Source organism: Paenibacillus planticolens, from assembly GCF_013141725.1.
Lineage (GTDB): Bacteria > Bacillota > Bacilli > Paenibacillales > NBRC-103111 > Paenibacillus_E > Paenibacillus_E planticolens.
In genome coordinates, this window is the sequence record NZ_WHNZ01000022.1 from 403,700 (window position 1) to 461,370 (window position 57,671).

Genomic DNA, 57,671 nt, shown 5'->3' on the forward strand with positions numbered 1-57,671 from the left:
GTGTATCCCTGTAGCACTCCGCTTGGACGACGGTACGATAGCCGAAATAGCTAAACAACCAATCGACGAAAGAGTCCTGCAAAGCTTCTCCCCTGCCTAATTGGTGAATGAGTTCGATCGTCCCTTTGTAATCCCCTTGAGCAGCAAGCTCCATCGCCTGTTTGGAAATCATATCCTCAGCGGAAACCAGGAACGTTAGTTCCGAGACATTGCCTCGTCCTCTTCCGGGCTTCCAGTAAATCCAGTCCTGCTCCATCATTTTTTTCAGCAAAATCTTTACATTCCTTGTTGTGCAATACATCCGTTCAGATAACTCTTCTAACGTGATAGGCTGCGGTTCATGCTCTACGCCATGTGCAAAGCTGGAACGAAGCTCCAAAAAGTGTGACAAAAGCTGCATGATCCGTTCCTTTCTCAAAAGGGGAAATTGTTAAAGTGAATTATACACTTTTTGTTCCCCTTATTCTAGATGTAAACTAGATCTAACAGGAAATGAAAGGAAGGTGATCGAACAATGCACCCAGCAAACCTATACGCAACTGAGAAATTAATGCAATGGCAGCAGCACGAATTGGAAGTCGAGGCTCGCGAATTATGGAAATTAAAAGCCATCAAAAAAAGAAAAGTTTATATGATGATTAGCAGCTTCTTCTTCTTCGTCTAATCGCAGAGCCAATCCACACAATCGCAAGGACTAAAAGAACTGCCAGAAACACTCCGATGGTATCAACGGCCACATCGATCGCATGACCCGTACGACCTTCAACAAACGTTTGATGCCATTCATCGGTAGCCGCATAAAGCACCGAAATGATTGAGGAGGTGAGCAAAGCCATGATCATCCGTACCGGCTTGCAAAGCAAAGCCATGATCCAGAGCAGGGCCAGGATAGCGAACTCGCTAATGTGCCCTGCTTTTCTTATGAAGAACTCAATGACACCGATCGGGTCTTGCCACGTGATCTGTTGACCGTCATACGTGAATGCCACATGCGGGAAGTGATTTAAGAGTGCTGTTCCAGCAAGCTTTGTTTCCAGCAACGGCCGCAGGCTCTGCTGCTGATACGTCTGGCCGGATTTTAAAAAAATAAAGGCCATCCATAGGACGGCAGCAAAGGTAAACACATAGAAAAAAAGTTTGGAAGAAGATTGCGTCATGTAGAAACCATCCCCTCTACGAATTCATTTTTTTACGAATACTGAATAGCGCAAAAAACTCGATGACCATCAAATTAACCGCCGACACCCCATAGAACGCCATCCCAAACATCATGCGGAACGGATCCTCCGTCACTGATTTCCACCAGAACGCTGCGGCCAGCGTCATTACAATATTTAAGGCTGTCGTTATCCAGAAAGAGAATCCCAGCCGATTCGTTTTCCGCATTAACCACACGCCAATCACAAACGGCAATACAAAAGATATCCCTAAGAAAAGCCAATACAACACCGCATTTGACACTCTTTCGTCACTCCTACACGATCAACTAGTTTCTGCTACTAGGTTAGCATGAATATAGGAATGAAAACAACGTTTGGCACGGTCTGCAACAGAAACGTCGCAGGCATTTAAAACAAAAAGAATTATCTGCAGAAAGGGCTTGCCTACTTCAAATAATTCATGTATAATACGAAAAGTCGGCATAACTTATACGACATTTTGGGGCCTTAGCTCAGCTGGGAGAGCGCATCGCTGGCAGCGATGAGGTCAGGGGTTCGATCCCCCTAGGCTCCATAGAAAAAGAAGCACCACAACCATTTGGGTTGTGGTGCTTCTTTCTTTTAGCCGTGGGGAGAGAACCCCGATGGGTTCGCCCGCGCGGACGGCACGAATGAATAGACTTCGTAGCTTTGCTTCGAGTGTAGGAGCACGGCGTCTGAATCTACCGCTAAGGTTGTCTTCATCGATTTTGCTTCGTCAGCTATTTAGATTAGGATTCGGACATCCCTTGATTTTGTTCTTTTAACATATAAACTAAATAAGGCTCAATGACCTTGAGCCCGTATCGTTATTTTGATAAAATAACGATATAACCTGACCGAAGGAGAATTAATATGCCAAATATTCGACCAAGTTCAGATCTAAGAAATCATTACAACGAGATATCTGAGTTTTGCCATAAATATGATGAACCTGTCTACATTACAAAAAATGGCCAAGGCGATTTAGCTGTAATGAGTATTGAAACATACGAAAAAATAGTTGGAAAGTTCGAACTTTATAAGCTGCTGGATGAAGGTATGGATGAATTGAAAAAACAGAAGGTACGACCTTTTCATGAGGCACTTGCAGACATCGAGAAGGGAATTTCGGAGTGAGCCAAAAATATCGTTTAGTGATCACTGAGCTGGCAGAAGCGGATTTGCGGGACATCGCCGACTATATCGCAAACGAATTATTGGAACCTACGACAGCGCGAAAAATGATTGCCAAAATCGCTGAAGCCACTTTTCAATTGGAGCTAATGCCTTTTATAAACGGTTTAGTTCGCGATGAGCGATTGGCAGCAGATGGCATCAGACATATACTCGTGGACTCGTACATCGTGTTCTATGTCATCTCAGAAAAAGAAGAAATCGTTACAATCATTCGGATTCTTTACGGAAAGAGGCAATGGAGCAGCTTGCTCTAAACTTTTTGGCAGTGAAAACGGCTCACTCGGGAGAGCGCATCGCTGGCAGTTATGAGGTCAGGGGTGCAATCCCCTTAGGCTCCATACTAAACAAAGGCGTCACCACGATTCGTGGTGGCGTCTTTGTTTTATGGTGCCTTCTTAGGGGTGACCCCAGGATTCACCCGCCCGGACGGAACGAATGCTGATCGGTATCGGGTATTAAGAGAGCGGCGGTCGATGCCATTCACTACTAATTGCGATTGAGAAAAATTAGTTTTTATCAGAGCACATTTATCATCACAAACATACTATTTATAGGTGAACGTCATCCAATGGGACTTTAAGCAGTACCATTCTACATGAAATCGGAGTTGAAATCATGGATAGAAAAAAAGCAAAATTGACCGCGAAAATCATACTTCCAGCGGATGCATGGTATGATGAGAAGCGCAAGAACGCAGACAAAGCTAATCGATCGGCGAAATATTGGGGTTTTCCAGTTCGATTGAGGAATTCAGGGATTTACCGAGGCAAAGGAGTACCTGAAAAATACAACAAAATTTTTTTCAATAGCGAGAAGCATCCCGAGAAGGCCGTATATCGAGAAGATCACGGCATACTTAATCATCCGATTGGACCAAGTGCCAACAGTTTAATTGGTCAGGGAACAAAAGCTCACGCCAAAGGGAGTATTACCGATGTTCCGGGTGTCCTAGTGGGGCACGCAGAGGATAAAAGCGGTCGTACCGGTTGTACGGTTATTTTATATCCTGAAGGCGCAGTTCCCGGCGTCGATGTCAGAGGCGGTTATCCGGGTACGGAACAGACAGATGCGATTAAGCCCGGAACTGCAACGGACCTCATACAGGGGGTTCTTCTTACGGGCGGCAGCAACTTCGGTCTTGCGGCAACAGCAGGGGTCGTGAACTGGCTTGCAGAGCACGGGTATGGTACCCCGACAGGTGTTGGACCGCTCCCTACCGTGCCTGCTGCTGTTATTTTTGACCTTTATTATGCGAAAGGCTCCCGCAGACCTGACGCACAGTTGGGCTACAAGGCAGCAAAAGCTGCGAAGGCCGGTTACGTGGCGCAAGGCAGTGTCGGTGCTGGAGCGGGTGCGACGGTAGGGAAAATCTACGGTACGCCGATGAAGGGTGGAGTTGGAACCGCCTCTTGGCAAATCCCGGGCGGGCCAATAGTAGCCTCTATTGTAGTAGTCAATGCCCTTGGAGATATTTGGGATAATGATCATATCATAGCTGGGGCTCTTGAGCCTGATGGTAAATTCGTTAACCAAACTAGGGCAATTCTTGAAGGAATACCACCAATGCTAAGCTCGATCCGGAGCAGAAGCACAACCATCGCTGTTATCGCAACCACTGCCAAACTAGACAAAGCTGAGGCAGGAAGGATAGCGACACTCGCCCATGATGGAATGGCGCGGGCGATTTCCCCGGTTCATATTCAAGGTGACGGGGACACAATATTCTGCATCGCTACCGGAACCGATACTAGCGGGCTTATTGGCAATGCTGCCGTGACCGCAGTCGGCACCGTAGCAGCGGTGGTGCTCGAGCAGGCCATCGTCAGGGGAGTAAAGGCAGCCCAAGCAGAAATTAAACATCAGCAAAGTACGAAGTGAAATGATGTTTCAGAACCATATGAAAGGTCAGGGGTTCGATCCCCTATGCCCCCATACTGAACAAAGAAGTCACACGAATCGTGGTGGTGTCTTTGTTTTATGAAGCTGCCAAGGAGAATAACCCTGACAGCTGTATGTTAGTGTGCTTGAGTTAATTTTTTTAACTCCACAATTGAAATTCCGGTAAGCTCAGAAACTGATTCCAAATCCATCCCTTTTGCGAGCATTTTGGATGCAACCTCAAGCTTGCCCTTCTTTTCACCTTCTTCACGTGCGCCCTCCATGGAAGAAGCCTCGTCATGCAAAGCCTTCTGCCTCATTTCATAAAGCCGACGTGCTTCAGCGTCTTGACTAAGGAATTCCAAAACAGTCATCGCTTTTCCAAGTTTAGGTTCCTGCATTTTCAGCACCTCCCAATTATCTGTATTGTCACTATTCAGAAAAAGTAACCAATTTAACAATCCGCCAGATGCGGCGGTCTGTTGATGGTTCAGCTTTGACAGCTCAAGAAATTGAATTTCAAGATCGTCTGTTAAAAAAATGCCGGTATTGTCTTCCCGAAAATGAAATACATTATAATAGCGGTCATTTGGAAGGATGGAGAAGTTAAGAATATTGATTGTGACACATTTCTTTAGATTCTTATATGACTGTCCTTCTTCAAGCTGACTAGCGTATTGCTTACTCCAATAATACAACGTCCGCTTCTCGTTATCATAGCGGTTAAATAACTGCATTTCTATATTAATCAGTTTGCCCTCTGCGGTCTTAGCTTGGATGTCGAATATGGATTGCTTATCTTGAGGCGAGTCTTTATCGGTGTATGGGTTCATGAGAATAATTTCGGATAACGTGGGTTCTCCAGCTTCTTGAAATGTACGGTTTAGGAAAGCCAATAAAACATCTTTATTTTCTTCACTACCGAATATCCGTTTAAAAACAAAATCGTTCTTTGGGTCAAGTAAATCTCTCATTAAAAATCCCCATTCTTATTGTTTAATTATATCATGAAGCTTCTGACTATTGCATGAAAGTAACTTTGATAGTCACGTCTTAATTTTTATACTTTTAGAAGAAAATTTAACTACTCCCATCTTCAGCGGCATATCAAATCCTGCTTATATACAGTTATTTTCCGATTGAATCCGATTTTGAGAGTGAAAGCCTGCGAATGTACAGGAATATTCATGATTTTAGCTTAGCTTCGAGATGGAGCCGCCTAAAAGTGTACTTTTGCAGGAAAAATACACTGTGAGTTAATAAAGAAGTAAAAGGATGTAGGATTGCAGGCTTATTACAAGTGCTGCAACGCGCCTCGTTGAAGTTCGTAACGTACAATGTGTTTGCCTGCTGATCCGGTAACTGCGGTAAGCAGTCCCTTCGAACAGAGAGACCGAAGCGTTCGAACAGCAGAACGATGATTAATACTTAGATGAGTTTCGACATCGATTGGACGCAACGGACGGGCGAGTCTGCAGGCAAGACGAATGATTTCCCTTTCTGACACACTTCCGATACATACCGGAGAAGCTTGTGACAGATAGCGGCTTAGCACCATCCGTAGCAGAGTGATGCATAGCTCGGGACGATTAGCGACGTCATCGTAAGCAAAAGATAGGACCTGGTAGCCCATTGCAGTTAGAAATGTTTCCCGGTTCAGCTCATTGCAGTATTTTTGCCTGTCCATATCCCGAACGTGCGGACCGAAACCTTTGATTTCGATGATCAGCTTCACTGCCTGCGTTAACCAGGCAAAATCGCAAAAATAGGACAAACCGCGCCAATCGATCACTTCGAATTCCGGATGCAAATCGTCGAAGTTTCCTAACAGAGCCCACCATACATTTCTGCAAAACATTTTCTCCGCTTCCCTGTGCCCCCTATCCAGTCGACCTCTTCGTTCCCCTGACCGTCTCTGCAAGTGATAATGTATATATGTGGCGTGTGCCTGCTCGAATGTCATTTTCGTCAAACCTCCCTAATAAAAAAACGCCCCGGCTCCATCTTTTGAGGAATGGAGCGGGACGTTCTTCGTCTCGTTGACACTATTGTATCTCGGAATGGATGGTTTTACCAGTCCGATTATGGAGCTTTTATTTGATACCTAGTCCATGGGGGGCGCCGAATCATAGATTCATCCATCCCAACTCAAAACTGCTTAGCATACAAATTTGCATACACGCCATCGCGCGCAAGCAATGCATCATGCGTACCTTGTTCCACAATTCCGTCCTCCGTCAATACGAGAATTCGCCCTGCATGGCGGATTGTGGATAGGCGGTGGGCAATTATGATGGTTGTACGCCCTTTTGCCAGCAATTCTAATGATGACTTAATGATTTTTTCGCTCTCATTATCCAGTGCGCTTGTCGCCTCATCCAAAATAAGAATAGGTGGATTTTTTAAGAATACGCGAGCAATGCTTAGCCGCTGCTTCTGTCCACCGGACAGTTTGACACCCCGCTGGCCAATCTCGGAGTCATAGCCATTTGGCAAGTTCATAATAAAATCATGGGCATTGGCGTGTTTGGCTGCCGCGATAATTTCTTCATCGCTAGCTGCTTGATCTCCATAACGGATATTTTCCATCACTGTCCCTGCAAAAAGAAAAACATCCTGCAGCACAAAACCGATTTGTTTTCTTAATGACTCTAGGTCGATATTACGGACGTTGATCCCATCTATGAATATCTCCCCGTCTATCGCATCATAAAAGCGAGGGATGAGGGAACATAATGTTGTTTTTCCCGCACCAGATGGACCCACTAATGCAACATACTCCCCCGGCTTGATACGCAGCGAAAGGTTTTGTAAAACGCTGTCCAAATGTTCTTCATAGCAGAAGGAAACTTGCCTGAACTCAATCTCGCCTTGTATCTCCGGCAGGATGATGGCATTCGAACTATTTTCGATTGACGGCTTCAAATTCATGATTTCCATAAAACGCTGAAAACCGGTGACGCCTTCTTGAAGCTGTGTGCTCATATGATTCAGGCGTTGAATCGGCTCGATCATAAAACTGATATAGAGTAAAAAAGTGATCAAATCCGACAAATCTAACGTAGTGTTGACGACGATACTGGCACTGCCAAAGATGACCACCGTAATCGTGATCAATTGAATAATCGTTTCAAAGCTATTGTAAAAAAGCGCCTCCGCTTTATATGTATGCTTTCGGCTTTCGAGGAAACGGGCATTTTCCTTGTTAAACTTCCCGATCTCTACGGACTCGTTGGCAAACGATTTTACATCGCGGATACCTGAAAGACTATCCTCTACCTGAGCGTTGACATCCCCGATTCGCTCTTTATTTTTATTTATTGCCTTGTTCAACATTTTATTAAAATACAAAGCCAAGAGGCCTAGAAACGGCAAAAAACAGAATACGGCGATCGTTAATGGCGCGTTAATAAAGAACAAAATAGTAAATGCTCCAACAAATCGGACGAGATATTTCATATAATCTTCCGGACCGTGATGGTACAGCTCGGAAAGCAGCAGCAGGTCATTCGTTATCCGGGACATGAGCCGACCTGTCTTTTCCTTATCGTAAAAGCTAAGAGGAAGCTTTTGCATGTGGGCGAATAGCTCGCTGCGCATATCACTTTCCATGCGAGCGCCTATTTCATGGCCTCTGTAGTCCACAAAATAATTACTGATATTCTGGATCGCGACTAAAACCAGCATTAGTCCACCAACCCAATACACTTCCCCCAGAGCAGTTGATAAATCTCCTTCCAGAACATCCTTCGTAATGTACCGAACGAGCAGCGGAAATACCAAGGTTACAAATGATGTAATGAAGGAGCAGGCCAACACAGTAATAAACAAGCTTAAATACGGTTTGTAATATGAGAAAAATTTATGAACTGGAGCACGCATCGAATTTCCCCTTCTTTGTGTTATTTAAAACACATATAAGGGATAAACCGTTTATGATTTAAGAATGTGTTTCCCCTTATATGTTTGCACATTAGAAATCATCATTTTTTTCATGTCGATTGCCTCCTTGTTTTTTATAATTCCATCGTAAACCATTGCATTATGAAACCTCATGGTCTTATTTGGTTATAGATAAACTTTATCTTTATACCGCTACATGCCTATAACAATTTTGTTTATTTTTCGAGCAAATCCTACATTTTGTTTGTTTTCAAACAGAATTTATCACGCATAACTGTTAAACTTGACTCATTATGGAATATCGGCGGGGATGCTTATGGTTCAAGTGATATGGTTGCTGATTTTAGTTCTGTTCTTAATCGTTGCTTCCACTCGTAAAAGCTGATAAAAAAAGCTGCTCTCTCATCCGATCGCGATGAAAAGAACAGCCTATTTCTTAAACCTGGTTTTTGTTGATATTGTTTAAACTGGGGACGTAATCAACAGCCTCGCTGCTCGATAACGTTTGCGCTTCTTCAAGAAGACTGGCGTCATTCTGCTGATTGTCTTTACTATCCGCCCGGTTATTCTCGCGGTCATGCTTGGGGTTGGCTTCATTTTTAGGCATAGCATTCACCTCCATCGTCTCATGATTAGTATGAGACGATGGCTTGCATTTTATCCCAGTTGAATCAAGCTCCCGCGTGTTTTCGTTAGCTTTTGAAGTTTATTGGATAGAGGCTTCATAAATGTCTTTAATCGATTTGGACAGCATCGCGTTGAATTCATCGTTCGTTTGTCCTGATGTTAACCCCTGCGATAATGCGCGTGAGAAACTCGCGATCAATCCGTGGTTGCGCGCCAGCTTTTCATTTGCTTCCGCCTGTGTGTAACCACCTGACAGTGCAACAATTCTTACAACGTGAGGATCCTCCATTAAATCGCTGTAGAAATTGTCTTCCGTCGGTATGGAAAGTTTAAGCATGACTTTTACGTCTTTGCCAAGAGCGGATAATTGCGTGAAAATTTCATCCTTTACCAGTTTTTCCGATGTTGCCTTATCGGCGCTGTTGATATCAACTTCCGGTTCGATAATCGGAACCAGTCCCATCTCTGCGATTTGGATGCCGATGGCAAACTGCTGCTCGATGACTTTTTTGATTCCGGCAGGATTGGCTTCCTTAATAAGCGAGCGCATTTTCGTCCCGAAGATGTTCTTCTCAACTGCTCGTTTCAAAAGGTCGTTTAAGCCGGGAATAGGCTTCATAAGCTGGACCCCGTTTTCAAGATCGGCAAGACCTTGATCGACTTTTAGAAAAGGAACGATGCCTTTCTTCTCCCACAAATAATCCGCGGTAAACTGCCCATCAATAGACCGATCCATCGTGTTCTCAAATAAGATCGCACCTAAAATGTACTGGGAATCAAACGCATCACTCTTAATAATACGCGTTCTCATCTCGTGAACCAAACCATACATCTCTTCTTCATTTGAATAGCTGTCTTCTTTAATGCCATATTGCAGCAGAGCTTTAGGAGTACTACCGCCACTTTGATCCAAGGCCGCTATAAAACCCTTTCCCGTACGGATTCGATCCAATTGCTTTGTATTCATTGAATGTTCCCCTTCCCTATCGTGGACTGAATGGCAACTATAATTCTTCTATTATATCACTTTTATAGGCAGGCATACATGATTTATAACTGTTTTTGCCATAGAAAGCGAGGTCGAATTCCTCTATAATGGTCCGTGAAAGGTGGTAGTTAGCTATGGCAAATCAATTTGCCGGAATAAGTAACTGCTCATGCAAAGCCTACGATTAGGGCGATACTTCGCATGGGCCGGACAGTAACGTTAACATTGTCGCCCAATACAGCTAATATCGTTTCTAATAATGGGCTTTGCACTTATTTTTGTTATGTATAAAAAATAAGGAGCTGAAAAGCAATGGTCAAACCATTCATTAGAAACCATCAATATAATTTAATTAAAAAGCAGGTCAATTTGCTGCAGCAAACCGCCAATTCCGTATCCGATCCTAAAGTGGTGGAGTCGGTAAGATTCAGCGCTCAATCCAAAGTGGTTGAAGCGTTCCCGGAAATTACAGAGGATCACAAACAATCCTTAGAGAAGATCGCGGCATTGCGCACTTCAGAAGAATTCCAGCACTATCTGCATGCTCTGAAGCCTTATATGGTTGAAATTTCACAAGTGACGGGAAAGCAGCTTAGTAAACTTTTTCCAAAAATTAAAAAGCTAAAGGCTCCTGATTTCACAACCACCGATTACCGTTATGTCACTTATCTGGGCTGGGTCGACATCGCGACGAATAAAATGTTCATCGTGTATCATCTGAACGGGCAATGGGTCGGTATCGAAGGAAGATACACCCCATCAAATAAAGGCGTATGCTTTTTGTGCAATCGACATGAAGAAGTTGCTTTATTTACTGCGGTCACCAAATGGAAGCCGGCTAACGCTTCGCCCGATTACTATAAAGCGATTGGCAACTATATGTGTGTGGACAGCGCGGTTTGCAACAAAAACATCACGGACGTAACAGCTTTGGAACTGTTCGCTCAAAAGGTGCTAGGAAACCGTGAATCATAAATGCAACGATTATGCCATAAAGCTGTCCTGAAAGTAGCATGTTCTACTTCGGGATGGCTTTTTTTAGTTTCCCTATTGAGATTGAAATCATACACTTGCTAGATTATAATACAGTCTGGCTTATTACTTTAAATACAAAGGAATTGATGGCATGAAAATAAATAGTCCCGAATACTGGATTTCTAAACTTGAACTAGAAGCTCACCCCGAAGGCGGTTACTATAAACGAACCTATCAAGCGGAAGAAAAGATTACGGATCAAGAACTATCCGTTCAGTTTGACGGTTCCCGAATGCTTTATACCAGCATTTATTTTCTCTTGCAATCCCATGATGTTTCACATTTCCACCGCTTGAAATCGGATGAATTGTGGTATTTTCATGCGGGAAGCCCTTTGACCATTCATGTTATTTTGGAGGATGGCACCTATGAGGAGGTCAAACTCGGCATTCATATCGATAAAGGCGAAACTCCGCAATATTTAGTTCCCAAAAATTCAATTTTCGGTTCGTCCGTCATGGAAAAGGATACTTTTTCACTAGTTGGATGTATGGTCGCACCGGGGTTCGATTTTCAGGATTTCGAAATGTTTACGCAAAAAGAGTTACTAGAGCAGTATCCGCAGCATAAAGAAGTCATTATGAAATTAGCCTATGAACTGCTTCCTGTGTAAGGGAGTAAAAGATCAGACACGTCGTTGTGACGTGTTTTTATTTTTGGCGATATATGGTGTAGAATTGACATTATTACATAGACCTTTTGGGGAATAGCTATCTGATTGGAGCAAACGAATGAACTATCAAAATTTAGAAGAATGCATCATTGATTTAGAGAAGAACGGGCATTTAGTTCGCATTCACGAAGAAGTCGATCCTGAGCTTGAAATGGCAGCCATTCATATGAAAGTTCATGAAGCCGGAGGCCCGGCCCTTTTGTTCGAAAATGTAAAAGGATCGAAGTTTCGAGCTATTTCCAACCTGTTCGGAACTGTAGAGCGCAGTAAATATATATTTCGACAAACTTGGGAGGGCACGCAGAACGTCATCGCTTTGCGAAGCGATCCCATGAAGGCCCTGAAAAGTCCCTTTCAACATTTCGGTACAGGGCTTGCCGCCTGGAAAGCTCTGCCGCAGAAAGTATCCGGTGGACTTCCCGATTCTTTTGAGGAAATCAGTATCGCCGACCTTCCGCTTATTCGCCACTGGCCAGAGGATGGCGGTGCATTCGTCACCCTGCCGCAAGTGTATTCGGAAGATCCGGAGAAACCGGGAATTATGAATTCTAATCTGGGGATGTACCGGATTCAACTGAGCGGGAACGAGTATGAATTAAATAAAGAAATCGGCTTGCATTATCAAATTCACCGCGGCATCGGCGTTCATCAAGCGAAGGCAACGAAGCAAGGACTTCCGCTCAAAGTAAGCTGCTTTATCGGCGGACCTCCGGCACACACATTGTCAGCCGTTATGCCATTGCCGGAAGGCATGAGTGAGATTACCTTTGCCGGTCTGCTTTCAGGACGCCGTTTCCGCTATAGCTATATCGATGGCTATTGTATTTCTCATGATGCCGATTTTGTCATCACAGGAGAAATTTATCCCGGCGAAACCAAGCCGGAGGGCCCATTCGGCGACCATTTGGGCTACTACAGCCTGACGCATCCTTTTCCTCTCATGCGAGTGCATAAAGTATATGCAAAGAAGAATGCGATTTTTCCTTTCACTGTCGTTGGCAGGCCGCCTCAAGAGGACACGGCATTCGGAGCATTAATTCATGAACTGACAGGTGACGCGATCCAGCAAGAAATTCCCGGTGTCAAAGAAGTTCATGCTGTAGACGCGGCTGGCGTACATCCCCTGCTCTTTGCGATTGGCAGCGAGCGTTACACGCCCTACCAGCAAGTCAAACAACCGGCAGAGCTGCTCACCATCGCCAACCGAATTTTGGGGACGGGACAAGTTAGCTTGGCCAAATATTTGTTTATCACAGCAGAAGAGAACCAGCCTCTGGACTCTCATGATGTGGAGCATTTTTTGACCTACATCCTGGCTCGTATGGATCTTCATCGAGACATTCATTTTTATACAAATACGACCATCGATACGCTTGATTACTCGGGAACTGGATTAAATAGCGGCAGTAAAGTTGTATTCGCAGCTGTCGGGGATATGAAAAGAGAGTTATGCCAGGAGGTTCCCTCCGTTTTTAATAACATACCGGGTGTTGAACAGGCGCATTTGGTGATGCCAGGCATCGTTGCGATTCAGATGTCCGCATTTAGAAGTTATAGCGAAACACAGTCGGACATGCAAAATTTATGCGAAGCTCTAGGCGCACAAGGCCCGCTTCCTTCTTGCCCAATGATCGTCGTTAGTGATGACAGCCAGTTTATGAGCGCCGCCATCGACAATTTCCTTTGGGCCACCTTCACACGCAGCAACCCCTCTCACGATATTTATGGCGTAAACAGCTATTATGAGTTCAAGCATTGGGCTTGCGACAATATAGTGATCGATGCCCGGATCAAACCGCACCAAGCACCGCCATTAATACCGGATCCGGCAGTTGAACAAAACATCAAGCGATTATTTACGAGCGGCGCCAGTTTGGAAGGCATTCTAAAGCATCAATAGCATACTTGCGCAGCAAAACAGCACCAGAACCTCAGAGGTTTGTGGTGCTGTTTCCGTTATTTCAACTCTTTCACGAGTTCTATAAAGTGTTGTGCCGCTTTGGTTAGATAGCGATCTTTTAACCAGATCAATCCGGTTGCGAACTGCAGTTGATTCTCGGAAATCGCAAAGGATTGAATGTCATACCCGCGGTGCAAATGCAGAATGGATTCCGGCACGATTGTCGCCCCATCCCCGCTGGACACCCACTCCAATAACGTAACGATATCCGAACATTCCCCGATGATGTTTGCATGCAAACCACGCTCTGTAAATTGATCCATGATGCTTTGATAGAGTCCAAGCCCTTCTGCGCTGGGTAAAATGAGCGGATAACGCTGAATATCACCGTAGGTGAATTCGCGGACCTCGGGCGCCAAGCTTTTGGCCATGACGAAATAAAAAGGCTCCGATTGAAATTTCAGCATGTCAAAATCACTTAAATCCAGCGGTAGCCTTACGATGGCAAGCTCTATGGATCGTTCCCTGATGAGCCTTAGAAGTTGAATGGATTCGCTCTGCTGTATTTTATAAGTCACTCTGGGATACCGCGTCTTAAAAACACGCAACAACTGAGGCAATGGCGCTGAAGATAACGTATTCACGCCTATCATCAGTTTGCCTCGCGTACCCATGCCGATTTCTTTCACTTCGTTCTCCGATTCTTCGATCAGCTGCGTCAAATGAACGGCATGCTTGTATAAAGCTTGCCCTGCGTCGGTCAGTTCCAATACTTTGCCGTTCCTTTTTACAAGCTGCACGCCCAGTTCTTGCTCCATACTCTTCAATTGTTGGCCAAGCGGAGGTTGTGTCATGTGCAATCTTTGGGCGGCTGCGGTAATTTGCCTCTCTTCAGCGATGGCAATGAAATAGCGAAGCTGACGTATATCCATGGAAGAGATAACCCCCACTCGAATGATTTTCATATGGAAACTAAACTTTTTAAATATTTTTCGTATGCTAATGGCTATGTTACCATAACAGTATATTTCGAAGAAAGAAGTGGTGCCGTCCATGAAACTATCACTCATTCAAGCAGCAGAATATGGGAAGACTGATTTCGTAATACAGTGTATTCAAGATGGCGCGGATATCAATGCAAGAGATGAACGAGGACGCACTCCGATTATAGCCGCCACACACGGCAATCGAATAGAAACGGTAAAAGCGTTGATTGAAGCAGGAGCAGATATCAACTTACAGGATCATATCTTAGATACTCCCCTCTTATACGCCGGCGCGAACGAATTGCTCGAAATCGTCAAGTTATTGAACGCCGCCGAAGCAAATCCGACAATAACGAACCGATATGGAGGAACCGCGCTTATTCCGGCATCAGAACGTGGCCATGTTGACGTCGTAAAAGAGCTGCTTACCCATTCAAAGGTTCATGTCAATCACATCAACAATCTAGGTTGGACGGCGCTGATGGAAGCGATCGTATTAAGCAGCGGCGGGCCCAAACATCAACAAATCATCCAACTGCTTATTGAACACGGAGCTGACGTGACGATTCCGGACAAGCACGGGGTTACGCCGCTAGAGCATGCAAGAGCGCTTCATTTTACAGAGATCGAACGTTTACTGGTGGACGCCGGGGCTTAACGAGGATTTCCTATTTCATTGAAAAAGGAAGGGATAACATGTTGAATACTTCATATTGGTTAACGAATGTACGGCTAGAACAGGGTTATGCCACGGAAAACGGACAAGTGGTTGGTACGCACACGAAGATTTGTCACGTTCGGATTGAAGGCGGCGCTATTGCCGAAGTGATTGGAAATGAGTCGAAGCTGCCAAGCCATCTTCCCAAATACGACTGCAAAGAGAGGCTGATGCTCCCTTCTTTCGAAGAGGCGCATATCCATTTGGATAAAACGTATTACGATGGGCCGTGGAAAGCAGTGGAGAAAGTGTCCAGCATCTTCGAACGGATTGAGGAAGAAAAAAGATTATTGCCTAAATTGCTGCCCCTGGCGAGACAACAAGCGGAGAGCATTTTGACGCTTATCCAAAAGTTTGGCGCGACTCATGTGCGAAGCCATTGCAATATCGAGCCTGTCAGCGGGCTGCATCGATTAGAGGCAACCTTGCAAGCGCTGGACACTTTCTCCGGCAAACTATCATCGGAAATCGTAGCTTTCCCGCAGCATGGACTACTCCGGTCGGATTCTGTGCAATTGGTCAAGCAATCTCTGACTGAAGGGGCAACCCATGTTGGCGGTGTAGATCCATTTTCGGTGGACGGGGATATTGAAAAATCACTGCAGACGATGGTGGAGCTTGCTGTCATGAACAAGGCAGGCATCGATCTTCACTTGCACGATGGCAATGAAGTAGGGAAGCAAACTTTGCTGCGGCTTGCTGATCTGACGGAAGAAGCCGGATTGCAAGGCAAGGTGACCGTTAGCCACGCGTTCTGGTTCGCAAGCGCTCCGCAGCAAGAGACCTATGAAATGGCTGAACGGATGTCTTCACTTGGCATGACGATTGCATCTACGGTGCCGATCGGCAGAACAATGATGCCGCTTCCGATGCTGTTTAACAAAGGCGTTAACGTGAAATTAGCAACAGACAGTCTGACAGATCACTGGTCTCCTTTCGGAAATGGCGATCAATTGGATAAGGCCGGACGGTTCGCAGAATTATATGGGTATACCGACGAATGGTCGTTGTCTCAGTCCCTCGGATTCATTACCGGCGGAATAACGCCGCTTGATCGTCAAGGGAAACAAGTATGGCCGAAAGTCGGAGACGCTGCCAGCTTTGTGCTCCTTCCTGCCAGCTGTTCGGCAGAAGCCGTTGCGCGAAGATCGGAGCGTCAAGCCGTTTGGTATAAGGGCTGCCTTGTAAGCGGCTCGCTGTAAATCTAAGCAAAATTTGAAAAAGCCACCTAAAAGTACACTTTTACATGAAAAAAATCTAAAAACATAAAATAATTCCTGTTCTCTCTCCAATAAATATGATAGATTGAATGTATCATCCATTGGAGGTATATCAAATTGAAACCAGTCACCGAGAAGCTCATAAAGCAGCATCAGCACTATTTGTCTGATAACCCCAATGAACTTAAGAAGTATGGTTCAATCTATGATCATATGCTCTATTACTTCACAAGCGTGCTAGGAATTGAAGAACAGCAAGCTTTGCTGCATATACAAGATTTCAAATCCGATCTTTCCTGTGATGTACTTCAGAACGTCGTGCAAGCTAAAGTAAACTGACCCATGAATGCGGTTACTGAAATGGGGAAATGATCAGAGCAAGATGCCGCAGGCATAAGCGTGCTTTCGGCTGCCGGTCCCTTGAGGTTAAGCCTCAAGGGATTTTTTGCATCTCCGGTCGTCTTCACATCCCAAACTAGAAAAATGGAGTTGCGAGCGATGAATCTTTTAAAAGGCCAAAAAGTAGATATTACAAAAGGAACCAGCCTGTCCACTCTCCGTTTGCAGTTCGGATGGACGTTTACTAAACCCGGGATGAGCATCGACGCTGCTTGCTTTATGCTCTCGAACCAGAGCCTCTGCGAGCGGGATGAGGATTTTATTTTTTACGGTAACCCGCTAAGCCAGGACGGTGCTGTGAGTCATCTTCCCCTGCATGGGGCCGATAAAGAAGCCATCCAAATTGTTCTGCCCAAAATACCCGAGAGAACAGCCAAAATCGCCTTTTCCGTAACGATTCATGAAGGCGAGAAACTTGGATACACGATGAAGGATGCAGGCAGCTTATATGTGCGGATGTTGAATGGGGATAACGGCCAAGAACTGTTCCGCTTTGACTATGGATCGGATTTGACGAAAGAAACAGCCGTTGTTGCCGGGGAATTGTACAAGCATCAAGGGGAATGGAAATTCAATGCAATCGGCAGTGGTTTTCATGGCGGTTTAGCTGCTCTATGCACAAGCTTCAGTCTTGAGATTGAAGAAGATGCTGAACCGGAGGCAGCAGCCGCAATGGAAGCTGTCTCTCCTCTTGCTCCGATTGATTTACGCAAAAAAATCGTCCAAATGGCTTTGGAAAAGAAACAACTGACCAGTGTCATGGCTAGAGTTGGCTTAGTGTTGGATATCACCGGTTCCATGCATGCTCTATACAAAAACGGAACCGTCCAGGAAGTCGTCGAACGCATCCTCGCTGTCGCTTGTAAATTTGACGATAACGGGGCGCTGGATGTTTGGGTCTATGATAACGACTTTAGCCGGTTGCCCCCCGCTACGGAAAATAATTTTGACCGGTATGTTCAGAAGCATGTGATGAATAATAAGGATATCCATAAACTTGGCCGAAATAACGAGCCGCCGGTTATGATGGACGTAATTCGCAAATATACAGTGGAAGAAGACTCGCCTCTCCCCGTTTTCTTAGTCTTTATCAACGACGGAGGCGTCGTAAAGCCAATCAAAAAAGTCATCATTGATTCCGCCGTTCAGCCAATATTTTGGCAGTTCGTAGGAATCGGCAATTCCGACTTTGAAGTACTGAAACAGCTGGATACGATGGAAGGCCGCCTAGTCGACAACGCGAATTTTATACATATCAAGGATATTGCCTCAATCTCAGATGAACAGCTTTATCATCTCCTGTTGAATGAATTCCCGGTCTGGCTGAAAGAAGCTGCGAATAAACGAATTATCCGGAAATAATAGAGTTCTATAAGGAAGGTGTGACTACTAATGAACGTTCTTTTATTCGGAGCAACCGGCATGGTCGGACAAAGTGTGCTTCGTGAATGTCTTCTTGATCCCCAGGTGAAGACCGTCTTAACGATCGGCCGGAATGCAACGGGGCAAAGCCATCCAAAATTACGCGAGCTCGTACACGCGAATCTGCAGGATTTATCGGCCATTGCGGGCGATCTTTCCGGTTATGACGCTTGTTTCTTCTGTCTGGGCGTTTCTTCTGCCGGCATGAGCGAAGAGAAATATAAGGCGATTACCTATGATATTACCTTGAGTGTGGCAGAGACTTTGGTGAAGTTGAACCCTGGCATGACATTTACCTATGTATCCGGGGCAGGCACGGACAGCTCTGAGAAAGGCCGCAGCATGTGGGCGCGTGTTAAGGGCAAAACAGAAAATGATTTGCTTAAATTGCCTTTTAAAGCGGCCTATATGTTCCGCCCGGGAGGCATTCTGCCCCTGCATGGCGTCAAATCCAAGACAAAGCTGTATCAGGCTGTCTATATCATCATGAAACCCTTTTACCCTGTGCTGGAAAAATGGTTCCCGAATTCAATCACTACTTCGGAAAAAGTCGGCCGCGCGATGATCAAAGTCGCTCTGGACGGCTATGCCAAACCGACTATTGAAAGCAGCGATCTCAATCACTTTTGAAAGAAAAAAAGGACTCCTCGCGGAGTCCTTTTCGACGGTGACAAATTGATGGTACTTTTTGCCTTGAACCATACTTGGCTCGGTTAACTACCTCATCACATTCGTGCAGTACTAGACTACATTAACTGTTCTGCGGCACATCTCCTCGCTTCTAGGCAGATTCAAAAACAACTTCCCCGGCATTTTTCGTATACATTGTATGCGACACAACACCTCTCTGAATCACCGTCGAAATTTAGTATGTCCGATCTTGGGCATGTTATACATAGCTCACCCCCAGCGGATAAAAAGTTTGACGAAAGTAATTGCTAGGAATATAATTGCTATAGCAACTAATTTTCAGGAGGGGGTGTTTGACATGAAGCTGGAGCATTCTTTGGGATTTATTTTGAATCATGCCGGGCGTCGAATGACACAGCTTTTGAGCCATCGCTTCCAGCCCTATGATATGACGACTGAACAATGGGTCGTACTGAATCGTCTAGCGTGCGAGGACGGCATTACACAGAAACTGCTCGCTATTCGGGCGGAAAAGGATCAAACGAACATTACCCGCATTCTCGACCAATTGGAGCGCAAAGGCATGGTTGAACGCCGGGCTAATGAGCAGGATCGCCGATCCTTTCTTACGTTCATTACGGATCAGGGAAGAGCTATGAACGGCATCCTGACCCCTATTGAACAGGAGGTTATCACCTCGCTGCTAGGCGACTTCACCGAAGCTGAGGCGTCCCTATTAAAGGAGCTGCTCGTACGAATCACCCAAGAAGCCAATGCTCGCATCAAGGAAGTGGAGGAATCACCGTGAACACCGATACCGATCAGAAATTGTGGAACCGCGATTTTGTTGCTGTATGTCTCAGCAGCTTTTTTTTATTCATGACATTTTATATTCTAGCCGTAACACTTCCTATCTTTGTCACCGATACCCTGCATGGCGGACAGCAGCAAATCGGACTCGTCATGACCGTCTTTATTATTTCAACCGTCATTTTACGGCCGTTAACAGGGAAATGGATGGACGAATGGAACAGAAAGAAAATTATTTCTTTTGCGCTTGCCCTCTTTATGATTTGTACCGCGATGTATCCGTTCATCCATCAATATGCTATCCTTCTCGGCGTGCGGTTTCTCCATGGCATTGGCTTCGGGATGGCGACAACGGCCGCCGGGGCGGTCGCTATTGACCTCGTGCCAGACCGGCGCAAGGGCGAAGGAATCGGCTATTTCAGTCTTTTCATGAGCTTAGCGATGGTTGTCGGGCCGTTTCTCGGCTTAACGATTATGCAATCCCACAATAATGCTCTGCTGTTTGGCATATGTATTGTGTTCTCCGTGCTCTCCCTCTTATTCGGGCTGTCTCTCCGTATTCCGCAGCGCGTCGTCCTGTCTTCGGTGAAACCGGAAAAAGGCTGGAGAAAATTCGTCGAGCCGCGGTCGATCCCGATTTCTTTGGCAGGCAGTGTGCTCGCTTTCTCATATGGAGCCATCACAACGTTTCTATCCGTATATGCCAAAGCGAACGGACTGGAGAGCTATGCGAGCTATTTCTTCATGGTGTTCGCTTTGATGATTGTCATTTCCAGACCTTTTACAGGCAAATGGTTCGATCGTTCGGGGCCAAACGGATTGGTCTATCCGGGCGTTATTCTGTTCACCGCAGGCATGATTGCTCTTAGCCTGACATCTTCGCCCGTTCCATTTCTGGTTGCTGGCGGTATGCTTGGACTTGGGTTCGGTGCAATGCTTCCGAGCTTCCAAACGATCGCCATTCAAGCGGCGCCCGCTCACCGCAGGGGGCTTGCCACAGGTACGTACTTCTTGCTGTTCGACACAGGCTATGGAATCGGATCCTATGTGCTCGGCGTTGTAGCATCCAAAACAAATTACCACACGATGTATCTTGTTGCGGGCATCGTTGTCGCATGTTCGGCTCTGTTGTACTATGGATTGCATCACCGGAAATCATCAGTGGCACTTAAGCCCAGCCCCGCCGCGACCATGAAATAATGAAATGCCGTAACTTTCAAGCACTCGGGTGCTAGGAGGGTTGCGGCATTTTTTCATATCTCGATAACGATAGCGATTGACATTAAAATTCAGGGATGATATAAAAATAAGTGTATAGCACTCAAAGGCTTAGAGTGCTAATCAAATCATTCGGCCCCAAATAATCTTCGTTACCTATTGAAAGGAGATTTATCCGTGGAAAAGAAACAGTTTCAAGCAGAATCCAAGCGACTATTAGAAATGATGATTAACTCCATTTATACGCAACGAGAAATCTTCTTAAGAGAGCTCATCTCCAATTCCAGCGATGCGATCGACAAAATCTATTACAAGGCTTTAACGGACGACTCGTTAGTATTTGACAAAGACAGCTACTTCATTAAAGTCATTGCTGACAAGGCAAACCGCAAGCTCACCATCCGTGATACAGGGATCGGGATGACCAAGGAAGATCTGGAGAACAACTTGGGAATCATTGCGAAAAGCGGATCGCTTGCGTTCAAAAAAGAAAACGAAGCCAAAGACGGCCACAATATCATCGGGCAGTTCGGCGTAGGCTTCTACTCCGCGTTCATGGTAGCCGATGTTGTAACGGTTACAAGCAAAGCCCTTGGCAGCGACACGGCTTACAAATGGGAATCGACCGGCGCCGACGGCTACACGATTGAGAAGGCTGAGAAAGATTCCGTAGGAACGGAAATCGTCCTGCAAATCAAAGCGAACACCGAAGATGACAACTACGACGAATTCTTGGACGAGTATCGTTTGAAAGCGATCATCAAAAAATATTCAGATTTCATCCGTTACCCGATTAAAATGGACATTGCCGGGAAAAGACTCAAAGAAGGCACTGAAAATGAGTTCGAGGATTATGAAGAAGAGCAGCAGTTGAACAGCATGGTTCCAATTTGGAGAAAGAACAAAAGCGAGCTGACGCCTGAGGACTATGAGAAGTTCTACCATGAGAAGCATTACGGCTTCGACAAGCCGCTTAAGCATATACATGTTAGCGCGGACGGCGCTGTCGTCTACCAAGCGATTCTCTTTATTCCGGAAAATATGCCTTTCGACTATTATTCCAAGGAATATGAAAAAGGCTTAGAGTTGTATGCCAACGGCGTTTTGATTATGAACAAATGTGCGGACCTGCTTCCGGACTACTTCAGTTTCGTGAAAGGGATGGTCGATTCCGAAAGCCTGTCTCTCAACATTTCCAGAGAGATGCTGCAGCATGACCGTCAATTAAAACTGATCGCCAAAAACATTCAAAGCAAAATTAAAGGCCAGCTTCAATCCATGCTCAAGGATGAAAGAGACAAATATGAGCTCTTCTATAAATCGTTCGGCCGTCAGCTGAAATTCGGCGTCTACAGCGATTATGGCACACATAAAGAAGTTCTGCAGGATCTGCTCATGTTCCACTCTTCCAAGGAGAAGAAGCTGGTTACACTCGAAGAGTACATTGCTAGAATGCCGGAAGACCAGAAATATATTTACTATGCTTCCGGCGAGTCCATGGAACGCATCGATAAGCTTCCGCAAACAGAGCTTGTCACCGATAAAGGCTATGAAATCTTGTACTTCACAGACGATATCGATGAATTCGCGATCAAAATGATCATGACCTACAAAGAAAAAGAATTCAAATCCGTTTCCAGCGGCGATCTTGGCATCGAAGCAGACGACAAGTCCGAGAGCGAAGCGGATAAAAATGACAACAAAGAACTTTTTGACTATATGACAAGCTTGTTGTCCGGAAAAGTCACGAACGTCAAAGCATCCAAACGTCTCAAAAAGCATCCGGTATGCCTGTCCACAGACGGTGACGTCACGATCGAAATGGAAAAAATCTTGAATGCCATGCCGAATAACCCGAATGTCAAAGCGGAAAAGGTCCTTGAAATCAATGTGAACCATGAAGTTTTCGGTTCGCTGAAGGACGCTTTTGAGAAAGATAAAGAGAAGCTCAACCTGTACACAGCTCTCTTGTACAACCAAGCACTCTTAATTGAGGGCTTGCCGCTTCAAGATCCGGTAGAATTCACGAACGACATCTGCAAGATTATGGTGTAATCCATCTTCCACTAAGTAATAGAGCACTGCCGCCGCTTCATAGGCTGCAGTGCCTCTTTGTTTACTACGACATTATGTAGGATCGTCCATTCCGCTCACTGCCTGCACCGTTCTATCCTCACTCCGCTTGCCTATATCCATGTTCGAATACACATAAGCCAACAAACGATCTTGATCAATTCCTAACGAACTGGCTACCTTCATAATATCTAGTTCATATAAAGAGCCTGGGATTAGATTGGACTTGACGGACATATGCTTCAACCATCCTTCGAATAGATGTAATAAATGGAACAATTTCGTTAAAATGTGATATAGTTTTCTTACAAGCATTAATCGGTACGACAAAGGCAAAACCATTGAAAAGTGGTGACGCAAAGCTACAGGGACTAAATTGGCATCGTACTTCACGATCCAAAATGTCAGCCAGCTGCCAAAACAGCCTCCGTCCGATTAATGTAGAACACACTAGGAGGATCAAAATAATGGGAAAAATTGTGTTGGATGGCAGTATGAGTTTGGATGTGGAACACTTAGTTGCTAACCTTCATCTTCCGGAAAGCGATATTTTGAACATGTTTGCCTTTAAATTCAATAACAATCTGTTATCACCCGAAGAATCGATTAAGTTTATTCATTTTCTAAGGAGTGAACTGGACAAACGTATCCAATAACAGAATTATGCACGAACTAATTCAAAAATGCAGTCGGTTATTGTCTATAAAATTTATTTTTTTTCATAACAAATAAAAGCCGGTCAGATCCCGTTTGCAATAACGAGACTCGACCGGCTTTATTTATTTGTCCCGGAGAAGACCGGGATCATGCTTTCCCAATATTTGCGTCAGCTCTTTCAGGAACATGTTGATGTCCTTAAATTGCCGGTAAACGGAGGCGAAGCGAATGTACGCCACTTCATCGACCGGATACAGTTGTTCCATGACGAGTTCGCCAATGCCCAAACTGTCAACTTCCGCATGAGCGGTCGTGCGGAGCTGCATTTCAACTTCAGATACCAGCATCTCCAGTCTTTCCATGGAGACGGGGCGTTTCTCACAGGCACGAATCAAGCCTCTTAATATTTTCTCACGACTAAATTCTTCCCTGCTGCCATCCTTTTTAATCACGATAAGCGGTGTTTCTTCCACCATCTCAAAGGTCGTAAACCTTCGCGCGCATTTCTCGCATTCCCGGCGACGGCGGATCGATTTGTTTTCATTAGCTGAACGTGAGTCAAGCACTTTCGTACCGGAATAATCACAGAACGGACACTTCATTCGCTATCTCTCCTTTCTCTTCTTTGTAGTGGATTACCATATGTTACATGTCATGAACTAAGGAGAAGTGCGCACAATACTAGTACCAACCGACAAGGAGGTGAACAGACATGAGCGCAGGAAACAGCAACACGCTAGTTGTTCCTCAAGCTAACGCAGCGTTGGATCAGTTGAAATACGAAGTAGCTCAAGAACTTGGTATCTCTATCCCACAAGATGGATACTACGGTAATATGGCTACTCGTGACACTGGTGCCATCGGTGGTCACATTACTCGTCGCCTGGTACAAATCGCAGAACAATCTTTGGCTGGTCAATTCAAGTAATCTTGGATAGAGTATGCCGCTGAATCTGCAAAACGGGAAGTATTGGACTCTACGCCCCCCAAAAGGAGCTAGTCCAATGCTTCTTTGTTTTCCCAGCGATCTGTATCCGTATACAACTTTTTGTATTTATCATAATAATAGATGACCCTCTGAACGTAATGCCGCGTTTCGCCGAACGGGATTTGGTCGATCCTCTCTACCGTGCCGTCCCAGACTTCCGCTTGCTTCCATTTATTCACATTCCCTTGTCCTGCATTATAAGCCGCAATCGCATAAATTAAATTTCCGTTATAGTGCTTTTCGAGCCAGCTTAAATACCAAGATCCGAGATTAATGTTCACATCTACTTTTAATAAATCTTCCGGTGAATGAGGTTCCAAATTCGTGGACTCCGCAATCCAATCCGCCGTATCCGGCATCAATTGCATAAGTCCCAGCGCACCTTTTCTCGACTCCAAATGGTGTTTATAATTCGTCTCCACCCGAATGATGGCGGCAATAAGAAAAGGGTCTATATTGTGCTTCGCCGCACTTTGCCTAATTTCCTGCTCATAATAGATGGGATACAGTTTTCTTCCGATAAAATTGCTATTCATAAAGAGTACCAGAACGAAACAAACGAGCAAAAGGGCAAAAACTCGTTTTTTGCGTAAAAACTTCATGAAAGCCCCTTCCCTAGCCAAAACCGTTCAACCTCAGCATAGGTATCTTCCCAAGCACCGCTGTTGTCGATCACGATATCCGCTAGTTTGCGTTTTTCTTCTATCGACATCTGTGCGTCTATTCGGTTATTCGCTGCGCTTTCCGCTAAGCCGTCTCGCAGCATTAAACGCTCCAGCTGGATGTGCCGAGGCACATACACGACCATAATCTCTTCGAACATAAAGGATAAATTTGATTCTATCAATAAAGGAATATCGACGACAACCAATCTGTCCGGAAATTGCTTTTCATAAGTTTCCATCTGCTCTCTGATCATCTTGCGGATAGGCGGGTGCAGCATATGTTCGAGCTGCTTGCGCGCTTCCGTATCCCCAAAAACAATCTCACCCAGCTTTTTACGATTCAGAGAGCCGTCATCCTGCAGAACAGCTTGTCCAAAATGCGCAGCGACCTGTTCGAGAACAGGGCTGCCGGGCAGGACAACATCGCGGGCAATTTGATCCGCATCAACTAATAGAGCGCCGCGGCTGACCAGCATGGCGCTAACCGTGCTTTTGCCGCATGCGATTCCTCCTGTTAACCCGATATTCATAGGCAAATCTCTCCTAAACGTATTCCTTTTCCACTATAACATTTTCAATAAACCCATAAGAATAAGTACACATCCAGGAAGTATAGACAGCTTCTTCATCCAACTCATTTCCGCATAACGAAATCCGATACGCAAGCCCAGCGCGATAAATGAACCGCTTGAAAGGGAGATAACAGCTGCTGTCAACAAAGGAACAAAACCGATTAATGCGGCTCCAATCCCTGCGCCAAAGGCGTCCAAAGAGAGCGCTAAGCCCAGCAAAGTGGCCTCAGAAGCCGAAATATTGCCCGATTTATCGACATCAGCGATGGACGGGGTTCGTAGAATTTGAATAACCAAACCAAACCGCTTGAGCTCAATATTCAGAATTTCCTTCGTCCTTTGCAGCGTATCCAGCGTGGCGGGTTCATTGCCGGCTGGGGAGATCGTGCTGATAGAGACTTGATCTTCGGAAGATTTCTCCGCCTCCTGGGATTCCTGTGATTTCTGTCTTTGCTGCGCTAACGCCCAGATCCCGATTCCGATCAAAATAAGAGCTCCAATGCGTTGAGCCACCATTGGACTCATAAAAGAAGACATCAACACGCCGATTTGCATGGAACTATAAATAATGATACCAGACCATAGAGATATAATACCAATAGAGAGAAACGGAATTCGGATTTTACGCAACCCGTACATGACACCAACCCCGAAACCATCCAATGAAACTGCGAAAGCCAGAATGAACAAAGAAACCACCGGAAGCATAATACCCCTCCTAAGAGTTATACCTGAATAACAAGCAGGGTCGCTGGTTATCTGGGCTAAGTACTCCTTATCATATGGGAAGGGCAGGCTTCACGTGCCTATTTCTCAGACTTCTTTCGGATTCTCTTCCGTTTCAAGGGTTGACAGGTCGGACAGATGTGCGTTCCACGCCCGCCGACAACGGTTTTGTATATTTCGCTTCCGCAAGCTTTGCAGGATTGCGACTGCCGTCCGTATATGTTCAGCTGATGCTGGAACATGCCGATTTCGCCTTGACCGTTGACGTACGATTTGATCGAAGATCCTCCAACCTCAACGGATTCGCTGAGTGTGCGGATGATCGCCTCATGCAGCAGGAGCAGCTCCTTCTTGCTGAGCGAGGATGCCTCTCGTTCCGGATGGATGCCGGCTAAGAAAAGAGACTCGTCTACATAAATATTACCGATACCAACAATATATTCTTGATTCAGCAGAAGCGGCTTAATCTTCGTCTTCTTGCCTGCTATCCGCTCCCGGAAAGCTTCGAAAGTGAAGCCTTCGTCAAGCGGCTCTATGCCCAGCTTATGCAGCGGAGGCTGCGTAAGCTCTTCCCCTCTTGGGAACAAATGCATGGTTCCAAATTGTCTCACATCTTTGTACCGCAGCTCGCTGCCGTCGGTAAACCTAAACAGCACATGCGTGTGAGACTCCAGCGGGTCTTCACTGCTGTACAGACCATACCGGCCCTCCATCCGCAGATGCGAGACCATCACATAATCCGTCAAAACAAACCGCAAAAACTTGCCTCTGCGCTCGATGGTTTCAATCTGCTGCCCTTGCAGCAGTACCTCGAACATCTGAATATCGTCCGGCTTTTGGATAATGCGCGGCAGTCTGACCTGAACACGCTCGATCGTTTTACCGGTAATTAAGTAGTTAAGTGTGCGCTTGACCGTCTCGACTTCGGGTAGTTCAGGCACGGATGTTCACCTCTTTTTGTAATTGGATAGCTTTACTTGGCGTCATACCAAGTAAGGCCAAAGTCTACGTCTGCGCTCAGCGGCACATCCAGCTTCAAGGCACCTGCCATGACTTCCGGCACAAGGCTGCGCATAGTCTCGAGTTCCTCTTCCGGGACCTCGAAGACCAGCTCATCGTGTACTTGAAGCAGCATGCGGCTCTTCAAGCCTTCTTGCTTTAACCGGGCAGCCATCTGTACCATGGCTAGCTTAATAATATCGGCCGCCGTTCCCTGAATCGGCGTATTCATCGCGGTACGCTCCGCAAAGGAGCGCAGATTGAAATTCGAATGCGTGATCTCCGGCAAATACCGGCGCCGCTGCAGCAAAGTCGTCACGTAGCCTTTCTCACGCGCATCCTTCACGATATCGTCCATATATTTGCGCACGCCCTGGAAGACAGCAAAATACTGTTCGATGAACTGTGCTGCCTCCCTGCGGGTAATGTCCAAGTTCTGGGACAAGCCGTAATCGCTGATGCCGTAAACAATACCGAAGTTGACGGCTTTCGCTTGGCGCCGCATATTCGCGTCGACGGCGCTCTCCTCCACGCCGAAGACGTCCATCGCCGTCTTCGTGTGGATGTCCATATTCTGAAGGAACGCCTCCTTCAGCTTCTCATCCTGCGAGATGTGCGCCAGCACGCGCAGCTCGATCTGCGAGTAATCCGCTGCGAGAATGTACCATCCGGGCTCGGATGGCACGAACACTTTGCGGATTTTACGGCCCTCCTCCAGACGAATCGGAATGTTCTGGAGGTTCGGGAACTGGCTGCTGAGCCGTCCTGTGGCGGCAATGGTCTGCCGGTAATAGGTATGCACCTTACCGGTCTCTGGCCGCACCTCTTTCAGCAGCCCTTCCACATACGTCGATTGCAGCTTCGCAAGCTGACGGTAGTGCAGGATCTGCCCGACGACTTCGTTGTAGGGCGCCAGCCGTTCCAGCACCTCGGCATCCGTCGAGTAGCCGGTTTTGGTCTTCTTCCAAGCTGGCAGCCCCAGCTTCTCGAACAGGATCTCGCCAAGCTGCTTCGGCGAGTTAATATTAAATTCCACACCGGCGAGCGTATAGATGCTGGTCATGATCGTATCCAGCTGCTTGGCCAGATCGACGCCGAGCGCCTTAAGACCTTCGGCATCCACCTCGATGCCGCGCAGCTCCATCTCCGCCAGCACGCCGGCCAGCGGCTGCTCCAGCTCATAGAAGAGGCGATGCATCTCGCCCTTCTCCAGTTCTTCCGCCAGCACTGGCACGAGGCGTGCGGTCGCCATCGCTTTGCGGCCCAAGTGGTCGCTAAGCGCAGGAAGCTCCGGCAAGCGGAATTTCGCGCCTTTGCCGAATACCTCCTCGTCTGCCTTGAGGCCAGGCAAACTGTACTTCGCAGACAGGCCGCTCAAGGTAAGATTCGACTCCGTCGGGTCAAGCAGGTAAGCGGCCAGCAATGCGTCGAAATCCACGCCCTTAAGTGCGATGCCCTGCCAAGCCAGCGCCAAAATAGAGCGGTGCAGGTCAAACAGCTGCTTCTTCTTCGTATCGTCCCCCAGCCAAGCGCGCAGCGGCGCGCCCGCTTCCCCGTTCAGCAGCTGGATAGGCACATAATAAGAGGTATTCGTCTCCCCCTCGTGAGTAAACCAGACAACGCCGACACCTGCCGCTTGATGCGGATTTTCGCCCACAGCTTCCACGTGAATCGCTGCGCTGTCGCTTAATTTGCCAATCAGCTCGCTCACATTGGATTCTGTAACAACAACCGCTTCCATGCTTTCAACAACTTGACCCTCGGCTTCTAAGTCCACAGAACCGAAATCCATTTTCTCCAGCAAGGATTTAAACTCCAGCTTGCGGAACATGCCCGCCAAAGCTTGTCCGTCAAATCCATCGTAGCGGAATGTCTCCCACTCGGTTTCCATCGGCACTTCACGGAAGATGGTAGCAAGCTCTTTGCTCATGATCGCATCTTTCGCATGCTCCTCGACCTTTTCTTTCATTTTGCCTTTTAGGCTGGCCGTATTCGCAAGCACTTCTTCAACGGTGCCGAATTCATGGAGCATTTTGAGCGCGGTCTTCTCCCCAACCCCGGGTATCCCCGGAATGTTATCCGACGTATCGCCCATCAGTCCTTTGAGATCGATAATTTGTGCTGGTGTAAGACCGTATTTCTCTTTGATTTCTGCCGGATTATACAGTTCTACTTCCGTTATTCCCTTACGCGTTATGGCAACGGTTACGTGATCGGAAGCGAGCTGCAGCATATCCTTGTCTCCGGAGACGAGAAGAACCTTCTCCCCCTTGGCGTCTGCCGCTTTGGTCAGCGTTCCGATAATATCGTCAGCTTCATAGCCTGACAGCTCAAACTGCGGAATTTTGAACGCTTTCAGCAGTTCTTTGATCAGCGGAAATTGTTCGGACAGCTCAGACGGCGTTTTGGCCCGTCCGCCCTTGTATTCGGTATATTCTTTATGTCGAAAAGTGATTTTCCCCGCATCAAAAGCAACGAGGAAATGCGTAGGCTTTTCTTCTTCAATTAATTTCAGCAGCATCGTTGTAAAACCATAAACGGCGTTCGTGTGCAATCCGCTCGAATTGCTTAGAAGCGGCAAAGCATAGAAAGCTCTGTTCGCAATAGAGTTACCATCAATAATAATAAGCTTATCCATAAGTTCGCACCCCGATTTTAGACATACTTCCTTCATCATAGCATACGAAATTAAAATAAAAAAACACTAGCGCACATAAACATGTAAGGAATCCATTAATCGATGTTCCGGTCTTCAAAAGGAGGTTCTCCGGATGAGCCCTTTTTTCTCACCAACACGTAAAAAGGTTATTTTTTTCGATATGAATAATACGATTCTGGATCGGAGACAATGCTTTGATTCTGCCTTCCTGGAAGTCATGAACGACTATACGGCGAGGTGGGAGCCGGACGAATCGCTCTTCACCGCCCAAGACGTGCTCCAGAGTTACAAAATGGAATGGAGCCGGCACCGCAAAGCGCCGATTCGAAGCCCCATTTCGCCGGATGAGCTTAGGCACATTTGTTTACGCAAGGCGCTCCAGCCCCTCCCTGTCAATGTCAGCACGGCCTTTACCCGGGCTTTTTTTGAACAGGTCGAAGAGCAGGAAGACCATTTTGTCGCGCTCTTTCCCGGCGTGGAGGACACTCTGGAAGCTTTGTCCCAGAACTATAAGCTTGCCATTATCAGTAACGGTAATCGGAGAAGATTGCAGCATAATCTGGACAAAATGAAGCTGACCCGCTGGATTACCGAGGATCGCTTATTCAGCTCAGAGAAGGACGGTCCGCGTAAACCGCACCCCGCTATTTTTGAAAGGGCTCTGAAGACCATGAACGCGGCTTCAAGCCAAAGTGTGATGGTGGGGAACTCGTGGCGCAATGATGTCGTAGGAGCCGCCTCCAGCGGCTTAGACGCTATCTGGATACATCCGGGGAATATGAAGAAAATTTCAGAACGCCGTATCGGCAAACAGAAGGTCGTCATCATCCGTTCTTTTAAACAATTGCTCTACACCTTCTAAACGGCAAATACTATCCAATATTTTGAAAATAATAAATGCTGCCCGGATGCGCTTTCGCTTTCTTTTTGAGGACAGCCGCGGTATGGGAAATATGTTCAAGCGAGATGGGAGCTTCACAGCTGCAAACGACTAACGACAGCGATAAGGTGACTCCCTCGTTTTTGACCTTGTTGCCGCTCCGGTCCCACACATACTCCCATTCCTCATCTTCATAAAACATCTGGACCCCCTGCTCGAACCTGCGGATCATTTCCTGACACAGCAGCTCGGGTGCGGCCGTTGAAGAAATCGCGATAAAATCATCGCCTCCCACATGCCCCACAAAATCAAGCGGGGTCCCGCAAACCGAGATGGCCTGCTGCATAATGTCCGCCGTGTATTGAATCAGCTGATCCCCTTTCTGAAAGCCGAACCGGTCATTGAACCATTTGAAATAGTCCAAATCCGCGTAGACAACATGAAAAGGTTTGCTCTCGTGAATCCGTTTATTCAATTCCCTGTTGATCTGCAAGTTCCCTGGCAAGCCTGTCAGCGGATTCGCCACTCGCGCCGATTCCATCCGAACATTGGTAATGCTCTCTAAAATCGCTCTGATCGAAGCAATTCCTGCCATTTTCCCATTGCTAGTAATGATCACCAAGTCGTATAGACGATGAATGGAGCGCGATGTCGCCATCTGTGACACCTGCTCGACGGACATGAACTCGTCCACCATTAGCGGCGCATCATCCATGATGCTGTCGATCGTCCGATTCCAGAACAAAGAGAACGCATACTGTCCAGCCAATTGCTGAAACAGGCGATCTCTCATCATCAGGCCGACCGGCACTTCGCTGCTAACGATAACGGCGCCCACAGCTTCTTGATTTTTTTTGAAATAATCCGCCACTTCCGAAATCGGCGCCTTGCTGTCGAACACTTTCACCGGTGTTTTAAGATCGCCAATATTCCAGCTCATATGGCCTCCTTGTACTTTGCGCTGATGCCAAATTATCATCTTCAAGCTGTCCTGAATCGTGGCCGATGACGCTTTCGGCTTACCAAGCAAGAAACCCTGCGCATAATGGACGCCAAGCCGGGCTAATTTGATCAGTTCATCTTCCTTTTCAATGCCTTCGGCAATAAGGAAAATGTTCATTTTTTGCGCAAATGTAACGAATGTTTCCAATATGTACTCTTTCACTTTATTTCTATGTATATCCTGGATAAGAGAGCGGTCTATCTTAATAAAATCCGGTTGGAGCTCAGCAATAGCCTGCATTGAAGAGTACCCGGCACCGGCATCATCGATCGCAATCCGGTAGCCTTGTTTCCGGTAATGCTCTAGTATTTTTTGCGCCAGAGAGAAATCTTCGATCGATGTTCTTTCCGTTATTTCGAATACGACGTTACTTGGACGAAGCCCGTATTTCTGCAATTTCTCCAATGTTTTCCCAGGAACGAAGCCAGGATCATACAACACATGGGAAGAAATATTAATAAATAGCAGTTGCTGCGGATGCTCCAAAATGGACCCTTGAATCGCCTTCTCACGTGCCAGCTGCTCAAGCTTGTACAGCTCGCCATGATTCTCCGCGAATTGAAACAGGTTCAGAGGAGAATGAAACGTACTTTTCTCGGGGCCCCGTATTAACGCTTCATACCCCATTACTTGACCGTCCTCCATAGAAACGATAGGTTGATAGACAGAGTGAATGGAACCATTTTCAATGATATCGTAAAATTCGCGTAGCTCTTCTGACTGACTGCTCATGTCCATCATCCCTTATGCCAATATAAGTATATCCTCAGTCTAGCAAACGAAATAACAGGCTTTATTATCGATATGTAAAATGTATGTAAAGACTTGAAATAAAAAAGAGGGAATTTGATATTTGCCACGAAAAAATAGAAGGACGATTGCTAGGTGCGTACATAGCATGTACAAGCACGGAAAGGAATTGAAATGGAACAACAAGTCAAAATCTTGGCGGTAGATGACCGCTATGAGAACTTGCTGGCTCTGAATAGCATTTTGGCCTCATCCCACTATGACGTAATTTCACTGCAATCCGGCGAGGAAGTTCTCCGATATTTATTAAAGGAACCTGCCGATCATATTGCAGTTATTCTAATGGATGTGCAAATGCCCGGACTAAGCGGCTTTGAAACCGTTGAACTGATCAAGCAGCGCAAAGCTTGCCAGGATATTCCGATCATCTTCCTTACAGCCCTCAGTACATCGATTGAGCATGTGTTAAAAGGCTATCATGTGGGCTCGATTGATTATTTGTTCAAACCCGTTCATCCTGAAATGCTGCGTATGAAAGTCGATGCTTTCGTCAATATGCACCTGGGACACCAGAAAATCAAATATCAAAGCGAACTCCTCCATAAGCGTACGCTGGATCTCGAGGAGACCAACCGCAAGCTGGCGGAAGCGGAAGAAAAACTAAAGCAGCAAAATACGCTTTTAGAGCAATGGGTCGAAGAACGGACTTCCGAGCTGGTGGATGCGCATGAGAAACTGCTAAAGTCACAGGACCATTTTAAGAAAATGTTCATGCTCTCCCCTTCTTTGATGGCCATCTGCCGTCTGCCGGATCTTAGCTATATCGAAATCAACGAGAGTTGGAAGCAGTATACGGGGTATGGCGACGAAATTATTGGGACGACGATGGATCTGTTGCGTCCGGAAACCGGGGAACCGACCAGTAACGGAGAGGTTGTTCATAACTGCAAAGTGCGATATGAAACCAAATCCAAGGAGATTCGAACGGCTCTGCTCTCTACGGAAATCATCGATATCGAGAATGAAAGCTGCTTGCTCCAGGTTGCAGTCGATATTACGGAAAGCTTGCGTTTTGAGACGGAGATGGCCCGTCTTGCCCAATTGAATCTAGTGGGGGAAATGGCTGCCGGCATCGCCCATGAAATTCGCAACCCGATGACGACGATTCGCGGATTTTTACAGTTGTTTCGTGAAAACGACCGCAATATGCAAAAAGAGTATATTCCGATTATGCTCGAAGAACTGGACCGGGCCAACGAGATTATTACTGAATATTTATCACTGGCCAAAAATAAACAGTCCCATCAGCAGCCGGATCAAATTAACCGGATCATCGAAATGCTCATCCCGCTCATCCAGGCGGAGGCTGTCATGTCAGGCAAGCACGTTCAGTTCCAATTCGCCGAATGCCCGGTCATCGACCTCGACGACAAAGAGATGCGGCAGCTTATTTTGAATATGTGCATGAACGGACTCGAAGCTATGACGATTGGCGGCACGCTAAACATCCAAACGTACTGCGAGAACGAACACGTTGTCTTGCTTATCTCTGACGAGGGGACGGGCATTGATGAGAAGCATTTGGAAAAGCTCGGACGTCCTTTCTTCACGACGAAAGATGAAGGCACGGGTCTCGGGTTAGCCATTTGTTACAGCATCGCAGCCAGACATCATGCCTCCATTGAAGTCCAATCCAGTCCGAAAGGGACAACCTTCTATATTCGCTTCCCTGTTCTAGGGGATGCCGCCGATCCTAACTAGGATCGGTTTTTTATTTGGGAAGCGAGACGTCACCCTAATTGCACAAAAACAGCCGATGGTTATTCACCATTCGGCTGTTTCATGTTAACTTTTACACGTTCAAATCCTTGCGTTTACCCGTAACCATGTAAATAACGCCTTCACCGATATTCGTCGTGTGATCGGCTACACGCTCCAGGAAGTGCGCAACGAGCAGCAAATGCGTCAATTGGCGATTCCGGTGATAGTCGGAATTCATCATGCCCATCAGCTCCGTCATCACGGTGCTGTACATCTTATCTACGCGATCATCCTTCTCAGCCAGTGCTGCGGCCCGGTGCACATCGCGTTCCGTGTAGGATAGCAAGCTCTCCTGCAGCATCTCGATGGCGATACCCGCCATTTGTGGAATCGTTTCGAGCGGTTTTACAAGCTCTTCTCCCGCGAAGCGGATCGTAATTTTGGCGATATCCACCGCATGGTCGGCGATGCGCTCCAAATCCGTGGCGATTTTGAGTGCTGTGCCGATAATGCGCAAATCACTAGCCATAGGCTGCTGCAGTGCAATGAGACGCAGCGACAGCTCATCGATTCTGGTTAAGTACTCATCGATCAGATCGTCATTTTTAATCACTTGCTGCGCCGTTTGTTCATCAAGCGTGGACAGGGACTCAACGGATTTAAGAATCAAATCCTTAACGCTTTCCCCCATCTCCAGTAATTCTTTTTGCAATAAAGTTAACGATTGGTGAAACCCGGGTCTTGCGTCCATGTACGTTGCCCCTTCCGGTAATTGTTAGCCGAATCTTCCCGTAATGTAATCTTCGGTGCGCTGATCGTTCGGATTCGTAAAGATTTTATCTGTTTTGTCGGTTTCAACTAAATAACCGTTCAAGAAAAAGGACGTCATATCGGAAATTCTGGCTGCCTGCTGCATATTGTGCGTTACGATAATAATCGTATATTTATCTTTCAGGGTTTGCGTCAACTCTTCAACCTTCAGCGTTGAAATCGGGTCTAGTGCCGAAGTAGGCTCATCCATCAGCAGCACATCCGGTTCAACCGCCAGCAAACGGGCGATACATAACCGCTGCTGCTGCCCGCCTGACAACCCGAGAGCGGATTTGTGCAAGCGATCCTTGACTTCATCCCACAGTGCGGCTTGCACAAGGCTGCGTTCCACGATTTCATCGAGCAAAGCTTTCTTCTTGATGCCGTGAATCCGCGGACCATAAGCAATATTGTCGTAGATGCTCATAGGAAAAGGATTTGGGCGTTGAAACACCATGCCCACTCTTTTGCGCAAAGAAACAACGTCTGAATCGGAACCGTAAATGTTATGGCCGTCTACGGCTACATTTCCTGTAATACGAACGCCGTCAATTAAATCATTCATGCGGTTCAAAGTACGCAGGAACGTTGATTTTCCGCAGCCTGAAGGTCCGATCAATGCCGCGATGCTTCCTTTTTCAATCGTCAAATCGATATCGTGAAGCGCGTGATTTTCTCCGTAAAATAAATTCAATTTATCTGCTTTGATCTTTGTCATGGTCATGGTCGCCACAGTTATTTCCCCCCGGAAAGTCTTTTTTGTAAGATTCGGCTTGGTATGCTGACTAGCAGGTTAAAGATAAGTACGACGATCAGGAGCAGCGCGGCACTTCCTTTGGCAATCTCCTTCGCATCCGGAACGAGCGCTTCAGCGCCGACGTACCAAAGGTGAACGGATAACGTCTCACCCATCTTCAGCGGGTTGAAATCCGGGAAGAACCGGGAAACCGATAAGCCGGCTGTGTAAATGAGAATGGCGGATTCACCCAATGCGCGTCCGGCAATCAGCGTGATCCCAGTAATCAAGCTAGGCAGCGCCGCTGGAATCAGCACTTTGCGGATCGCCTGCCACTTGGTGGAGCCCAGCGCTAAGCTAGCTTCCCAGTAGGAATCCGGAACGGTGCGGATCGATTCTTCCGTAACACGGACCATAACCGGCAAGTTCAACAGGGCTACCGTCGCCGCGCCGCCGAGAATGGAAAACTTCAGTCCGAGCAAATTGGCAAAAAGCAAGAAACCAAACAAACCAAAAACGATGGAAGGTACAGAAGACAAAGCTTCAACAGAGATACGGACGAGATCCGTAAACCAATTCTTTTGCGCGTAAACCGCTAAGTAAATGCCTGAGAACAGTCCAATTGGAATGGAGATCAATAAAGACAAGATCAAGACATAGAAGGAGTTGAAAAGTTGAGGTCCTACGCCACCGCCGGCTTTGATTTCCTCCGGTTTGCCGAAGATGAAATGCCAGGACAAATGCGGAATCCCATCGCCTAAAATTCGAAAGAGAAACCAGGCTAAAATTGCAATGATGACAATACCCGATGCCCAGAAGTATACCGTGGCAATCCGATCTGTTGTTTTACTTGTCATTTCACTTCACTCCTCTTTGCAACGATGCGAATAATGATGATTAAGGATAAGGAGATCACAAGTAAAAGCAGCGCCATCATATATAAGGCATTGTTCCAAGTTGATCCGTAGTTCGTATTTCCCATGTCCTTCACGATAGCCGTTGTTAATACCGTTGTGGAATCCAGCAATGATTTCGGCATTTGCGGCGAGTTACCGATAACCATGAACACAGCCATCGTTTCACCGATTGCACGCCCCATGCCAAGAATAATCGCCGTTAAAATACCCGGTCTAGCTGCAGGCAGCAGTACCCGCCACATCGTTTGCCAACGCGTAGCTCCGAGTGCCAGCGAGGCTTCCTCCAACCGGCTTGGAAGCGAGCGGATAGCATCCTCCGAAATGGAGAGAATAGTCGGTAGAATCATAATTGCCAATATGATAGAAGCAGGCAGAATGCCGTAAGCGACATCGCCGGTTAATTTACCTAATGCCGGAACAATGACCGTCATCCCGATCAAACCGTAGACAACCGAAGGAATGCCCACGAACAAATCGGTGGCGGGACGCATGATTTCGCGCATCCATTTCGGCGCGATTTTGGCCATGAACAACGCTCCGGACAAGGCCAGCGGCACGGAGATAACGACGGAAACAAGCGTCATCAGCAAGGTGCTGTATAGAAACGGAAACGCTCCGAATTTGTTTGATCCTGGCGTCCAGTCGGTGGAGAAGAAGAACTCCAAAGGACTTACTCCCTGAAAAGTCTTTAACCCTTGCATACCCACAAAAACAATGATAGAAAAAATGATGGCTGATACAAGAGCAGCACTCCCGACAAACACCCATCTCATGATGCTGTCTTGTCTATGTTGTCCTTGGGTCCATTTGGTAACAATTGGACGACTTTTGTTGTCTGAACTCGCACTTGATAGTTTGTCTGCTACGGAATTCACTGGGTTAATCCCCCTTTATTTAATACCACATGCCCTAAACATGTCATACCTTCATAATAGGACATGATTGTCATTGGATCGTTAATGAATTGTAAAGGGAATGTAAAAGTTTATCGTTGTGACAACTAGAACAGCAAAAAGAGCGCCCGCATGTTTGCGTACGCTCTAGATGTGAGATTCGATTACTTTTTAAGCAAATCAGCAGGCAAGAATTTCAAGTCACGAACTTGTTTACCTTGGAATTCTTTGCTGGAAATATACTCAATGAATGCTTTAGCTGGATCTTTTGCTTCGCCTTTTGTATACATGTGCTCAACACCGAACAATTTGTAAGTGCCGTTTTTGATGTTTTCTTCGGAGAAAGCTACGCCGTCGATTTTCAAAGCTTTTACAGTATCATCGATGTAAGGAGTATCTACATAACCGATGGAGCTGGATTGACCAGCTACCGCTGTTTTCATCGCGCCGCTGTTTTCTTGCGTGATTCCGTCTTTTGTGAAGTCTTTGCCATCAAGAATGATGGTTTTCACAAGTGTACGGGAACCGGAGCTGTCTGGACGGTGTACAAGAACGATTTTCGCATCGTTGCCGCCAACTTCTTTCCAGTTCGTCACTTTACCCATGTAAATATCAGCTGCTTGTGCTTTTGTTACGTTATCTACTTTTACATCTTTGTTTACGATAAGTGCGAATGGAGCAATTGCTACTTGGTGGTCAACAAGACCTTTATCTTTATATTCAGCAGCAGGTTCTACGTCGGAGTTACCGATATCGGAAGTACCGTCAGCTACGTTTTTAATCCCAGTTCCTGAACCGCCAGCTGTAACGTTGATCGTTACTTTCGGGTTCTTTTCCATGAACTCAGTTGCTGCTTGCTTAACTAGTGGAAGAAGTGCGCTTGAACCGGAAGCAGTGATTGTACCGGAAAGCTCTGTTTTAGGCGTATCAGTAGGCTTTGCCGACGCAGATGCAGCAGTAGTTGCAGCAGGTGTTGTGGAAGCTCCATTTGTTTCTGTTTTAGCTCCGCATCCAACCAATGACCCCATCATTAATACCGCGGAAAGTGTAAATGTAATCCCTTTTTTCGACATGAGCTTGAACATAGTCAGCATGTCCTCCTTTTATTTTATGTTGCTTGTCTGGTTAGTTTCGATTTCCTTGTTTGTCTCTCGCAACTAACTTACAAATACATCTTACCAATCGAATGTAAATTTCAAACCCAAGAAACGTAAACGTAATGTAAAACTTTTTATAGTTCCATTTTGCTAGATTTGTATGGTGGATTTTACATGTTATTTACACAGATCGACGCTTTAGTTAATAGAAGCCTCCTATATTAATAAGTAGAAACAAGAAATATATCAGATCTTGTCTATTTATGGAGGGATGAGTGTGAGTAGGTTATTCTTTTTCAATACGACCATGAGATCCAAATTAATCGTTAGTTTCAGTGGAGTGCTGCTAATCTTTCTAGCTGTTGCCTTTTTCAATCTCCACCAGGTTAATCAAATCAAACAACATTTGAAGGATCAGAATGACAAGGTCGCACTCAAAGTAATGGCACTTGAATTTAAGGAAATGGTTCAAGACATGAACATCATTGCCTCAGGGCTTGAGATTTCGAAGAAACCTGAATACATATTTAAATACAATGCCAAGCGCCAACCTTTTAATGATTACGTTAAAAAAATTGGCGATACCGCCGCTACGCCGGATCAACAAAAATGGCGCAGCCAATTGATACAAGCCTCCGTGGACTACATAAACAACTTTGATTCTGCCGCACAAATGATTCAAGTTAATAATGGTACGAGCACGAAAGATTTAGAAATCAATCTGATGTATTTGTACAATGAATCCCAGGACTTGAAAACGACCATCTTCGACCTCGTCGATAAGTTTTATGTGACCTACTCGGAATCTGCGGATGAGGCGATCCTCTCATCTACCGGTGCCCTGGACAGCACCAGCCAGGTTATGATGTATGCCTCCGTTCTGGTGCTTATCGTGACTGTCTTGATCGCTTTCATCCTTATCCGTTCTTTTGTCCGTCCGATTCAGAGACTGCAGAAAGCCGTTTCTCTAATCGCCGCCGGGGATTTAACGCATACCATTAACGCTGCCTCCAAGGACGAGCTTGGCCAGCTCAGTCAAAGCTTCGACCACATGATCCTGCAGGTTCGGCATATGCTTCATACGACTAAGGAGATCGCTTCTTCGTTAAGTGAACACTCGCATGAATTTCATCGCTTTTCGCAGATCACGGCGACCGCCAACTCGGATATTTTGAAAGCGATCCATGAAATATCGAAAGGCGCGGATGAGCAAGCCTCGAAAACCGAGTCCAGCTCCCTCATCATTGCAGAGCTTGAAACGGAAATTCGCGACATTACCGCCTACACGCACGAAATGATTCGCGCAAGCGATGAGGCTGCCGCGGGCACGCTGCAGGGAGCAGGTTACGTCCGGGCGTTGAAAACCTCGTCCGAACAGTCACAAGCTGTGCTGCACAAAGTTGATGCAGCTATGCAGACCTTAGCCGCCAGCTCGAAGCAGATCGGCGCCATCACGCGTTCGATCACGGAGATCTCGACGCAAACGAACGTGCTGGCCCTCAATGCCGCGATTGAAGCGGCAAGGGCCGGGGTGCACGGCCGCGGCTTCTCCGTGATCGCGGATGAGGTTCGTCAGCTGTCGCAGCAGACGAACGATTCGTCCAAGACGATCAGCGGCATTACGCAGGCGCTGCAGATTCAAATCCAAGAGCTGCAAAGCTCGCTCTTGGAAGCAAGGGATTCTGCGGATACACAGAATCATCGCGTAGCGGACACGCTCAGCTCCTTCGAGAGCATCGAGCACTCCATGAATGGCATCAAGGAACAGATCGAGCACATTCATTTGAAAATCGAGCAAGCGCGTTCCAAGAACGATACGCTTGTTGACTCTGTTCAATTCGTGGCGGCGATTGCCCAGGAAACAGCTGCCGGCGTTGAAGAGGTCAACTCGACATCAACAGAGCAGGATGCCTCCATCCGCCGTATCGCGGAAGAGTCGGATGACATTCTTGCTTTAGCCGATCAATTATTTGCGGAAATCAGCAAGTTTCGGATTGGTGATACGGGCGTGATTCATACGTATGATTCTGCAGCGTTAGTTGCTAAAGTTGATGAGGTTGATGAAGAAGTAGAAGATGCAGAGAGGGATATCGAGGATATTTCTTTTAGTGGCAATGGCGCTGATGAGAGTGCTGGTGTTAATGGCAGACCTGCCAAAGTGGAGCTTATCGGGGAGCCCCCCGTTGGGATCGACAGAGAAGAACCAATTGCCTCGCAGCATGCCGATCAAGCTGGGGCAGACTCCGATACAAAGCCCGCTCCTGCAGGAGCGAAGGAGAAAAAAGAGCCGGCGATTGTCGGGTAATCAAATAAAGGACCTAGGGATTTCCCCTAGGTCCTTTATTTATGCCCCCTGCGCCCCTGAAGCGGAACTACAGGGCGCTATTTTTGCCCAAACCGGCTAGTATCTGTTTCGAGGGGAAGTACGATCCCCTATTTGGCGATATCAGGGTAATTTCGGGGCAGTTTCGCAAGAATAGCGTACTATAGTTCCTCTTTCTTGCTCCTTCGCACAAAATAGCCGGAATAGCGACCTGCAGTTCCCTTACCGGTTAACGTATCGACTTTACCTCAACCTTATCTCGCAATCTCATCCGTTGCTTTAATGTTGCGCAGGATGCTGACTTCGACGCGGCGGTTTTTGGCCCGGCCTTCCGTCGTATCATTCGAGGCAATCGGACGGTATTCCCCGTATCCGACTGAGGAGTACGAAGATGGGTCGATTTTACCGTTGTTCAACAATATTTTCATGAAATTAACGGACCGCTTCGCGCTTAAATCCCAGTTTGTTTCAAAATCCGCCCGGTGAATCGGGATGTTATCCGTATGCCCTCCCACTTCAACCTGATAGCCCGGATAGTTCGCCAGCATGCCTCCTATGGAAACAGCCAGCTTCTGTGAATCCTGCTTGATCGTCGCCGATCCGGAATCAAACAGCGCGCGGTCGCTGATCGTAATCGTTAATTTCTCGTTATCCAGCTTCGTCGTCAACTGCTCATTTAACTGATTATCTTTGATGAAAGCATCCATGCTTTTCTTCAATTCTTCCAGATCTTTTTCTTCCTTTTGCAGCTTGGCCGCCAGTTGGCTGTCCGTTTTACTTTGCTCTTTCGATGGCGGGTTCTGGTTCTTATTATTGTTTTTCGTAGAATTCGCCGCATCATCGATCGGAATGATATTCGACATTGCGAAAGGCGCTTCCCCGCCGGTGAACGCATTGTTTAAGGACCGCATAATGGAGTCGTATTTCTTCGAATCCAACTGGCTGGACGCAAACAAAATGATAAATAGAGCTAGAAGCAAAGTAAGCAAGTCCGCATAGGGAATAAGCCAGGATTCATCAACGTGTTCTTCATGGTCCTCATGCTTCTTCTTTTTACTCACTGCGGAGCGGCCCCTTTCTCTTCTTCGTCATACGCCGCGCGATCGCTGTTGGCTACGAAGATCATCATTTTTTGCTTCACAGAGTTGGCAGAGACGCCGGATTGAATGGAGAGCAAGCCTTCAACCACCATGAGTTTAATTTCAACTTCCTTCTTGGACTTCTGTTTCAGCTTGTTGGCAAAAGGGTGAAAAACAACGTATCCCAGAAAAATCCCGAACATTGTGGCAACGAATGCCGCTGAAATCAGATGTCCCAGCTTCTCTACTTCGCTTAAATTTCCCAGAGCAGCAATCAAACCTACAACGGCGCCTAGAACGCCGAGTGTCGGTGCATATGTACCGGCTTGTGTAAAAATACCTGCATATTTCTTATGTCTTGCTTCCATTTCGGCAATATCCTCAAGCAGGACGTCGCGCACGAAATCAGGATCATTTCCGTCGATGATGAGGCGCATACCGCTTTTCATAAAAGGATCCGACAGCTCATCCGCTTGTTTTTCGAGAGAAAGCAAGCCTTCGCGACGCGTAATGGATACCCATTCGATAAATGTATGGATCAGTTCTTTTTTAGGCATTAATTTTTGTTCGGTAAAAATGATTTTTAACAGAGCAGGAATCTTCTTTATTTCTTCCAATGAAAACGCAATAAATAAGGCCGAAGCTGTTCCACCAAAAATAATGAGAGCAGCTGCAGGATTTAGAAGCGCCGCCAAACTCGCCCCTTTTAACACCATACCTACACCAATCGATATAAACGCTAAAACAATTCCAATCAATGATGATTTCTCCATCTTCCAGGCACCCTCTTATCTCTAATAATTGAAGCCGTGTACGAAGCTCTCCATAATTCGACAAATAGATCTTCTATGTATATAATGATAGGTTTTATTGCTAAAAATTACAATCTATTTTGCTAAAACATAGGACCTTAGACTTGTATTTTTTGTGAAAATTATTGATATATGACGAAATATGGCGGCTTTCTCCAGACTAATTTATACTTAAGGTTAAGCAACTCCTGCAAAAATCGATATCACCATATGAACAGACAATGGTATGATCAGGCTGTAGGTTAGGAAACGATAAAAAAGAAGCATACATAAAGGAGCGATGAACTTGGAGAAACGAATGTTTGGCCGGACGGGGCAGCAATTTCCTCTACTCAGCTTTGGCGCGCAGCGCATCGTAGACGAGCACAACTGTACGGAAGAAGAAGCGATTGCGATTGTGAATCGCGCGATTGACGAAGGAATTACGTATTTCGATACAGCGCCGAGTTACTCCAAAGGCCAATCGGAAGAAAGACTCGGCAAAGCGTTAGCGCTGCATGGCCGCAGAAAGGAAGTCTGGATCGCGACCAAGACGCACGATCGAACCAGAGACGGTTCATTGAAGCTGCTGGAAGAGAGTCTCAAACGGCTGCAAACGGATCATGTGGATGAATGGCGCCTGCACAACATCATGACGATGGAAGAGCTGGACAAATGCTTTGCCAAGGGCGGGGCTCTGGAAGCTCTGCTTGAAGCCAAAGAACAAGGCATGATCAAGCATATTTCAATCAGCGGACATACGAATCCTCGTGTTCAGTTGGAAGCCATCGACCGGTACCCGTTCGACAGCGCGCTTGTCGCCCTCTCAGCGGCCGATCATCTCGTATACAGCTTCGCGCATGAGTTTCTGCCCAAGGCGAACGAGAAGGGCATCGCCGTTATCGGCATGAAAGTGATGGCGCTCGGCAAGCTTGCCCCTTGGTACGAGAAGGCGCTGCAATACACGTTCTCCCTGCCGATCTCTACCTCTATTGTCGGCATGGAATCGATGGAGCAGTTAGAGAAGAATCTGGCTATCGCCAATAGCTTTAAGCCAATGACTGAATTAGAGCAGCTGGACTTCCTGAAAGAGATTATGCATCTAGCCAATCCGGATGTGCTGCGCTGGAAATCAACCGACTGGGTGTCGGGAGAATGGTACGTTCGGTAGAAACGTTTCAATCATCCGCCTGACGGCTCATGGTATACGGGAATGTAAATGCGAAAGGCTGTCCCCAGTCATGTCTATGACTTGTGGGGACAGCCTTTGTGAAGTTATACTTCTGTGGCCAAAATAAGGGAAAATTTCCCGCTAATTTAACTGCAAAACCTTGTCAGATCCAATTAGCAGGAAAACTCCCTCTATTTGTACCGATTTCGCGAGAATATACGAAATCCGGTCAAATTAACGGGACGTTTTCCTTCTATTTCCCCTGCGAGGTCATTTTCCGAGCATTTTAAATGGGGATTTTCCAGTTATCAGCCTTCGCCTTGCCTTATTCGATTATCAACGCATATACGATGCCGGGACCATGCACACCAATGGTCAAATCGTTCTCAATATCGGCAGACCGGCTCGGACCAGAGATGAAATGAATGCCTGCGGGCCGCTCGCCTAGCGCAAGCTCGTCAAAAGGCCGCAGTACTTCGCCCAACTTCGTCCGAAGCCGATCCACCGGAATGATCGCGATGAACGTCGTAGGCAGCAGGCTGACGCTTCTGCCTCTCGTCGCGTCGGACGTGACTACTAGCGAGCCGGTGTATGCTACGGCGTGCTCGACAGCGACAATGCCGATATCTGCGCCGGCCGCTTTGGCGACCAGCTCGTCTTTGGCCCCAGGATCGGCGCCCTCCGCGTTCCACACGGTCAAGTCTGTGTCTGTCTCTTCAGCCAGCGTCCAGCGCAGCGTCTCCAGCTCCGCTTGATCTTGCAGGATCAAGTGCTTCGCCTGCGTTTTAGCGATGAAATCTTTAATAAACGCTCCCGCTTCCGCCATGCCCGACAACCGCTTGGTGTGTCCACCGGCTTTTTGCCAGTTCGACATGAACAGCTGGATCCGCTCCTCCAACGGGAGGTTTACTTCCTCCCAAAAAGCCGGAGCTCCCTTCATCGGGTGCGCCGGAGCGGTCTGCATCGGCTTCGCTCTGCCTAGACGCGTCGAAATATTAGCGAAGAACGCCTCCTGCTTCTTGAGCGCTTCCTCCTGCAGCTGATTTAGAAATGCCGCATCCGATTTAGCCATGATGTTGTCCTCCTCCGCCGTTTTTGCGGTCAGCCACCAGCTTCTCCATGCGCGCTTTCATGACAGCGTCAAGCTCAGGAAAGGTACCTTCCAGCTCTTGTTCAATGTCTTTCCACGATTCACGGAACGTCTTCTTCGCCATACTTGGCGCGTATCGATACGAATTCCAACCTTTGAGCGGCCCAATTCGCGCTTTAATATGACCGTCGCGGACGAGCAGCTTTTGCCCGACGCGACCGAGTTTGATGAGCGCCTTTACGCGCTTCGCATCGGACATGAGGAAATTAAAGCCTTTCATGCCCATTTTCTCGGCAAAATCCGTCGATCCCCGCTCTACTTTACGCTGACGAAGGTATACGAGCATATCATGCAGCGGAATTTTCACCGGGCACGCCTCATAGCAAGCACCGCAAAGGCTGGAAGCGTTCGCAATGTCGTCCCACGTGTCGACGTTTTTGTTCAAAGCCGGCGTCAGCACGGCCCCGATCGGACCGCTGTACACGCCTCCGTAGGCGTGACCGCCGATATGGCGGTATACTGGGCAGGCGTTCAAGCAAGCGCCGCAGCGAATGCAATTCAGCAATTCCTGGAATTCCGGATCGCCGAGCTGCAGAGAGCGTCCGTTATCAAGGATGATGATATGCATCTCCTCGGGGCCATCGCCGTCCTGCTTGCGCTGCGGACCGGAAATGACAGACATGTACACCGTCAGCTTCTGTCCGGTCGCCGAACGGGGCAGCAATGTCGCCATGACTTCAAGATCGTCCAGCGTAGGAATGATGCGTTCCATCCCCATGAACGTAATTTGTGTCTTCGGGATGGTGCTCACCATCCGGGCGTTCCCTTCATTTTCGAAGAGGACCATGGACCCTGTTTCGGCAATCGCAAAATTGCAGCCCGTCATCCCGATGTCGGCTTCAAGGAATTTCTCACGCAGCTTCCTGCGCACATACCCGGCCAAAATCCCGGTATCCGGCTCTAGTTTTTCCCCTGCGTCCTCGGAGAGAAGGTCTGCGATCTGGTACCGGTTTTTGTGAATCGCCGGAATAATGATATGCGACGGCGTTTCGCCGGCAAGCTGAATGATGTATTCACCGAGATCCGTCTCAATCGCCTCGACGCCGATTCCCTCAAGCGCATGGTTAATGTGCAGCTCCTCGGAGACCATCGACTTGGACTTCACGACGCTCTTCGCCTTTTTGTGCTCGGCAATCTGCATCGTCAACCGGACAGCGTCGGCCGCGTCGGCTGCGAAATGAACGTGCACACCCTGCGCCCTCGCATTTTCAACAAATTTGCCAAGATAGTAGTCAAGGTGCGCAATCGTATGCAAGCGAATTTCCCGTCCACGCTCACGCCATTCTTCCCAATTCCCGTGCTCTGCGGCCGCTGCCAGCTTCCCGTTCTTCAGCCGCTCCGTCGTAAATTTCACCGCATTGCGCAAGAAATCGTTGTTCAAGGCGATCTTGGATCTGTCCTTCACCGTCCCGCTTGGTTTATGCTCGCTCATGGGCAAGTTTCACTCCCTCAGCCAATAATTCCGCCAGATGCATCACCTTCACGGGTTTCCCGCGGTAGGATAAATTGCCAGCAATATTCATTAAACAGCCCATGTCGAGTCCAACAAGTACTTCGGCTTCCGTCTCGAGCACATGGTCGGATTTCTCTGAAACCATCGCACCGGAAATATCGCACATTTTGACCGCAAAAGTACCGCCAAACCCGCAGCAATCCTCTGCATGAGGAAGAGGCAGCAGTTCCATGCCGCGAACGTTTTGCATCAGCTGCATCGGTTCAGCTTTAATGCCTAGAAGCCGGCTGCCGTGGCAGGACGGATGATAGGTCACCTTGTGCGGGAACTCAGCCCCGACATCCGTAACGCCAAGCACTTGCACGAGGAACTGCGTGAATTCATATGTTTTCTCAACGAGACGGTTAGCGCGCGCCAGTTGAACAGGATCATTTTCAAAAAGCTTCGGATAATAATGATGAATCATACTTGTGCAGGAACCTGAAGGCGATATGACAAAATCGCTGTCTTCAAAAGCCTCCAGCAGCGTTAACGCAGAACCTCGCGCCTCATCCCAATACCCGCTGTTAAAGGCAGGCTGGCCGCAGCAGGTTTGCATCGCGGGGAAGTCCAGCTTCACTCCGTATTTGGCAAGCAACTGAACGATAGACTCGCCAACCTTGGGATAAACAAGATCGCTGAGGCACGTAATGAACATCGATACTTTCATGTTGCAGCTAACTCCCTTCCTGAATCGTTCCCTCCACAGAGGCATTTGGCTATATAAAAAACCATCCTCAGTACGAGAGAACATACTGGAGATGGAAGGAACAATGTCGATTACTCTTTATCTAATTGGATGACATGCACACCTTTTTCACGAATGGAGTCCAAATCTTCCTTATTTGTTTGTCCGTCTGTAATGACATGCTTAATTTCGGGCCAAGCCGCCACTTGCGTTAAAGATTGCATGCCGAATTTGCTATGATCCGCCAACAGGTACGTTTCGTCGGCAATGGAGATCATTTTGCGCTTAATGAGCGCTTGGAGCTCGTTCGACTCGCTGATGCCGCGTTGGGTATGAACGCCTTTGCAGGACAAGAACAGCTTGTGAACGTGGTACATATCCAGCGATCTCTCCGCCAGTGGTCCTACATAGGACAACGATTTTGGAGATAGGAGGCCTCCGGTTGAAATAACCTGAATCTTTTCCTTGCCGCTGACTTCAAGCGCAACTTTCATTGAATTCGTCAAGATGGTCAGAGGCATATCGGGAATCAATTTGGCCATGTACCAAGCCGTTGTGCTCGCATCCAATATGATTCTGTCACCCTCGCGAATATGCGATACCGCTTCCTTCGCAATGCTGTTCTTGAAGTCGGCATGAGCCGTCTCCCTTTCCAGGAAAGGGACTTCCGACTGCGCTTCCTTCACACTGACTGCGCCGCCATGGCTGCGCATCAGCTTGCCTTCGCTTTCCAACCGGTCCAAATCCCGCCGGATCGTTTCTTCCGTCACTTGACACAGCTCGCTGAGCTCTGTCACGCGAATGCTTCCTCTTTCATTAACTAACTGAACGATTCTCTGCCATCTTTCCGCTACCAGCATCGTCTTCCCTCATTTCATCCTCGATCGGGACGCCACCTGACAAAATGTTTCATACGCCGCCTGCCAACCCGCGCCATCCTCAGGGATGTACGTTTTGACCGGGAACGAATTCCGAATCAGCTTCCTGGCTTCGCGCAAATTCGCGATATACCCTAATGCTATCCATTGTACTACAAGGTTACCTAAGGCACTACCCTCGACAGGACCTGCCCAAACCTCGCGCCCTATAGCACTCGCTGTAAATTGACAGAGCAGTTCATTTTGGATGCCTCCGCCAACGATGTGAAGTCCGGCGTACGTTTTACCCGTGAGCTGTTCGGTCCGCTCCAGAACAAACCGGTATTTGAGAGCTAGACTTTCTAAAATACAACGCACGATCTCGCCTTCGGTCTGTGGCTGAGCCTGCTGCGTTTCCCGGCAATACTGCTGAATTTGCTTCGGCATATGCGGCGGATTGAGGAACATGTCGTCGTCCGGATCAATGAAGAATTCGAACGGCTTCGCCTGCTGGGCAAGCTGGACGAGCTCGGAGAAGCTCATTTTTTTGCCTTCTTTATCCCACGTCCGTTTGCACTCCTGAATCAGCCACAAGCCCATGATGTTCTTGAGCAGCCGGTTCGTGCCATACACGCCGCCTTCGTTCGTGAAGTTCCACGCTAAAGCCTGTTCGGTTAAGACTGGCTCCAACGTTTCAGTGCCCAATAAGGACCAAGTGCCGCAGCTTAAAAAAGCAAAGTCATCGTCTAGCGCTGGGACGGAGGCGACGGCAGAAGCCGTATCATGCTCGCCGACGGCTATGACTGGGATGGAAGCAACATCAAGCTCCTGGCAGATGTCCTCGGTTAGTGAGCCTACACGTGTGCCCGATGGAACCGGATTCAGGAACAGATCGGTTGGAATTTCAAGCTGCTCCAGAAGTTCCGTATCCCACGCCTTCGTTGTCGCATTCAAAAGCTGTGTCGTCGTAGCATTCGTAAACTCGCTATGCTTTTCGCCCGTTAAGAAGTAGCGGAGCAAATCGGGAATCATCAAGAACGTTTCAGCGCGTTCGAGCAGCTCCGGATTTCTATCATTGATCGCAGCCAACTGAAAAATCGAGTTGAATTGCAGAAATTGAAGCCCCGTTTTGGCATAAAGCTTTTCGCGTCCGACGGTTGCAAACACCTTCTCCATGACATGGTCGGTCTGATGATCACGATAATGGTAAGGATTTCCAAGCAGCTCGCCATTTTTGGAGAGAAGACCGAAATCTACCGCCCAGGAATCGATGGCCAAGCTTTCAATATCCGTATATCCCAAATGCTTGGTCTGTAAAATGCCTTGTTTCAATTCATGAAACAGGCGCAAAATGTCCCAGTGAAGGTGGTCACCCACCTTCACCGGATCATTCGAAAAGCGGTGAATTTCCTCGATCGTCACTTGGCCCGCTTCAGAATCAAGTCGTCCGACGATCGCTCTGCCGCTGCTTGCTCCCAAATCAAAGGCCAGAACGCTTGAGGGTTTACTCACCAGCTCGCACCGCCTTTGCCTCGAACATTGATGCTTTCGTCGTAACCGCTCTCCAGGTACGCTTTCATAGGATCAACAGGTACGCCAATCTCTTCGCGAACGGCTTGCAGCAGCGGCGTAACATCGAATTCGAAAGCTTTGCGAACCGCGTCTTCTGCGCCTAGAACGTCTTGACGCTCTTGAGCGTCTTTCACTTCATCGAGATTGATGAGAAGAGCTTTTGCGTATTGAGTTTGAACATTCAGCACAGAACGCAGCATGGCAGGAATTTTGCGCTCGATATTATGGCTTTGATCGATCATGTATGCGATGTTGTTTGCGGCTTGACGGATTTGCGGATTTTTATCGTTTGCTGCATCGATGATTTGGTAGAAAATCAGGAACAGCTCGTAAGGGTTCACGGAGCCGACGATCAAGTCGTCATCCCCGTATTTGCGGGAGTTGAAGTGAAAGCCTCCGAGTTTATTTTCATCTAATAAATAAGTCACGATATGCTCAATATTTGTACCTTGCGGATGGTGGCCTGTGTCTACAAGCACTTCCGCTTGAGGACCCAATTTGTTAGCCATATTGAACGCCATGCCCCAGTCCGCCAAATCCGTGTGATAAAAAGCAGGCTCATAGAATTTATATTCAATCAGCATGCGCATGCTTGGCGTCATTGCGTCGTACATTTCTTTGAGCGCCTCATACATCCAAGTTTTGCGTGCACGAATATCGACTTGCCCCGGGTAGTTGGAACCGTCAGCAAACCATAGGCTCAAAATGTCCGAGCCCACCGTTTTGGCGATGTCCACACACTCCAGCAAATGATCCGTCGCTTTGCGGCGAATCGCTGCGTTCGAATTCGTCACGCTTCCGAAAATATAATCATCTTCTTGAAAAAGATTAGGGTTCACCGCACCGATGGAAACACCCAGATCAGCCGCATGCTGCTTCAGCTTCGCGTAATCGTCCACTTTATCCCAAGGAATGTGGATGGCAACCGACGGGCAAACGCCCGTCAGCTTATGAACCTGTGCAGCATCCTCGAACTTCTCGAAAGGATTGCGAGGCACGCCGTTTTGCTTATACACTTTGAAACGAGTTCCGGAATCCCCGTAGCCCCAGGAAGGAGTTTCTACTTTGAGGGCTTTCAGTTTGGCTTTTACTGCCGCCAGGTCAATACCTCTATTTGCTTGCTGTTCTTCAAACAGCGCATATGCTTTATCGCTCATCGGATAATAGCCTCCTTTTGGATATGGAACGGATTAGCGGGTGAATGCAGCCGGAACGCCGCCGTCAACGGTGAGCATGCAGCCCGTCGTTTTCTCTGCTTTGGAAGAAGCGAAGTACACGATTGCTTCCGCAACGTCTTTCGGGAAAATATTGACAAGCAGCGTCGTTCTCTTGCGATAGTGCTCTTCCAGTTGATCCGGTTCGATGCCATAAGCTGCAGCGCGCTCATTGCGCCAGTTGGAGTTCCAAATCGCCGAACCTTGCAGAATCGCATCGGGCAATACGGAGTTAACGCGGATGCCGTATTCGCCGCCCTCAGCTGCGATGCAGCGCGCCAAGTGAATTTCAGCAGCTTTCGCCGTTGAGTAAGCAGAGGCATTTTTACCTGCAAATACAGAGTTTTTGGAGCCGACGAATACCATACTGCCGCCAACGCTTTGTTTTTTCATAATTTTAAAAGCTTCTCTAGCTACCAAGAAATATCCTGTGCTAAGCACGTTCATATTCAGGTTCCACTCTTTGAGGGAAGTTTCGTCAAAAGGACTTGATGTCGCAAGACCCGCGTTGTTCACGATGATGTCAACACCGCCGTAACTGAGGATCGAATCGCGATATGCCGCTTCCACTTCTTCTTCTTTCGTTACGTCCATTTTGACGGCGATGGCTCTGTTTTCGCCATATTGCTCGTTCAGTTCTGCCGCTAATTTCTGTGCGCCTTCAAGATTCAAGTCAGCCAGCACGACGTGCGCGCCGTCTTTGAGGAATTGACGAGCCGTTACGCTTCCGATTCCGCCTGCGCCGCCAGTGATAAAGGCGATTTTGCGGGAGAATTCCGCTTCTGCAGGAGCAAGCGTCAATTTGTATAATTCAAGTGGCCAATATTCCACGTTGTAGGACTCGTTTTCGCTTAAGGAAACGAATGTTCCAAGAGCCGTAGCGCCTCTCATCACAGAGATTGCACGGTGGTAAAGCGCGCCGCTAACTTGCGCCATGGCCCAGCTTTTGCCAGTGTTGATCATCCCGATTCCCGGGATCAAAATAACGCGAGGAGCCGTTTCGAAAATCACGTCCCCTTCATTTTTGTTGCGTTCGAAGTACGCTTTGTACTCTTCTTTGTATGCTGAGATGCCGGCTTGCAAGGCTTCCGTTAAGGAAGCGGCATCACGGGAATTCGGATTCCAGTCGATGTAAAGCGGCTTCATTTTCGTGTGAACAAGGTGATCCGGGCAAGCTGCGCCCACTTGGGAAAGGACAGCTGCATCCTTGCTGTTTACGAACTTCAATACATCGTCAGCGCTGTCTACGGTAAGGATCATTTTCTTCTCTTGGGAGACAGCTCCGCGAACGATTGGCAGCACTTGCGCCAAGATGTCGCTGCGCTCGGAATCGGAAAGGGACTCGTATTTGGAGCCGCCATACAGGTTATCCTCACTGACTCGCGCTTCGATAAAGCTTTCAGCTTCATTGATGATCGCCAGCGTTTTGAGGTAGCTTTCCTCGGACGTTTCGCCCCATGTAACCAGACCGTGCTTCTCCATCAGCACCAGCTCGGCTTTCGGATTGTTTCTTACACCTTCGGCGATCATCTTGGACAGTGTAAAGCCAGGACGTACGTAAGGTACCCATACGAAACGGTCGCCATAAATTTCTTTCGCCAGCTCACGGCCGTTATGCGAGCAGCATAGCGAAATGATCGCATCCGGATGCGTGTGATCCACATGTTTGAACGGCAAGAACGCGTGCAAAAGCGTCTCAATCGAAGCGCGCGGGTGCTTGCTGTCGATCATGCAGTTAACAAGGTAAGCGACCATTTCTTCGTCGGACATTTCGTCTCTTTCGTACAAAGGACGGATGTCTTCCATGCGAAGACCTGTGAAATTCTTTGCTTTCATCGTCGCAAGGTCGGAACCGCTTCCTTTGACCCACATGACTTCAACGTCACGGCCGCGGAAATCCTTCTCGATCGTTTTGTAGGACGTATTTCCCCCGCCCCAGTTAGCTACTGCGCGATCTGTCCCCAGTAAGTTGGAACGGTAAACCAGTTCCTCGACGCCTTTTGAAACGTTGCTTGCTTTTTCTGCTTCCCACAAATTCGCAACCATAAATACCCTCCTAATATAGGGATCTTTGAGCGCTGCTCAAAGTCTCTCCTCTTCACATCCCATGAAGTTGTGTTTGTTTTTGATGGATTCATCGTAACACATCTTTGTTTATTTTTGAATAATTATTTTTATTTTTGTTTTTCTTTGGTGGGAGGAAGAAAAAACACCTCCATTGGGCGGCAATGGAGGTGTGAGATGAACGGCGGACTGCGGGCAGCGGCTGCGGGGCAGAGTGAGATAACCCTTATCCGGCACGGATATGGGATTCCGGTGATGGTTGTGTTTTTAACGCTGTTTTCAACGCTAACGTTTTGGGAATGCTCTGATTTCACTCGGTAACGCTGTAAAACATGCTTATCTCTGCCGGATTTGGGGATTCCGGTAATGATTGTGTTTTTAACGTTGTTTTTCAGCGCTAGCGTATGGGGAATGCTCAGTATGCACTCTGTAACGCTGTAAAACATGCTTATCTCTGCCGGATATGAGGATTCCGGTGATGTTTGAGTTTTTAACGCTGTTTTTCAGCGCTAGCGTATGGGGAATGCTCAGTTTGCACTCCGTAGCGCTGTAAAACATGCTTATCTCTGCCGGATATGAGGATTCCGGTGATCATGGTCTGTTCCCCGATTTTAAGCTTGTTTTACAGCGCTAACTTCAACCTTTTCCCCTCTCCGCCTACTTTAACGCTGAAAAACGACGGCTCAGCTGAAAAATCGAGGAGAACATGGTCGTTCCCCAACTTTAAGCTTGCTTTACAGCGTTAAATTAAGGGCCAGTTTGCAGATCGGCCGCGATAAGTTTAATACCGGCAGCATATCAATAAGTTGAAACTCTCAAGCGGCCATGCGAGAACTTTCAATGGATGAAATCCAATAAAAGTTCCCTTTTTGCTGCCGAAATTGCATTCTCGTTGGACGAAATCCAATTAAGGTGCGATTCCGCTATTGTTTTAGCCCCTTTTTGAGTACTGTCATTGGAATCTTTCCAATGACAGTTGCTTTTTAACCGCCAAAAGCGCCATTTCATTGGATTTCATCCAACAGGATGCGTAGGCACATATACTCCTCTTGATTGCATGTATCACATGCTATCTACCACAAGCAAGCACATCTCACCTTCACACTCTAACCAAACGCCCATCCGAGTGAGCCTTTCCCTCCCAATTCACTAAAAAGATACCCACACAAATAAAAGCACCGCCCAGGCTGACATACCATGCGACTTTCTCGCCAAGCAGCAGCCAGCTGGAAAGAAGCCCGAACACCGGGACTAGAAACAAAAAGGCGCTAGTTTTGGCCGGGTCTCCGCTGCGGAGTAAATAAAACCATAGGACGAATTGAACGATCGATCCCATGATAACAAGCCAGAGCACCACGGTTACGGACGCAGCAGTAAAGGTAAAATACGGATGCTCAGTCACTGCACTCAGAAGGAGAAGCGCGATCCCCCCTGCAAGCATCTGATAAGCTGCCAGTACGTTCATATCAAACTCAGCTCCCCATCGCTTAATAAGCAGCGTAGATGCAGCAAAAAATATGGCCCCTGCAAAGCCGATCAAAGTACCCACTTGGAAATTCATCTGAAGTCCAAAGGTAATGACCACTCCGAGAAAACCAAACGCTACGCCGAACCATTGACGCCCGCGGTACTTGGCTCCCGTCAAGAAAGTACCCAGTATGATAACAAGCAGCGGGTTCGTACAAGTAATGATCGAGGATTCACCCGAGCTAATCCAATGCATGCTGTAATAGGCGCAGCCCATCACCCCAGCAGATTGAATCAGGCCGATCAACGCCGCATTCCCCCACATCCGGCCAACGGGACGAGGCTTTTTCCAAACGATAGCAGCCAATATGCCCCCTGCCAAAACGAAACGAATTCCCATCAAAAAGAAAGGCGCCGCATAGGCCATCCCCACTTTCCCAACGGGAAAAGAAACCCCCATGACAAAGGTTGTGACAAGTATTAGTGCAATATATTTATATTTATTCATCCTAAAAACCTCCCTATCAGCAAGTTGATTCCATTGTAAAGGAGGTTTGGAATTATGTATAATGATTACTATAGATACTCAACATCATAAATAGTGATACCAAAATCATTGCGATACGGAGGCTCAAAACAATGGAGAGCGCAGATTTGCGAGTATTTCAAATGGTTGCACGTGAAGGCTCAGTTACCAAAGCTGCCGGACGGCTCGGCTATGTACAATCCAATATTACCGCTCGCATTCAACAGCTGGAGTCAGAGCTGCAGACAGTTCTCTTTTTCCGGCATAACCGGGGCATGTCATTAACATCCAACGGAAAAACGTTGCTGGCGTATGCCGATAAAATCGTCGGCCTGCTGGATGAAGCTGTCCTGGCCATGTCTTCCTCCGCTGAACCCAGCGGTCCGCTTTTGATTGGCTCGACACAGACGGCTGCTGCGGTCAGGCTTCCCAAACTGCTTGCCTTCTACTATGAGCAGCATTCCAATGTTCAGCTCTCTTTGACGACAGGACATTCCCAATTTTTAATCGAAAAAGTACTTCGGTACGAGCTGGATGGCGCGTTTATCGGCTGTTCCTACACACATCCTGACTTGCAGTCTATCCCGGCATACGAAGAGGAATTGGTTGTCGCGGCCGGACCTCATACAGCCAATCTTATTGAAGCTTTAATGAAGCCCATACTAGTCTTTAGCCCGGGCTGCTCTTATCGTGACGTTTTGGAACAGTGGCTGCAGTCCATCGGCACACCGCATCCGGTCATCATGGAATTCGGCATGCTTGAAGCCATAATAGGCGGCGTGTCAGCAGGACTAGGGATTTCGCTCATGCCCAAAGCCGTCACGCAAAAACATGAGGCAGAAGGTTTAATTCGCACTTTTGCAATCCCTCAACCTTACCGCTTTATCAAAACTGAATTTATTACACGCAAAGATGCATTTGTTAGCAGCTCGCTTAACGCATTAATCGGAATGATCCCAGGAGATTCAGGGGCTTAGGGAGATGAGTTCTTTATATTTCCTGGTAATCCGTATCATTGACAGGGGAGTCCATATCTCCCCACTGATCTCCGTGCTGGTCGCCTTGCTCATCTTCTGCGACATTTTGCAGATCGGCGGCATTGATCGTTATAATCGGGTAAGTGTGTCCGGCCGCCAACTGCGCAGCCTGCAGCTTCATAAATTTCGGCGATCCCTCCGTATCCTCATCGTACACTAGCAGAATGCCGTCCGAATTGCGCAGCAGGAACTTGTCCCGCTCTTTGAACTGCCACGGTCCTTCATATTTGGTCTTCGTAATGCTGTTGACGTAATTCGCCCGATTCATAACGCTCGTGTAGCAACTCTTTTTCTCATCGCTCCACTTCTCTTCCTGCTCCAAAAAAGGCGTAATGACAGCCAATTTCAGCTCCGGAAAAGTACTCTCCCTTAGTTCAAGAGCAGCCTCGGCCGCCCACAGTTCAACGCCCCATCCACCGCTGACAACGACCCATTCCAGTCCCTCTTCAATCAGCGGAGTCAGTCTTTTTTGAATGGCTTTTTTTATAATCGGGATACCCGGATGTTTTAATGAAAAAATGCCCAGTTCGGATGCTTTATAGCCAGTAATTAAGATTCGTTTCAGAAAGCCCACCACCTTGTAAACTCTTCCTACAGGGTAGCACAGATAGCATACGATAGAAAGCAAAAAGAGCCTCCGGTTAATGACCGGACAGCTCTCTTTCCATAGCTTTCACAAGCCAAGGATACGCCTGACTTCCATTCACTTCGTGCTTGCCCTCGTACAAATGAAACCCCAAATTCTCGGCCGCACCCGCTTCTGTGTACAAGTTCTGCAAATACTGAATCGAGACTTCTGCCGTTGCAACTGGGAAAATTGGATCCTGTTTGCCTGAAGCAATGAACAGCGGACGCGGTGCTATGAGCCCCATTAATTCAGGCAGCTCCCCATACGCCAGCGCGCCGGGCAAGTAGTTGTCGATGCAGTGGCGGACATGCATAATGCTGCCTTTGAAAGTATTGGCAAAAGCGCATAGTACCGCCGCTTTGACCCGTTCGTCCATGGCCGCGGTGTATGAAGCGATCAAGGCGCCTCCGGAGAAGCCGAAACAGCCTACGCGGCCGCCGTCAACATCATCGCGAGACAGCATATAGTCGATGGCACGCTGCGCTTCCTGCACGCGCAGCCCTGCCAGCGAGATGCCGTACAGCAGCAGATGGGACGCAAGCGCTTGGCAGGATGAGCTGCCAACCTTTCCTTCCTTGAGATCCACAGCCAATCGGCGATCGCCGAAACCGATGATCTCAGGTACCATCACGATGAAGCCT

56 protein-coding genes, 1 tRNA gene, 1 pseudogene and 1 riboswitch (2 of these 59 running past the window's edge) are annotated in these 57,671 nt (G+C 47.4%); of the genes and pseudogenes, 24 read left to right on the forward strand and 34 right to left on the reverse strand.

Annotated elements, in window-relative coordinates; all coding sequences use genetic code 11:
- The 3 genes from GC097_RS12935 to GC097_RS12945 all read right to left on the reverse strand — a co-directional run.
- Positions 1-400 carry the 5' portion of an SgrR family transcriptional regulator gene (locus tag GC097_RS12935; protein ID WP_171683699.1) on the reverse strand. The gene continues 1,427 nt to the left of window position 1, outside the view, so only the first 400 of its 1,827 coding nucleotides appear in the window; the start codon lies at positions 398-400; its stop codon lies off the left edge, out of view.
- 238 nt (positions 401-638) lie between these two features.
- Positions 639-1,157 (reverse strand): VanZ family protein, encoded by a 519-nt coding sequence (locus GC097_RS12940; protein WP_171683700.1) that lies wholly within the window; start codon positions 1,155-1,157, stop codon positions 639-641.
- 16 nt (positions 1,158-1,173) lie between these two features.
- Entirely contained in the window at positions 1,174-1,461 is a 288-nt protein-coding gene (locus tag GC097_RS12945; protein WP_171683701.1) for a hypothetical protein, read from the reverse strand.
- A 200-nt stretch (positions 1,462-1,661) separates the two neighbouring features.
- On the opposite strand from GC097_RS12945, the gene GC097_RS12950 reads away from it, so the two are divergent.
- From GC097_RS12950 to GC097_RS12965, 4 genes are all read left to right on the forward strand, one after another.
- Positions 1,662-1,734: transfer RNA gene (locus GC097_RS12950), tRNA-Ala, on the forward strand.
- 320 nt (positions 1,735-2,054) lie between these two features.
- Positions 2,055-2,318 (forward strand): type II toxin-antitoxin system Phd/YefM family antitoxin, encoded by a 264-nt coding sequence (locus GC097_RS12955; protein WP_147945877.1) that lies wholly within the window; start codon positions 2,055-2,057, stop codon positions 2,316-2,318.
- A complete protein-coding gene (locus GC097_RS12960) occupies positions 2,315-2,632 on the forward strand; it encodes a type II toxin-antitoxin system RelE/ParE family toxin (RefSeq protein WP_171683702.1) in 318 nt (105 codons plus the stop codon). Before GC097_RS12955 ends, GC097_RS12960 begins: the two co-directional genes overlap by 4 nt.
- Before the next feature lie 361 nt (positions 2,633-2,993).
- Positions 2,994-4,256 (forward strand): P1 family peptidase, encoded by a 1,263-nt coding sequence (locus GC097_RS12965; RefSeq protein ID WP_171683703.1) that lies wholly within the window; start codon positions 2,994-2,996, stop codon positions 4,254-4,256.
- A gap of 137 nt (positions 4,257-4,393) precedes the next feature.
- On the opposite strand, the gene GC097_RS12970 is transcribed toward GC097_RS12965, so the two are convergent.
- The 5 genes from GC097_RS12970 to GC097_RS12990 form a co-directional block, all read right to left on the reverse strand.
- Positions 4,394-5,230, reverse strand: coding sequence for an Rpn family recombination-promoting nuclease/putative transposase (locus tag GC097_RS12970; RefSeq protein WP_171683704.1), 837 nt, complete (start codon positions 5,228-5,230; stop codon positions 4,394-4,396).
- 320 nt (positions 5,231-5,550) lie between these two features.
- A complete protein-coding gene (locus tag GC097_RS12975) occupies positions 5,551-6,219 on the reverse strand; it encodes a DUF559 domain-containing protein (RefSeq protein WP_171683705.1) in 669 nt (222 codons plus the stop codon).
- A gap of 185 nt (positions 6,220-6,404) precedes the next feature.
- Complete coding sequence (locus tag GC097_RS12980) at positions 6,405-8,138, reverse strand: ABC transporter ATP-binding protein (protein WP_171683706.1); 1,734 nt, start codon at positions 8,136-8,138, stop codon at positions 6,405-6,407.
- Positions 8,139-8,595: 457 nt separating this feature from the next.
- Positions 8,596-8,766, reverse strand: coding sequence for a hypothetical protein (locus GC097_RS12985; RefSeq protein ID WP_171683707.1), 171 nt, complete (start codon positions 8,764-8,766; stop codon positions 8,596-8,598).
- A 99-nt stretch (positions 8,767-8,865) separates the two neighbouring features.
- Positions 8,866-9,753, reverse strand: coding sequence for a fructose bisphosphate aldolase (locus tag GC097_RS12990; protein WP_171683708.1), 888 nt, complete (start codon positions 9,751-9,753; stop codon positions 8,866-8,868).
- Positions 9,754-10,086: 333 nt separating this feature from the next.
- Here GC097_RS12990 and GC097_RS12995 point away from each other — a divergent pair, with 333 nt between their 5' ends.
- From GC097_RS12995 to GC097_RS13005, 3 genes are all read left to right on the forward strand, one after another.
- Complete coding sequence (locus tag GC097_RS12995; RefSeq protein WP_171683709.1) at positions 10,087-10,749, forward strand: FusB/FusC family EF-G-binding protein; 663 nt, start codon at positions 10,087-10,089, stop codon at positions 10,747-10,749.
- A 151-nt stretch (positions 10,750-10,900) separates the two neighbouring features.
- Complete coding sequence (locus GC097_RS13000) at positions 10,901-11,422, forward strand: cupin domain-containing protein (protein ID WP_171683710.1); 522 nt, start codon at positions 10,901-10,903, stop codon at positions 11,420-11,422.
- A gap of 118 nt (positions 11,423-11,540) precedes the next feature.
- Positions 11,541-13,382 carry a UbiD family decarboxylase gene (locus GC097_RS13005; RefSeq protein ID WP_171683711.1) on the forward strand — a complete coding sequence of 614 codons (1,842 nt, stop codon included), beginning with the start codon at positions 11,541-11,543 and terminating at the stop codon, positions 13,380-13,382.
- 56 nt (positions 13,383-13,438) lie between these two features.
- On the opposite strand, the gene GC097_RS13010 is transcribed toward GC097_RS13005, so the two are convergent.
- Positions 13,439-14,314, reverse strand: coding sequence for a LysR family transcriptional regulator (locus GC097_RS13010; RefSeq protein WP_171683712.1), 876 nt, complete (start codon positions 14,312-14,314; stop codon positions 13,439-13,441).
- A 121-nt stretch (positions 14,315-14,435) separates the two neighbouring features.
- Here GC097_RS13010 and GC097_RS13015 point away from each other — a divergent pair, with 121 nt between their 5' ends.
- The 9 genes and pseudogenes from GC097_RS13015 (at position 14,436) to htpG (ending at position 22,840) form a co-directional block, all read left to right on the forward strand.
- Positions 14,436-15,026 (forward strand): ankyrin repeat domain-containing protein, encoded by a 591-nt coding sequence (locus GC097_RS13015; protein ID WP_171683713.1) that lies wholly within the window; start codon positions 14,436-14,438, stop codon positions 15,024-15,026.
- 38 nt (positions 15,027-15,064) lie between these two features.
- Positions 15,065-16,288, forward strand: a complete 1,224-nt coding sequence (locus GC097_RS13020) for an amidohydrolase (RefSeq protein WP_171683714.1) — start codon at positions 15,065-15,067, stop codon at positions 16,286-16,288.
- A gap of 135 nt (positions 16,289-16,423) precedes the next feature.
- Positions 16,424-16,645, forward strand: coding sequence for a hypothetical protein (locus GC097_RS13025; RefSeq protein ID WP_171683715.1), 222 nt, complete (start codon positions 16,424-16,426; stop codon positions 16,643-16,645).
- 159 nt (positions 16,646-16,804) lie between these two features.
- A pseudogene (locus tag GC097_RS34215) lies at positions 16,805-17,320 on the forward strand (TerD family protein); the annotation flags it as partial.
- Between the two features lie 57 nt (positions 17,321-17,377).
- Positions 17,378-18,067, forward strand: a complete 690-nt coding sequence (locus tag GC097_RS34220) for a vWA domain-containing protein (protein WP_246294205.1) — start codon at positions 17,378-17,380, stop codon at positions 18,065-18,067.
- Positions 18,068-18,097: 30 nt separating this feature from the next.
- The gene (locus GC097_RS13035) at positions 18,098-18,757 is read left to right on the forward strand and encodes an NAD-dependent epimerase/dehydratase family protein (RefSeq protein WP_171683717.1); all 660 of its coding nucleotides are present in this window, start codon (positions 18,098-18,100) and stop codon (positions 18,755-18,757) included.
- 358 nt (positions 18,758-19,115) lie between these two features.
- Positions 19,116-19,565, forward strand: a complete 450-nt coding sequence (locus GC097_RS13040; protein ID WP_171683718.1) for a MarR family winged helix-turn-helix transcriptional regulator — start codon at positions 19,116-19,118, stop codon at positions 19,563-19,565.
- Entirely contained in the window at positions 19,562-20,767 is a 1,206-nt protein-coding gene (locus GC097_RS13045; RefSeq protein ID WP_312875660.1) for an MFS transporter, read from the forward strand. The genes GC097_RS13040 and GC097_RS13045 overlap by 4 nt, the downstream gene beginning before the upstream one ends.
- Before the next feature lie 195 nt (positions 20,768-20,962).
- Positions 20,963-22,840 carry a molecular chaperone HtpG gene (gene htpG / locus GC097_RS13050; protein ID WP_171683719.1) on the forward strand — a complete coding sequence of 626 codons (1,878 nt, stop codon included), beginning with the start codon at positions 20,963-20,965 and terminating at the stop codon, positions 22,838-22,840.
- Between the two features lie 72 nt (positions 22,841-22,912).
- Here htpG and GC097_RS13055 read toward each other — a convergent pair whose 3' ends face one another.
- Positions 22,913-23,095 carry a hypothetical protein gene (locus GC097_RS13055; protein WP_171683720.1) on the reverse strand — a complete coding sequence of 61 codons (183 nt, stop codon included), beginning with the start codon at positions 23,093-23,095 and terminating at the stop codon, positions 22,913-22,915.
- An 84-nt stretch (positions 23,096-23,179) separates the two neighbouring features.
- Positions 23,180-23,278: riboswitch (cyclic di-GMP riboswitch) on the forward strand.
- Between the two features lie 47 nt (positions 23,279-23,325).
- On the opposite strand from GC097_RS13055, the gene GC097_RS13060 reads away from it, so the two are divergent.
- Positions 23,326-23,514 (forward strand): hypothetical protein, encoded by a 189-nt coding sequence (locus GC097_RS13060; protein WP_171683721.1) that lies wholly within the window; start codon positions 23,326-23,328, stop codon positions 23,512-23,514.
- A 123-nt stretch (positions 23,515-23,637) separates the two neighbouring features.
- On the opposite strand, the gene nrdR is transcribed toward GC097_RS13060, so the two are convergent.
- Positions 23,638-24,117: a transcriptional regulator NrdR gene (gene nrdR, locus GC097_RS13065; RefSeq protein ID WP_171683722.1), complete on the reverse strand. Its 480-nt coding sequence runs from the start codon at positions 24,115-24,117 to the stop codon at positions 23,638-23,640.
- Between the two features lie 110 nt (positions 24,118-24,227).
- On the opposite strand from nrdR, the gene GC097_RS13070 reads away from it, so the two are divergent.
- Positions 24,228-24,443, forward strand: a complete 216-nt coding sequence (locus GC097_RS13070; RefSeq protein WP_127458075.1) for an alpha/beta-type small acid-soluble spore protein — start codon at positions 24,228-24,230, stop codon at positions 24,441-24,443.
- A gap of 68 nt (positions 24,444-24,511) precedes the next feature.
- Here GC097_RS13070 and GC097_RS13075 read toward each other — a convergent pair whose 3' ends face one another.
- From GC097_RS13075 to polA, 5 genes are all read right to left on the reverse strand, one after another.
- Positions 24,512-25,105: a lytic transglycosylase domain-containing protein gene (locus GC097_RS13075; RefSeq protein WP_171683723.1), complete on the reverse strand. Its 594-nt coding sequence runs from the start codon at positions 25,103-25,105 to the stop codon at positions 24,512-24,514.
- Entirely contained in the window at positions 25,102-25,698 is a 597-nt protein-coding gene (gene coaE / locus GC097_RS13080; protein ID WP_171683724.1) for a dephospho-CoA kinase, read from the reverse strand. The genes GC097_RS13075 and coaE overlap by 4 nt, the downstream gene beginning before the upstream one ends.
- Before the next feature lie 33 nt (positions 25,699-25,731).
- Positions 25,732-26,448: an MntP/YtaF family protein gene (locus tag GC097_RS13085; RefSeq protein ID WP_171683725.1), complete on the reverse strand. Its 717-nt coding sequence runs from the start codon at positions 26,446-26,448 to the stop codon at positions 25,732-25,734.
- A gap of 98 nt (positions 26,449-26,546) precedes the next feature.
- Complete coding sequence (gene mutM, locus GC097_RS13090) at positions 26,547-27,407, reverse strand: DNA-formamidopyrimidine glycosylase (protein ID WP_171683726.1); 861 nt, start codon at positions 27,405-27,407, stop codon at positions 26,547-26,549.
- Positions 27,408-27,439: 32 nt separating this feature from the next.
- The gene (gene polA / locus GC097_RS13095) at positions 27,440-30,103 is read right to left on the reverse strand and encodes a DNA polymerase I (protein WP_171683727.1); all 2,664 of its coding nucleotides are present in this window, start codon (positions 30,101-30,103) and stop codon (positions 27,440-27,442) included.
- Between the two features lie 133 nt (positions 30,104-30,236).
- Here polA and GC097_RS13100 point away from each other — a divergent pair, with 133 nt between their 5' ends.
- Positions 30,237-30,986 carry an HAD family hydrolase gene (locus GC097_RS13100; protein WP_171683728.1) on the forward strand — a complete coding sequence of 250 codons (750 nt, stop codon included), beginning with the start codon at positions 30,237-30,239 and terminating at the stop codon, positions 30,984-30,986.
- 10 nt (positions 30,987-30,996) lie between these two features.
- Here GC097_RS13100 and GC097_RS13105 read toward each other — a convergent pair whose 3' ends face one another.
- Positions 30,997-32,739, reverse strand: coding sequence for a GGDEF domain-containing protein (locus GC097_RS13105; protein WP_171683729.1), 1,743 nt, complete (start codon positions 32,737-32,739; stop codon positions 30,997-30,999).
- A gap of 192 nt (positions 32,740-32,931) precedes the next feature.
- On the opposite strand from GC097_RS13105, the gene GC097_RS13110 reads away from it, so the two are divergent.
- Complete coding sequence (locus GC097_RS13110; protein ID WP_171683730.1) at positions 32,932-34,518, forward strand: response regulator; 1,587 nt, start codon at positions 32,932-32,934, stop codon at positions 34,516-34,518.
- Between the two features lie 91 nt (positions 34,519-34,609).
- On the opposite strand, the gene phoU is transcribed toward GC097_RS13110, so the two are convergent.
- The 5 genes from phoU to GC097_RS13135 form a co-directional block, all read right to left on the reverse strand.
- Entirely contained in the window at positions 34,610-35,269 is a 660-nt protein-coding gene (gene phoU, locus GC097_RS13115; RefSeq protein ID WP_171683731.1) for a phosphate signaling complex protein PhoU, read from the reverse strand.
- Between the two features lie 24 nt (positions 35,270-35,293).
- Positions 35,294-36,052, reverse strand: a complete 759-nt coding sequence (pstB, locus tag GC097_RS13120) for a phosphate ABC transporter ATP-binding protein PstB (RefSeq protein WP_216625759.1) — start codon at positions 36,050-36,052, stop codon at positions 35,294-35,296.
- A gap of 11 nt (positions 36,053-36,063) precedes the next feature.
- Positions 36,064-36,921 carry a phosphate ABC transporter permease PstA gene (gene pstA / locus GC097_RS13125; protein WP_171683732.1) on the reverse strand — a complete coding sequence of 286 codons (858 nt, stop codon included), beginning with the start codon at positions 36,919-36,921 and terminating at the stop codon, positions 36,064-36,066.
- Positions 36,918-37,856: a phosphate ABC transporter permease subunit PstC gene (gene pstC / locus GC097_RS13130; protein ID WP_171683733.1), complete on the reverse strand. Its 939-nt coding sequence runs from the start codon at positions 37,854-37,856 to the stop codon at positions 36,918-36,920. The genes pstA and pstC overlap by 4 nt, the downstream gene beginning before the upstream one ends.
- 182 nt (positions 37,857-38,038) lie before the next feature.
- Positions 38,039-38,959 carry a phosphate ABC transporter substrate-binding protein gene (locus GC097_RS13135; protein WP_171683734.1) on the reverse strand — a complete coding sequence of 307 codons (921 nt, stop codon included), beginning with the start codon at positions 38,957-38,959 and terminating at the stop codon, positions 38,039-38,041.
- Between the two features lie 289 nt (positions 38,960-39,248).
- Here GC097_RS13135 and GC097_RS13140 point away from each other — a divergent pair, with 289 nt between their 5' ends.
- Positions 39,249-41,276 (forward strand): methyl-accepting chemotaxis protein, encoded by a 2,028-nt coding sequence (locus GC097_RS13140; protein WP_171683735.1) that lies wholly within the window; start codon positions 39,249-39,251, stop codon positions 41,274-41,276.
- 272 nt (positions 41,277-41,548) lie between these two features.
- Here GC097_RS13140 and motB read toward each other — a convergent pair whose 3' ends face one another.
- A complete protein-coding gene (gene motB, locus GC097_RS13145) occupies positions 41,549-42,355 on the reverse strand; it encodes a flagellar motor protein MotB (protein WP_171683736.1) in 807 nt (268 codons plus the stop codon).
- Positions 42,352-43,146 carry a flagellar motor stator protein MotA gene (motA, locus tag GC097_RS13150; RefSeq protein ID WP_171683737.1) on the reverse strand — a complete coding sequence of 265 codons (795 nt, stop codon included), beginning with the start codon at positions 43,144-43,146 and terminating at the stop codon, positions 42,352-42,354. Before motA ends, motB begins: the two co-directional genes overlap by 4 nt.
- A 325-nt stretch (positions 43,147-43,471) precedes the next feature.
- Here motA and GC097_RS13155 point away from each other — a divergent pair, with 325 nt between their 5' ends.
- A complete protein-coding gene (locus GC097_RS13155; protein ID WP_171683738.1) occupies positions 43,472-44,335 on the forward strand; it encodes an aldo/keto reductase in 864 nt (287 codons plus the stop codon).
- 325 nt (positions 44,336-44,660) lie between these two features.
- Here the strand turns inward: GC097_RS13155 and GC097_RS13160 are convergent, their stop codons facing one another.
- The 7 genes from GC097_RS13160 to GC097_RS13190 all read right to left on the reverse strand — a co-directional run bounded on the left by GC097_RS13160 (position 44,661) and on the right by GC097_RS13190 (position 53,354).
- Positions 44,661-45,407, reverse strand: coding sequence for a LutC/YkgG family protein (locus GC097_RS13160; RefSeq protein WP_171683739.1), 747 nt, complete (start codon positions 45,405-45,407; stop codon positions 44,661-44,663).
- Positions 45,400-46,917: a LutB/LldF family L-lactate oxidation iron-sulfur protein gene (locus GC097_RS13165; protein ID WP_171683740.1), complete on the reverse strand. Its 1,518-nt coding sequence runs from the start codon at positions 46,915-46,917 to the stop codon at positions 45,400-45,402. The genes GC097_RS13160 and GC097_RS13165 overlap by 8 nt, the downstream gene beginning before the upstream one ends.
- Complete coding sequence (locus GC097_RS13170; RefSeq protein ID WP_171683741.1) at positions 46,904-47,647, reverse strand: (Fe-S)-binding protein; 744 nt, start codon at positions 47,645-47,647, stop codon at positions 46,904-46,906. Before GC097_RS13170 ends, GC097_RS13165 begins: the two co-directional genes overlap by 14 nt.
- A gap of 110 nt (positions 47,648-47,757) precedes the next feature.
- Entirely contained in the window at positions 47,758-48,525 is a 768-nt protein-coding gene (locus GC097_RS13175; protein WP_171683742.1) for a DeoR/GlpR family DNA-binding transcription regulator, read from the reverse strand.
- Positions 48,526-48,534: 9 nt separating this feature from the next.
- Positions 48,535-50,037, reverse strand: a complete 1,503-nt coding sequence (gene rhaB, locus GC097_RS13180; RefSeq protein WP_171683780.1) for a rhamnulokinase — start codon at positions 50,035-50,037, stop codon at positions 48,535-48,537.
- Positions 50,031-51,251: an L-rhamnose isomerase gene (gene rhaI, locus GC097_RS13185; protein WP_171683743.1), complete on the reverse strand. Its 1,221-nt coding sequence runs from the start codon at positions 51,249-51,251 to the stop codon at positions 50,031-50,033. The genes rhaB and rhaI overlap by 7 nt, the downstream gene beginning before the upstream one ends.
- Before the next feature lie 33 nt (positions 51,252-51,284).
- Entirely contained in the window at positions 51,285-53,354 is a 2,070-nt protein-coding gene (locus GC097_RS13190; protein WP_171683744.1) for a bifunctional aldolase/short-chain dehydrogenase, read from the reverse strand.
- Positions 53,355-53,549: 195 nt separating this feature from the next.
- Between GC097_RS13190 and GC097_RS13195 the strand changes: the two genes are divergently transcribed.
- Entirely contained in the window at positions 53,550-53,693 is a 144-nt protein-coding gene (locus tag GC097_RS13195; RefSeq protein WP_171683745.1) for a hypothetical protein, read from the forward strand.
- 778 nt (positions 53,694-54,471) lie between these two features.
- Here GC097_RS13195 and GC097_RS13200 read toward each other — a convergent pair.
- Entirely contained in the window at positions 54,472-55,347 is an 876-nt protein-coding gene (locus GC097_RS13200) for a DMT family transporter (RefSeq protein ID WP_171683746.1), read from the reverse strand.
- Positions 55,348-55,478: 131 nt separating this feature from the next.
- Between GC097_RS13200 and GC097_RS13205 the strand changes: the two genes are divergently transcribed.
- Entirely contained in the window at positions 55,479-56,342 is an 864-nt protein-coding gene (locus GC097_RS13205) for a LysR family transcriptional regulator (protein ID WP_171683747.1), read from the forward strand.
- 13 nt (positions 56,343-56,355) lie between these two features.
- On the opposite strand, the gene GC097_RS13210 is transcribed toward GC097_RS13205, so the two are convergent.
- Both GC097_RS13210 and GC097_RS13215 read right to left on the reverse strand, forming a co-directional pair.
- On the reverse strand, positions 56,356-56,967 hold the full coding sequence (locus GC097_RS13210) for an SLOG family protein (protein WP_171683781.1): 612 nt from the start codon (positions 56,965-56,967) through the stop codon (positions 56,356-56,358).
- A gap of 76 nt (positions 56,968-57,043) precedes the next feature.
- Positions 57,044-57,671 carry the 3' portion of a dienelactone hydrolase family protein gene (locus GC097_RS13215; protein ID WP_171683748.1) on the reverse strand. It continues 413 nt past the right edge of the window, so only the last 628 of its 1,041 coding nucleotides appear in the window; the start codon falls outside the window, past its right edge; it ends in the stop codon at positions 57,044-57,046.

Coding starts and splice junctions, on each gene's coding strand:
- GC097_RS13055 (WP_171683720.1), bottom strand. CDS start 23,095: ATGTCCGTCAAGTCCAATCTAATCCCAGGCTCTTTATATGAACTAGAT.
- nrdR (WP_171683722.1), bottom strand. CDS start 24,117: ATGAAGTGTCCGTTCTGTGATTATTCCGGTACGAAAGTGCTTGACTCA.
- phoU (WP_171683731.1), bottom strand. CDS start 35,269: ATGGACGCAAGACCCGGGTTTCACCAATCGTTAACTTTATTGCAAAAA.
- GC097_RS13020 (WP_171683714.1), top strand. CDS start 15,065: ATGTTGAATACTTCATATTGGTTAACGAATGTACGGCTAGAACAGGGT.
- GC097_RS13165 (WP_171683740.1), bottom strand. CDS start 46,917: ATGAGCGAGCATAAACCAAGCGGGACGGTGAAGGACAGATCCAAGATC.
- motA (WP_171683737.1), bottom strand. CDS start 43,146: ATGGAGAAATCATCATTGATTGGAATTGTTTTAGCGTTTATATCGATT.
- GC097_RS12975 (WP_171683705.1), bottom strand. CDS start 6,219: ATGACATTCGAGCAGGCACACGCCACATATATACATTATCACTTGCAG.
- pstA (WP_171683732.1), bottom strand. CDS start 36,921: ATGACAAGTAAAACAACAGATCGGATTGCCACGGTATACTTCTGGGCA.
- GC097_RS12980 (WP_171683706.1), bottom strand. CDS start 8,138: ATGCGTGCTCCAGTTCATAAATTTTTCTCATATTACAAACCGTATTTA.
- GC097_RS12985 (WP_171683707.1), bottom strand. CDS start 8,766: ATGCCTAAAAATGAAGCCAACCCCAAGCATGACCGCGAGAATAACCGG.
- GC097_RS12990 (WP_171683708.1), bottom strand. CDS start 9,753: ATGAATACAAAGCAATTGGATCGAATCCGTACGGGAAAGGGTTTTATA.
- GC097_RS13075 (WP_171683723.1), bottom strand. CDS start 25,105: ATGAAGTTTTTACGCAAAAAACGAGTTTTTGCCCTTTTGCTCGTTTGT.
- GC097_RS13190 (WP_171683744.1), bottom strand. CDS start 53,354: ATGGTTGCGAATTTGTGGGAAGCAGAAAAAGCAAGCAACGTTTCAAAA.
- GC097_RS13110 (WP_171683730.1), top strand. CDS start 32,932: ATGGAACAACAAGTCAAAATCTTGGCGGTAGATGACCGCTATGAGAAC.
- GC097_RS13000 (WP_171683710.1), top strand. CDS start 10,901: ATGAAAATAAATAGTCCCGAATACTGGATTTCTAAACTTGAACTAGAA.
- GC097_RS13040 (WP_171683718.1), top strand. CDS start 19,116: ATGAAGCTGGAGCATTCTTTGGGATTTATTTTGAATCATGCCGGGCGT.
- GC097_RS13010 (WP_171683712.1), bottom strand. CDS start 14,314: ATGGATATACGTCAGCTTCGCTATTTCATTGCCATCGCTGAAGAGAGG.
- GC097_RS12965 (WP_171683703.1), top strand. CDS start 2,994: ATGGATAGAAAAAAAGCAAAATTGACCGCGAAAATCATACTTCCAGCG.
- GC097_RS13200 (WP_171683746.1), bottom strand. CDS start 55,347: ATGAATAAATATAAATATATTGCACTAATACTTGTCACAACCTTTGTC.
- GC097_RS13195 (WP_171683745.1), top strand. CDS start 53,550: ATGAACGGCGGACTGCGGGCAGCGGCTGCGGGGCAGAGTGAGATAACC.
- GC097_RS13085 (WP_171683725.1), bottom strand. CDS start 26,448: ATGCTTCCGGTGGTTTCTTTGTTCATTCTGGCTTTCGCAGTTTCATTG.
- GC097_RS13070 (WP_127458075.1), top strand. CDS start 24,228: ATGAGCGCAGGAAACAGCAACACGCTAGTTGTTCCTCAAGCTAACGCA.
- GC097_RS13135 (WP_171683734.1), bottom strand. CDS start 38,959: ATGTTCAAGCTCATGTCGAAAAAAGGGATTACATTTACACTTTCCGCG.
- GC097_RS13205 (WP_171683747.1), top strand. CDS start 55,479: ATGGAGAGCGCAGATTTGCGAGTATTTCAAATGGTTGCACGTGAAGGC.
- GC097_RS12955 (WP_147945877.1), top strand. CDS start 2,055: ATGCCAAATATTCGACCAAGTTCAGATCTAAGAAATCATTACAACGAG.
- GC097_RS13100 (WP_171683728.1), top strand. CDS start 30,237: ATGAGCCCTTTTTTCTCACCAACACGTAAAAAGGTTATTTTTTTCGAT.
- pstB (WP_216625759.1), bottom strand. CDS start 36,052: ATGACCATGACAAAGATCAAAGCAGATAAATTGAATTTATTTTACGGA.
- GC097_RS13015 (WP_171683713.1), top strand. CDS start 14,436: ATGAAACTATCACTCATTCAAGCAGCAGAATATGGGAAGACTGATTTC.
- GC097_RS12970 (WP_171683704.1), bottom strand. CDS start 5,230: ATGAGAGATTTACTTGACCCAAAGAACGATTTTGTTTTTAAACGGATA.
- GC097_RS13005 (WP_171683711.1), top strand. CDS start 11,541: ATGAACTATCAAAATTTAGAAGAATGCATCATTGATTTAGAGAAGAAC.
- rhaI (WP_171683743.1), bottom strand. CDS start 51,251: ATGAGCGATAAAGCATATGCGCTGTTTGAAGAACAGCAAGCAAATAGA.
- GC097_RS13105 (WP_171683729.1), bottom strand. CDS start 32,739: ATGAGCAGTCAGTCAGAAGAGCTACGCGAATTTTACGATATCATTGAA.
- GC097_RS13160 (WP_171683739.1), bottom strand. CDS start 45,407: ATGGCTAAATCGGATGCGGCATTTCTAAATCAGCTGCAGGAGGAAGCG.
- coaE (WP_171683724.1), bottom strand. CDS start 25,698: ATGAATATCGGGTTAACAGGAGGAATCGCATGCGGCAAAAGCACGGTT.
- GC097_RS13175 (WP_171683742.1), bottom strand. CDS start 48,525: ATGCTGGTAGCGGAAAGATGGCAGAGAATCGTTCAGTTAGTTAATGAA.
- GC097_RS12995 (WP_171683709.1), top strand. CDS start 10,087: ATGGTCAAACCATTCATTAGAAACCATCAATATAATTTAATTAAAAAG.
- GC097_RS13170 (WP_171683741.1), bottom strand. CDS start 47,647: ATGAAAGTATCGATGTTCATTACGTGCCTCAGCGATCTTGTTTATCCC.
- GC097_RS34220 (WP_246294205.1), top strand. CDS start 17,378: ATGGAAGCTGTCTCTCCTCTTGCTCCGATTGATTTACGCAAAAAAATC.
- GC097_RS12940 (WP_171683700.1), bottom strand. CDS start 1,157: ATGACGCAATCTTCTTCCAAACTTTTTTTCTATGTGTTTACCTTTGCT.
- GC097_RS13060 (WP_171683721.1), top strand. CDS start 23,326: ATGGGAAAAATTGTGTTGGATGGCAGTATGAGTTTGGATGTGGAACAC.
- GC097_RS13035 (WP_171683717.1), top strand. CDS start 18,098: ATGAACGTTCTTTTATTCGGAGCAACCGGCATGGTCGGACAAAGTGTG.
- polA (WP_171683727.1), bottom strand. CDS start 30,103: ATGGATAAGCTTATTATTATTGATGGTAACTCTATTGCGAACAGAGCT.